Source organism: Amnibacterium kyonggiense (genome assembly GCF_004364555.1).
In the GTDB taxonomy this organism is placed as follows: domain Bacteria; phylum Actinomycetota; class Actinomycetes; order Actinomycetales; family Microbacteriaceae; genus Amnibacterium; species Amnibacterium kyonggiense.
Genome location: NZ_SOAM01000001.1, coordinates 163,088 through 218,621 on the forward strand (window position 1 = coordinate 163,088; position 55,534 = coordinate 218,621).

Sequence of the window (55,534 nt, forward strand, 5' to 3'; positions counted from 1 at the left end):
GACAGCGCGACCGACTTCGGCACGCCGCTCGAGCCGGACGTGCGGACGACGACGGCGACGGGCAGCGGCACCTGCCGGGGGACACCGGCCGCATCGCCGCCCGGAGCGATCGGGAGGATCGCCGGGCCGCTGCCGTCGAGCGCCGCCCGGACCGCGGGGATCAGCGGCGCCGGGTCGTCCGGCACGACGGCCAGGTCGCGCATCAGGCCGTCTCCGCCGGTGTCGCGGGCGATTCCGGGACCGGCATGCGTTCAAGCGTACGGGCGCACCATGGAGGGGTGCTGCCGGACGTCGACGACCTGCTCGGGACCATGCGCGTGGTCGCGCTGCCGCTCGTCACGCGGTTCCGCGGCATCACCGTCCGGGAGGCCGCCCTCTTCGAGGGGCCCGAGGGCTGGACAGAGTTCGCGCCGTTCGTCGAGTACGACGACGCCGAGGCGTCGCGCTGGCTCGCTGCCGCGATCGACTTCGGCTGGGAGGCGCCCCCGGCGCCGCTGCGGGACGCGATTGCCGTCAACGCGACCGTGCCCGCGGTGGCGCCGGGCGAGGTGGCCTCGGTGCTCGCGCGGTTCCCGGGCTGCCGGACGGCGAAGGTGAAGGTGGCGGAGCCCGGCTCCGCGCCGGACGAGGACCTCGCGCGGGTGCGCGCGGTCCGGGACGTGCTCGGGCCGGAAGGCCGCATCCGCGTCGACGCGAACGCGGCCTGGAACGTCGACGAGGCCGAGCACGCGCTCCGGCTGCTGTCGACCGCCGACCTCGAGTACGTCGAGCAGCCGTGCGCCACGGTCGACGAGCTGATCGACCTGCGGCGCCGGACGAAGGACCTCCGCATCCCGATCGCGGCCGACGAGTCGATCCGACGCTCCGCCGACCCGTTCCGCGCCGGTGCCGCCGCTGACGTCGTCATCGTCAAGGCCGCGCCGCTCGGCGGGATCCGCACCGCGCTCGGCCTCGCCCGCATGCTCAGCCGGCCCGCGGTCGTCTCGTCCGCGCTCGACACCTCGGTCGGGCTGGCGATGGGCGCGCACCTCGCTGCGGCGCTGCCGGAGCTGCCCTACGACTGCGGGTTGGGCACGGCCGCGCTCCTCGCGGCCGACGTGGTCGACGAACCGCTCCGGCCGCGGGACGGGACGATCCCCGTCGGGCGCGTCACGCCGTCGCCGGTTCTGCTCGATCGTTGGAAGGCCGACGAGGACCGCACGGCGTGGTGGGCCGATCGCGTCCGCCGCGTCCGCGCTCTGCTCGACTGAGCCCGCAGGTCGTCGCCGGGCCGTCCGCTGCGCGATGGGCCGTGCGCACGGCCCGTACTGCAGCGGGAGGCCGCCTCCGGGCCCGGAGGAGGGTCAGGAGGGCGACGTGGGCAGGCCGCTGTAGGAGTGCAGCCCGTGGAAGAACACGTTCACGACACCGAAGTTGAACAGGATGCAGGCGTAGCCGATGAGGTTCAGCCAGGCGGACCCGGTGCCGCGCCAGCCGAGCGTCGCGCGGGCGTGGAGGTAGCCGGCGTAGACGACCCAGATGATGAACGTCCACACCTCCTTGGTGTCCCAGCCCCAGTAGCGGCCCCACGCGTGGTTCGCCCAGATCGCCCCGGCGATGAGGGTGAAGGTCCAGAGGATGAACCCGACGACGCTGATGCGGTAGGCGAGGTTCTCGAGCCGGTCGGCGTCCGGGATGGTCGCGAGCAGCCGGAGGCGGTCGCCGCGACCCGCCTCCGCGCGCTTGCGGCGGCGCACCTGCAGCAGCTGCGCCACGGAGAGCGCGGCGGCGAGCGTGAAGAAGCCGGTGCCGAGCATCGCGACCAGCACGTGCAGCACCAGCCAGTAGGACTGCAGCGCGGGCGGGAGCGGCGAGACGGCGACGTGGAAGCTGACGGTCGCGATGCCGAGCAGCACCACGACGAAGCCCGCGATCACGGCGCCGAGGAAGCGCAGGTCGATCCGGGTCAGCGCGACGAGGAAGACGAGGACCATGATCAGCGTCCCGGTCATCGCGAACTCGTACATGTTCGCCCACGGCACGCGGCCTGCGGCGACGCCGCGGAGCACGGCGGCGCCGAGGTGCAGCGCGGCACCGACGAGCATGAGCGCGATGCCGGTCCGCGCCGCGGGGCGACGGTCCCGGACCGGCGCCTCCGGCGGGGCGGGCGGTGCGGCGACGAGCACCGCGGTGCCGCCGCCGGCGGACCGCTCGACCTCCGCGCTCCCGGCGCGGACGAGGTCGACCTTCGCCTGCGACTCCGCCGACCGCCGTGCGAGGTCGAGGGCGAACGCGACGAAGGCGATCAGGTAGACGGCGATCGCCGAGATCAGCAGCAGCTCGGAGATCTGATCGAGCGGATTCACCACGTCAGCAGCCTAAGCGTCGGGTCCGCAGCGGCCTGCGGACGGCGGGGATCGGTCAGGTGCGGTGCACCGGACGGGGTCGTGGTCACGGGACGGGCGCCGGTTCCCGCGCGGCCTCGGGCAGCGCCGCCCGGTGCTTCGACTCGAGCTCCGCGACCGCGCGGGCCAGGTTCGGGTCATCGCCTCGGGCGAGCCCCGCGTACTCGACGACGACCTCGTCGCCCTCCTCGCGCACCTTGATCCAGAGCCGGCGCCGCGGCACGAGGAGGGAGGTGATGAGGCCGAGCACGGCGAGCGCGACGAACAGCGCCACGATCCCCTGCGAGGGGTCGTGATGGATGTCGAACGCGGCGTAGCGGGTGATGCCGTCGAGCGTCACGGTGCCGAGGCCGTCGGGCAGCGTCTTCGTCTGGCCGATCGTCAGCTGCACCGGGTCGGTCCGGCCCGCGACCTGCTTCATCTTCGAGGTGTCGAGCTCGTAGACGTTCCTCGGGGCTCCCGAGTCGAGCCCGACGTCGCCCTCGTAGACGAAGAAGGAGACGAGGCTCTGCTTGCCGACGCTCGGGAAGATCGAGGTGAAGCTGCCGTCGGTCTGCTCCGCCGGTGTCGGGTACAGGAAGCCGACGAGGCCGATCTGCTTCTTGCGGTCCGTCGTCTCCGACACCTTCACCACGCCGAGCGACGTCATCTGCGCGTTCTGCGGCCGGAAGGCGACGGACCCGTGGAACGCGAGGCTCCCGTCGGCGTTGCGCACGGTGAACTCCGGGGCGTACCCGTTGCCGAGCAGGTAGACGGAGGTGCCGGCGACGTCGAGCGGCGAGTTCACCTTGATGATGCTCTTCTGCCACGCCCCGTCCGGCAGCTTCGTCGAGACGTGGGCGGTGTAGTCGAGCGGCTGTCCGAACGCCGCGACGTTCCGCTGCTCGTACGTCACGTCGAGCTTGTCGAGCCTCAGCGCGTACGGCGCGAGCGACCCGTCGCCGAAGAAGCGGCCGGGGCTGAGCGAGTCGTAGCCCAGCTCCGTGTTCGCGAAGGTGTCACCGGTCACGAGCACCCGCTGCCCGGTGTAGGTGAAGCCGCCGCCGACGAACACGGCGATCAGCACCCCGACGAGCGCGCTGTGGAACAGGAGGTTCCCGGTCTCGCGCAGGTAGCCGCGCTCGGCCGACACGCTCGAGCCGTAGCGGGCGGTGCGGTACCGGCTCGCGCGGAGCACCCGCTCGCCGGCGTCCACCGCCGCGTCGACGTCGACGCCGTGCAGTCGGATGGACGACGAGAACGGCAGCCGCGTGAAGCGGGAGGGCGTGCGGGGCGGCGCCTTCCGCATGGCGGTCCAGTGGTGCCGCAGCCGCGGCACGACGCAGCCGATCAGCGAGATGAAGAGCAGGAGGTAGATCGCCGAGAACCAGAACGAGGTGTAGACGTCGAAGCCCTGCAGGGCGTTCACGATCTTCGTGAGACCCGGGTTCGCCGCCTTGTACTGGGCGACGCCGTTCGGGTCGCTCGAGTTCTGCGGGATCAGCGACCCCGGCACCGCGGCGACGGCGAGCGCGAGCAGCAGCAGCAGCGCGGTCCGCATGCTCGTCAGCGTCCGCCAGCCCCACCGCAGCCACTCGAGCGGTCCGAGGCGGGGGTTCACGACGACCGCGTCGTCGGTGAAGCGGTCCTGCGCGTCAGAGGGGCGAGACATAGCTCCCCACCAGCGCCTGCAGATGGCTGACCGCGAACGTCCATGCCCCGGTGAGCATGAGCAGGCCGATCACGACGAGGAGGGCACCGCCGGCGAGGTTGATCGCGCGCACGTTGCGGCGGAGGACCGCGACGGCGCCGGTCGCCCAGCCGAAGCCGACGGCGAGGAGCACGAACGGCACGCCGAGCCCGATCGAGTAGCAGACGGCGAGCGCGGCGGCGGCGCCGAGCGACCCGCTCGACAGCGAGAGCACGTTGATGGTCTGGAGCATCGGGCCGAGGCACGGCGTCCAGCCGACGGCGAAGACGGCGCCGAGCACGGGGGCGCCGATGAGGCCGGCGCGGGGGCGCCACTCCGGCGCGAACCGCTGCTGCAGCGGGCCGAGCCCCCCGACGAACACGACGCCGAGCAGGATCACGACGATCCCGGCGAGGCGGGTGATGAGGTCCTGGTACTGGACGAGGAAGTACCCGACCGTCGCGAACACGACGGAGGTGAGCACGAAGACGAGCGAGAAGCCGAGCACGAACAGGGCGGCGCCCAGCACCACGCGGGACCGCGCCCGGGCGCCGGACCGGTCGACTCCGCCGACGTAGCCGAGGTAGCCCGGCACGAGCGGCAGCACGCACGGGGACGCGAACGAGAGCAGCCCGGCGGCGAGCGCGACGGGCGCGGCGAGCAGCACCCCGCCCTGGAGGATCACTTCGCCGTCCCGTCCAGCGCGTCCTCGATGAGCTGGTTCAGGTTCGACTTGTTCGCGAGCCCGACCATGCGGGCCGTGACGCGCCCCTTCCGGTCGAGCACGAACGTGGAGGGCACCGCCTTCGGCGGCTTCACCTGCGCGAAGGCGAGCTGCACCGAGGCGCCGCCGTCCTGATCCACGACGCTCGGGTACGGGGTCTTGTGGTTGCGCTCGAAGAGAGCGGTCGTGTCGGCGTCGTCGCTGACGTTGACGCCGACGAACTGCACATCGCCCTTGTACTCGGTGGCGAGCGAGCTGAGGGTCGGCGCCTCCGCGATGCACGGCGGGCAGCTCGCGTACCAGAAGTTCACGACGACGACCTTGCCGCGGTACTGCTTCGACGTGATCGTCGTCCCGTCCGGCGTCCTGCCCGAGAAGTCGACCACCTGGCTCGACGGGTCCTTCCACTGGTCGATGCCGGCGACGCCGTCGCCCGCGACCTTCTGCACGTCGCCCGGACCGCCCTGCGGACCCGCCTGCGTGCAGCCCGTGAGCAGGAGCAGCGCGGCGAGGAGCGGCGCCGCGAGGACCGCGGCCCGGCGCCTCACGTCGCCCCCTGGTCGACGGCGCCGACGAGCAGCGCTCCGGCCGGGTCCTCGTAGCCCGTCTCGACGACGCGGCCGTCGCGGATCGCGAAGGAGGTGACCGAGGAGAGCGAGCAGCGCCGGCGGCGCGGGTCGTGCGGCAGCGGGGCGCCCTCGACGCTTCTGTGCACCATCCAGATCGGCAGCTGGTGGCTGACGATCACGACGTCGTGCTCGGCGTCGCCGGCGAGGAGCGCGTCGAGCACCGCGGCGCGCATGCGGTCGCGGATCGCCGTGAACGCCTCCCCCCAGGAGGGCCGGAGCGGGTTCACGAACAGGGGCCAGTCGGCCGGATGGAGCAGCAGCTCGCGGCCGACCTTCCGTCCGGCCAGCCGGTTGCCCGCCTCGATCACGCGCTCGTCCGGCTCGATCGCGAGGCCGAAGGCGTCGGCGATCGGCTGCGCGGACTGCTGCGTGCGGAGAAGCGGGGAGGCGATGAGGCGCGACACGGGCTTGTCCTGCAGCCACTCGGCGGTCGCCGCGGCCATCGCCCGGCCGCGCTCGGAGAGCCGGAACTCAGGGAGTCGCTCGTAGACCACCCCGGCGGGGTTGTGCACCTCGCCGTGACGGACCAGATGCAGGGCTCGGGCGGTCACCCCCGCAGTGTAGGGACGCTTCCCAAGACGAAGTGCCACACGCTGTAGAAAACCGTCGTCCAGCCATGGTTTCGGCACGGGCGCGGGGCGCCCGGCTCAACCACCGTGTCGGCGGGCGCTCCCGGGCGCGGGGCGCCCGCGCCGAGACCACGAGCCGCACCATTCCGCGGCAAGTAGGCTGGCGCACCGTGAACCGCACCCTGATCAGCGAGCTCTCCGCACTCGAGGACGGCCCCGTCGCCGTCGCCGGCTGGGTGGAGACGGTGCGGGATCAGAAGAAGGTGCAGTTCCTCGTCCTCCGCGACGAGTCGGGCGCCGTGCAGCTCGTCCGTCCGCGGCCGGAGGGCGACGACGCGATCTCGCTCGCGATCTCCGGCGTCTCGCTCGGCAGCTTCGTGCGCGTCGAGGGCCAGCTGAAGCACGACGAGCGGGTCAAGCTCGGGGGCATCGAGGTCAAGGTCGACGCGTTCGACGTGGTGTCGGCGAGCCTGCCGGAGCAGCCGATCGCCGCGGACTCCTCCATCGACAAGCGACTCGACCACCGCTTCCTCGACCTGCGCAACCCGGCGAACGCGCTGATCTTCAAGGTCCAGACCACGTTCGAGCACGCGCTCCGCGTGTGGTGGGTCGAGCACGGATTCATCGAGATCCACACGCCGAAGCTCATGAACAGCCCGTCGGAGTCGCGCGCGGAGCTGTTCCAGGTGCCGTACTTCGAGACGACCGCCTACCTGTCGCAGAGTCCCCAGCACTTCAAGCAGATGGCGCAGGCGGCGGGCTTCGGCCGGATCTTCGAGATCGCCGACGCGTTCCGCGCCGACCCGTCCTTCACGGCGCGGCACGCGACCGAGTTCACGAGCATCGACGCCGAGATGAGCTGGATCGACAGCCACGAGGACGTCATGGCGATGCACGAGGCGATCCTCGTGGCGGGCTTCCAGGCCGTGGTCGACAAGCACGGTGAGGAGATCGAGCGCCTGTTCGGCATCACCGTCGAGGTGCCCGCCCTTCCCTTCCCGCGCATCCCGCTCGCCGAGGCGCTGAAGATCGTCGCCGAGCGCGGGTACGTCGTGCCGCGGGCGGACGGCGACCTCGACCCGGAGGGCGAGCGTCGGATCTCGGCCTACGTGAAGGAGGAGTTCGGCCACGACTTCGTGTTCGTCACGGACTACGCGACCGGGATCCGGCCCTTCTACCACATGCGCGACGCGGACGACCCGACGCTCACGAAGAGCTACGACCTCGTCTACCGAGGCACGGAGATCTCGACCGGGGCGCAGCGCGAGCACCGGATCGACGTGCTGCTCGACCAGGTCGCGGACAAGGGTCTGGACCCGGAGGAGCTCTCCTCCTACCTCGAGTTCTTCCGGTACGGCGTGCCTCCGCACGGCGGCTTCGGGATGGGGCTCGCGCGCGTGCTCATGCTCATGCTCGAGCGGTCCAGCATCCGCGAGACCACGTACCTGTTCCGCGGGCCGAACCGCCTGCTGCCCTGACCGGACGGGCGGCCGCACAGCGGGTCCGCCCGTTCTGGGCATGGGGAGCCCAGCCCGACTCGGTCAGGATGCTTGCATGACCGACGATCAGCACGCCCCTGCAGCGCCCTCGGTCGCCGCCCGCCTCTGGTCGGACGGGTTCGGGCGCTTCGCCATGCGCTGCCTGCAGGTGATCGTCGTCGTCACCCTCGCGATCGGTCTCGTCTACGCGGGTCTCGCGCTGAAGACGGTGGTCATCGCGGTCCTCGTGGCACTGATCCTGGCGTGCGCCTTCCACCCGCTGGTGCGGCTGCTCGAGCGCGCGAAGCTGCCCTCGGCCCTCGCGGCGCTCATCACGCTCGTCGTCGTCCTGGGCGTCCTCGCCGGGGTCCTGACGCTCGTCGGCTTCTCGATCGCCGGGCAGGCGTCCGACCTCACCAAGGCGGTCAGCGACGGCATCGACCAGCTCGAGAAGTTCCTCGCCGGCATCGGGATCCAGATCTCCGGGGCTCAGGTGCAGCAGGCGGTCGACGGCGTGACCAAGTTCGTGACGAGCGCCTCGTTCGGATCGGGCGCGCTCGCCGGCCTCTCGACCGTCGGCAACCTCGCGACGGGGATCGTGCTCGTCGTGTTCGTGATGTTCTTCTTCCTCCGTGACGGGAAGCGGATCTGGGAGTTCCTCATCAGCCCGTTCCGCGCCGAGGCGCACGCGCGCGCGGAGCGCATCGGCCACCGCAGCGTCGGCGTGCTCGGGGCCTACGTCCGCGGCACCGCGACGGTCGCACTCGTCGACAGCGTCTTCATCGGCGCCGGCCTCTTCATCCTGCAGGTGCCGCTGGCGCTGACGCTCTCCGTGTTCGTCTTCGTCACGGCGTTCATCCCGGTCGTCGGGGCGACGCTCGCCGGCATCCTCGCCGCGCTCGTCGCGCTCGTCTTCAAGGGCCCGATCGTCGCCCTGATCGTCGTCGGGATCGTGGTCCTGGTGAACCAGCTCGAGGGCAACCTGCTGCAGCCCGTCATCATGGGCAAGGCGCTGTCGCTCCACCCGCTCGTGATCCTGCTCGCCCTGACCGCCGGGACGATCCTCGGCGGCATCATCGGCGCGATCCTGTCGGTGCCGACCGCGAGCGTCGTCTGGACGGCGATCAAGGCCTGGTACCCGAAGGGCCGGGAGGACGATGAGCGGCCCGCGGAGGCCGTCGAGGCCTCCGGGCACGGCAGCTGACGTCAGGCGTCGGCGGCGGCCAGGAGGTCCGTGCGGAGGCGCTCCGCGTCGACGCGCCAGCGGTCGTGGAGCGCCGTGCCGATGAGGACGACCGGGATGTCGTCGTGCCAGCGCACGGCCAGGTCGGGCTCATCGAGGATCGAGCGCTCCTCGACGTGCACCGGCACGCCCTCCGCCGCGAGGCCGCCGACGACCCGCGCCACGACCTCCTTCGCCTCGTCGCAGAGGTGGCAGTCGGGCTTGCCGATCAGGGTCAGGGACGGGGTCAGCACGCGTCCGAGGCTACCCACGCCCGCCCCGCGCCACGATGCGCCGACGCCGTGCCGCCCGCGGCGCCCCAGCCTAGGATGACGGGGCGATGACCGAGGACGTGGCGGACCCTGCAGCGCCACTGCCGGTGGCCGCGTTCTTCGACGTCGACAAGACCCTCGTCAACGGTGCGAGCCTGCTGTTCCTCGCCCGGGCGGCGCGCTCGATCGGCATCGTCTCATGGCGCGACCTCGTCCGGTTCGGACTGAAGTCCGCCTCGTTCCGCCGCCACGGCGAGCAGATGTCCGTGCTCGACCAGGTGCGGGAGCGCGGCATGCGCCTCCTCGCCGGCCAGCGCGCCGACCGCCTGCACGCGCTCGCGGAGCAGGTCGTCGGCACCATGCAGCCGCGCATCTGGCCGGAGACGAAGGCGCTGCTGCAGGCCCACCTCGACGCGGGGCACGAGGTGCACCTGATCTCGGCGACGCCGGACTTCCTCGCGGAGGAGCTCGCTCGATCCCTCGGCGCGACCGGCGGCATCGGCAGCGGCCTGGAGATCGAGGGCGGCGTGTTCACCGGCCGCTTCACGTCCGGCACCATGCACGGCGCGGAGAAGGCGCGGGCCGCGGAGTCGTTGATGGCCGCGCGCGGGCTCGACCCGGCCGACTGCTACGCGTACAGCGACTCGAGCAACGACCTGCCGCTGCTCTCCGCGGTCGGCACGGCGGTCGCCGTGAACCCGGACCGGGCGCTCGCGAAGCACGCGAGCGAGGCGGGCTGGCGGGTGCTGCAGCTCGACCCCGCGAGCATCCGGGCGGAGCGGAAACGCGTGAAGGCGGCGTCCCGCTCGCGGTGACGCCGCCTCGCGCTGCGGCGGAACGCGGTCGAACCGCGCCCGACGACCTACTTCTTGTTGCGGCGCTGGTGGCGCGTCTTGCGCAGCAGCTTGCGGTGCTTCTTCTTCGCCATCCGCTTGCGACGCTTCTTGATGACCGAGCCCATGGAGTCTCCTTGACGTTGTGAGGCCGCCCGCGCGGCCTCGAGGGGCGCGGAAGAGCCACGACAGTCTAGGCCGACCGCCGCGGGGCGGCCGACCGGCCCCGATCAGGCGGAGCGGGAGACGTCAGCGACGTGCGCCGACATCGCGGCCTGCACCGCCGACTCCGGCACCCGGAACGACCGGCCGAACCGGATCGCGGGGAGGTCGCCGGAGTGCACGAGGCGATAGACGGTCATGCGCGAGACCCGCATCATGTCGGCCACCTCGGCGACCGTCAGGAAGCGCGCATCACCGAGACCGACCACGCGTCAACGATACGTGTCCCCCGGTCGGGGGTCCAGACCCCCGCCTGGCAGGTCGCCGTCAGTGCCGCAGCCGCCCGACGACGGCCGCGGCCGTCGCGCCGATGCGGACGGCGGCCCCCCGCGCCCTCGGGGCGAGCGGGTACACGGGCGCGAGGCGCACGACCTCCTGCGCGTCCTCGTGCACCGGCTGCCCGGCGGCGACCGCGGGCTTGATGAAGGCGCCGAGCCACTCGGCGAGCGGTTCGAGGCTGGCCGGCTCCAGCCGGTAGTAGCGGTGCTGCCCCTGCTCCCGGACGCTCACGATCGCGAACTCGCGGAGCGTCTTCAGGTGCTTCGACACGGTGGGCTGGCTGAGGCCCAGCTCGCTGACCAGCTGGCCGACGCTCGCCTCGCCGCCGCCCTCCGGCGACTCCGTCCGGGCCAGCAGCGCACGCAGCAGCTCGCGCCTGGTGGGGTCAGCGATGACGTCGAACAGGTCCGCCACGAGGGGAGCGTATGCCCTCCCGGCGTCCGGCACCATGCCACTCGGCGCATGCGTCGCGTCCGGGGTCCTCGGACGCGGGCGGCATAGTGTGGGCGGCCACCCGGGAGGTGCATTCCATGAGCGGATCCGAGACGCAGCGGGCGATCGCGCAGGCGGTCGGACGGGTCAAGAACGTGCGGACGGTCCCGCTCGTCCGGCTGGCCCACGAGGACGACACCGAGCGCGCGATCGTCGTCGTGCGGGTCGGCCTGCCCCCGCTCCTGCCGCTCACCGAGGTCGTCACGGTCATCGCGCACGTGCAGCTGACGGTCGCCCGCCTCGCGCCGGGCGGCGCCGCGGTCCACGTCGAGCCGGACGTCGCCGCCGACGAGGCGACGCCGACCGAGGCGATCGTCATCCGCGCGATGGAGTGACGCCCGGCCCGGAACCGGGCCGACGCTCGAGGAAGAACGCGCGCAGCAGCGCGGCCGCCTCCTCCGCGCGCACGCCGGCGACCACCTCGACACCCGTGGACGGTCGCCGGTCCCGCACCACGTCGAGCACGGACCCGACCGCGCCTGCCTTCTCATCCCAGGCGCCGTAGACGAGCCGGCCCACGCGAGCCGCGAGGAGCGCGCCCGCGCACATCACGCACGGCTCCAGCGTCACGACCAGCGTCGCTCCGTCGAGGCGCCATCCGCCGGCGGCCCGAGCCGCGTCCCGGAGGGCGACGACCTCCGCGTGGGCGAGCGGGTCGCCCTGGGCCTCGCGCAGGTTGTGCCCGCGGCCCAGCACGGTGCCGTCCGCGGCGAGCACCACGGCCCCGACGGGCACGTCGCCCGTCGCGGGGGCGAGCGCCGCCTCGGCGAGGGCCAGCCCCATCGCGTCCGCGTCCGTGGCCATCACCGCTCCCCTCGCCGCCGATAGCCTCTCAGGCATGCGCGTGCACGTCGCCGACCACCCTCTCGTCACGCACAAGCTCACCGTGCTGCGCGATCGCACGACGCCGTCACCGACGTTCCGCGCGCTGGCGGAGGAGCTCGTGACCCTGCTCGCCTACGAGGCGACCCGGACGGTGCGCACGCAGCAGGTGGAGGTCGACACCCCGGTGTCGCGGACGACCGGCCTCGCGCTGAGCACGCCGCTGCCGCTCGTCGTCCCGATCCTCCGCGCCGGCCTCGGGATGCTCGAGGGGATGGTGAAGCTCATCCCGACCGCGGAGGTGGGCTTCCTCGGCATGGTGCGGAACGAGGAGACGCTCGAGCCGACCGTCTACGCCGAGCGCCTGCCCGCCGACCTCGAGGCGCGGCAGTGCTTCGTGCTCGACCCGATGCTCGCGACCGGCGGCAGCCTCCTCGCCGCGATCGACTTCCTCTTCGAACGCGGCGCGCGCGACGTCACGGCCATCTGCCTGATCGCCGCACCGGAGGGACTCGCCGCCGTCGAGCGCGCGACGGAGGGTCGCGACGTCACGATCGTGCTCGGCGCGCTCGACGAGCGGCTGAACGAGAAGGGCTACATCGTCCCCGGCCTCGGCGACGCCGGCGACCGCCTGTACGGGACCGTCGCGGACTGAGCTCCTCCCGACGCTGACGGCACTCCCGCGGCACGTCGGTTGACACGTCGCCCGATGCGGGCGATGATGCCTGCCATGTCAACCGACCTCCGCTGCACGACCGCCGTTCCGGCCCGTCAGGCGACGAAGTCGATGATGTGCGGCATGCTCAGCCGCCGAATGTGTCGCTGACCGCTCGGCAGACGTCCGCCCGCGCGGCCCCCTCTCGGGCCCGGGCACCGCGCCGCTCTCGTGCGCGCTCCTCCAGCAGCCTCACCTCCAGGCCCTCGAGTCCATCTCGGGCCTCCTCCGTTAGGACCTCCGACTCCCATGTCGCTCGCAACCGTCTCCACCCTGCCCACCGCTCCCGCCGCGCCGGCGCCCGCCCTGCGCCTCGTGCCGGACGGCAGCGAAGTCCGCGGCTTCGCCCTCTACGTCGGGATCGACGAGGCCAAGGCCCGCGCCGCGGGCGTGGACCTGCCCGCCCTCGTCGACGCGCTCCGCGCGCTCACCGCCGAACTCGTACCCTCCGCGGAGACGTACGCCGCGGTCGCCCTCGCACCCGCCGGCCTCGGGGGCCGCGACGTGGACATCGTCCGCCGCGCCCTCGCCGACCGCACCCCGGCCGGGACGCCGAAGCCCGAGACGAAGCCGCGGCGCACCGGACTGACGCTCGACCTCGGCCGCAAGAAGCTCCGCATCGACGGCGAGACCGCGCCGCTCACGTACCGCGAGTTCGAGCTGCTCCAGTTCCTGGTCCTCCGCGAGGGGCGCACCGTCACGCGGACCGAGATCATCGGCGCGCTGTGGTCGGACGCCGAGCAGGACGTCCCGAACGAGCGCACCATCGACGTGCACGTGCGCCGGCTGCGCGCGAAGCTCGGCGACTACGGCGACGTCGTGCGGACGGTTCGCGGCGGCGGCTACCGCTTCGACCGCCACGCGGACGTCGTCATCCGCTACGGCGAGGGCCCCTCCCCCGACCGCTTCTGAGTCCATCGCCGCGCCGGTTCGCGCTCGGCGTGGTGACGACAGGGGCGCGGAGCGCCCGGCTCAGCCACGGTGAGCGCCGATCGGATCCGCAAGAGGCCTTCGGGCGGGTTCCCGTGGTCCGCAGCGGATCTGCGGACGGTTCTCAGGATTTCCCCGGCTCCGACACGCCGACAGCAGTAGCGCACCGTTACCGGACCGTTATACGTTCTTCCCGCGTCGAACGTTTGCTGTGGCGGACGGCGTGTGTGATTGCAGGACACTCTTGGTGCAAGGGATGAGGGCCGGTCGCCGCCTCTGCGACCGGCCCTTTGCACGCCACGGGGTGCCGATCGAGGGCCGGGCGGCCGATGCCCCCGGCGTCGGGGCACCGGGGGCATCGGGCTGATCGGGGCGCCCGGGGCTCGGAACCCGGGAGCACGTCTCCCCCGATCCGTTCGGCTCCTGCTCGGCCGTCGAGCCCCTGGGTGCGGGCTCGACCCGGGTGGCCGGTCGGTGTTCCGTGCGGTCGCGCCGTGGGTGCGGCGCGTGCGGGGAGCATAGGCAGAGGGTGTCGCCCCGGCCCTCGCCTTGTCCCCCGGTGGGAGCGCTCACCCGGCGGGTTTGTCCCCCGGTGCGCCCCCGAAGTCCAGGGGAAAGCCGCGCATTCGCTGTGCGGGCCGCGCAGCGCGTGTCGCTACCGTCCGGCCATGACCTCCTCGGACGCACCGGCCGTCGTCTGGTTCCGGGACGACCTGCGCGTCTCGGACAACCCCGCGCTCCGCGCCGCGGTCGACTCGGGACGCCCGGTGCTGCCGGTCTACGTGCTCGACGACTCCGGCGGCGGCTCGCGCGCCCTCGGCGGTGCGAGCCGATGGTGGCTGCACCACAGCCTCGCCGCGCTCGACGCGTCGCTCCGGAAGCGCGGCTCCCGGCTCGTCCTCCGGCACGGCGACGGCGCCGCGGAGGTCGAGGCGGTGCTGCGGCGGACGGGCGCCGGACTCCTCGCGATGAACCGCCGCTACTCGCACGGCGAGCAGGAGGAGGACCACCGCGTCCGCCGAGCCGCGGAGGGCCTCGGGGTCGAGGTGTCCGAGCACACCGGCTCGCTCCTGCACGAACCGGGCGAGGTGCTGAACGGCAGCGGCGAGCGCTTCGCCGTCTTCACCCCCTTCTTCCGCGCGCTGACCGCCGCCGGGCAGCCCAGGGAGCCGCTGCCCGCGCCCGCCTCCATCGACGGATGGGAGGGGAGCGTCCACACGGAGGACCTCGATGCGCTCGGCCTGCTGCCGACGCATCCCGACTGGGCCGGCGGCCTCGGCGAGGAGTGGACGCCGGGCGAGAAGGGTGCGCACCGCCGCGTGGACGACTTCGTCGCCCACCGCCTCGCCCGCTACGCGGACGAGCGCGACCTGCCCGCCGCCGAGGCGAGCTCGCGGCTCTCCCCGCACCTGAAGTTCGGGGAGATCAGCCCGTACCAGCTGTGGCACCGGGTGCAGAACGCGGACGCCCCCGCGGACATCCGGACGAAGTTCCTGACCGAGCTCGGCTGGCGCGAGTTCGACTACGACCTGCTCGAGTCCCACCCGCACCTCGACACGGTCAACGTGCACCGAGAGTTCGACGCGTTCCCCTGGGCGGACGTCGACGACCGCGTGCTGCACGCGTGGCAGCGCGGGCGGACCGGCATCCCGCTCGTCGATGCCGGCATGCGGCAGCTCTGGACGACGGGCTGGATGCACAACCGGGTGCGGATGGTCGTGGCCTCGTTCCTCGTGAAGAACCTCCGGTACGACTGGCGGCTCGGCGAGCAGTGGTTCTGGGACACGCTCGTCGACGCCGATCCGGCCAACAACACGGCGCAGTGGCAGTGGGTCGCCGGGTCCGGGGCCGACGCGGCGCCGTTCTTCCGGGTCTTCAACCCGGTCCTGCAGTCGCAGAAGTTCGACCCGGCCGGTGAGTACATCGCCCGGTGGGTGCCCGAGCTCGCGGACCTCGACGCGAAGGGCCGCCACGAGCCGTGGACCGTCGACGGGGTCGACTACCCGGCCCCGATCGTCGACTTGAAGCGGTCCCGGCAGGAGGCGCTCGACGCGTACCAGCGCATGCGCGACTGAGGCGCCCGCTGTCAAGCACCGATGGCACGCTCATCCGTGCAGCGGAAGGGCGCGCCGGTGCGCCTCCGCCGTGGCACGCGAACGGGTGCCTACAGTGCCCCGATCAGGTCGCGCTCCGCGTGACGCCGCCAGGACGACACTCGTGAGGGAGACGCCCCGTTGCACGACGCCACCCGAGCCGCCGCCCGGCATGCGGTCGGTCGCCCTCGGTCGATCTGGGGAGGCATCGCCCGCACCCTGCTCGTGATGGTGTCGGTGATCGCGATCAGCTCCGTGTCCGTCGCGGCGTACGGCGTCTGGCATCTGACGGCGAAGTTCAAGCACAACGCGGTCTCGCTCGGTGACGGGAAGATCCCGAGCATCGCGGCGCTGAACGGCGCGTTCAACGTCCTGCTGGTCGGCGCGGACAACGCCCCCGGGCAGAAGCACTTCGGCGCGAAGCGCGAGGGCACCCTCAACGACGTCAACATCCTGATCCACGTCTCCGCCGACCACGACAAGGCGACCGTCGTCAGCCTCCCCCGCGACCTCGTCATCGCCCACCCGCAGTGCACGGACCCGAAGACCGGCGCGGTCTACTCCGCGATGTCCGCGCAGCCGCTCAACACCGCCTTCTCCCGCGGCGGCCTCGGCTGCGTCGTCGGGACCGTCGAGAACCTCACGGGCCTGAACATCCCCTACGCCGCGCTGTTCTCGTTCGACGGCACCGTCAAGATGGCCGACGCCGTCGGCGGTGTCCCGATCTGCGTGAACAAGGCGGTCGACGACACGGACTCCGGCCTCAAGCTGAAGAAGGGCGTCACGGTGGTCAAGGGCCGCCAGGCGCTCGCCTACCTGCGCAGCCGCCACGGGGTCGGCGACGGCAGCGACCTGTCGCGCATCGCGTCACAGCAGGCCTACATGTCCTCGCTCATGCGGAAGATGACCTCCGCCGGCACCCTCGCCGACCCGACGAAGCTGTACGGGCTGGCGAGCGCCGCGGCCGACAGCATCACGCTGTCGGAGTCGCTCGCGAACCCGGACACCATGGTGCAGATGGCGCTCGCGGTGAAGTCCGTCGGCCTCGACCACATGGTCTTCGTGCAGTACCCGACGGCGGAGGACCCGAACGACACCGCCAAGGTCATCCCGTCGACCGCGCTGGCGACGGCGCTCATCGACCGCGTCCAGAAGGACCAGGCGATCGGGCTCGACAAGGACGCGCTCGGCCTGAGCACCAAGCTCGAGAAGGCGAAGGGCGACAAGGCGGCCTCGTCGACGAAGTCGCCGTCCCCGAGCGGCAGCGCGACCGCGAAGGCCGACCCCGACGTCATCGCGGGCCTCCGCGGCCAGACGGCCGCGCAGCAGACCTGCTCGATCGCCAAGACGGACTGACGCGGTCCGCGCCGGTCAGGCGGCGAGCGCGGCGAGGACGTCGCGCACTCGGATGTCCTCGGTGCACCGTGGGCGCCCCGTCGGCGTGAGCGGGCAGCGGGCGGTCCACCAGCACGCCTGCTCGGTGATCGCGGTCGGCGTGCGGACGGGGCACTCCGGGTAGCCCTGCAGGTTCACCGCGCCCGGGCCGCGGTAGCCGTAGCGGGTCGCGACGGTCGGTCCGAAGAGGCCGACGACGGGCAGCCCGGCGGCCGCCGCCACGCGGACCGGCCCGGTGTCGCCGCCGGTCGCGCGTCCCCCGACCTCGCCCGCCGCGGCGAAGAGCCCGGCGAGCTCGCGGAGGCCGAGGGCCGGCGCGACGGCGGCTCCCGCGGCGTGCAGGGCCTCCCGCTGCTCCACCACCTCCGACACGACGACCGGCTGCGCGCCGTCGGCCGCGGCCGCCCGGACCACGCCGCTCCACGAATCGAGCGGCCACCGCTTCACCGGCATGCCGGAGTCGGGCAGGAGCAGGAGGGGGCGGACCGGCGCGAGGGCGCGGAGGAGCTCCCGGCCGGCCGCGCGCTCGTCGTCGTCCAGCACGATGCGCGGCGGGACGCGCGCGAGAGCGGCGTCGATCGCGCCGTCCTCCGCCAGCAGCCGCAGCATCCGCAGGTCGACCGGCTCGTTCGCCGGCGGGCTCCGCCAGAGGTTCGTGATCGCGCGCGCCGACCAGCGCTCGAGCAGCTCGGGCAGGCCGTGCTGCCGGTTCGTGGTGACGGCGAGATCCGGCCGGATGCGCCGCAGCGCCGACTCGACCGTCGCGCTGATCGTCTCCGCGTCCCGCCCCGGCACCGGCACGACCTCGGCGATGCCGGGATCGCGGGCGAGCAGGACGTGCCACGGGGCCGTCGTGACCACGGCGAGCTCGGCGCCCGGGTGCGAGCGCTGCAGGGCCTCGACGAGCGGCAGCGCGAGCACCAGGTCGCCCAGGCCGCCCATCGTGTCGACGAGCACGATCCGCATCAGGCGACCCGCTCGTAGAGCTCGAGGTGGCGGTCGGCGATCACCGACCAGTCGTGCTCCTCGGACCAGGCGCGGCCGCGGGCCGCGATCTCGGCGGCGAGCTCGGGCCGGTCGATGACCCGGCGGATCCCCGCCGCGAGCGCGGCGCCGTCCCGGACGCGATCCACGACGACGACGCGGTCCCCGTCGACCAGGTCGGGCGCGGTGCCCTCCCCCGCGGTCACGACGGTCGGCAGCCCGTGGGCCAGGAGGGTGAGCAGGGAGCCGCTCTTCGGCGTCACCCCGTGCGTGAACGGCAGGACGCCCGCGTCCGCGGCGGCGAGCAGGCGTGACACTTCACGGGGTGCGGCGAAGCCGGTCAGGTGCAGGCGCTCGGCCGCGCCGGCGGCGGCGATCTGGCCGCGGAGCTCGGCCTCGAACGCCGTCGCCTCTGCGCCGGGCAGCGCGAGCGACTCGACACCGCCGATCGCGATCGCGTGGACCTCCCGCCCCTCGGCGGACAGCTGGGCGAGCGCCTCCGCCAGGTAGCGCAGCCCCTTCACGGGGTGGACGAAGCCGAAGAAGGCGACGACGGTCGCCGCAGCGGGGATGCCGAGCTCGGTGCGGACGCGGTCCCGGGCGTCGGCGCGATCGAGCTCGGCGTCGACCTCGACGTTCGCGCCGATCGGGATCGTCGTCCGGAGGGGACCGCCGGCGAAGCGCTCCTGCAGTACGGACCCGTGCCCCGCGTTCGTCGTGACGACGGCGCGGCTGCCGGGCACGAGCAGCGCCGTCTCGCGGTCCGCGATGCGCGCCGATTCCAGGCGCTCCCAAACGGCCGCCGGCAGCAGGCGCTCCCACCGCCACCAGCCGTACTCGTGGAGCGTCGTCACGACCGCGCGGCCGCGCGTCGCGAGCGGCAGCGCGCCGATCCACGGCCGGAACCGGTACATCGACGGCGCGAACTGCACGTGCACCACGTCCGCGCCCCGGCTCGCCCCGGCCGCGCGCAGCAGCGCGGTCGGCCCCCAGACGCGACCGACTCGTCGCGCCCCTGCGGTTCCGCTCGGAGCGCCGACGTGGAGGATCCGCACCGCCGCGCCGCGGGACCGCAGCCCAGCTGCGAGCCGCGCCACGTAGTCGCCCACCCCGTCGTGCTCGGGGTCGAGCCGCCCGCAGACGAGTAGCACCCGCGGGCCCCCGTCGGCGTCGCGTCGCGGGACGCGGGGGCGGAGGCGGGAGCGCATGCCCGCACGGTAATGCGGGCAGCCTCGACGTCGTCGGGGAGCGGCCTCAGCGCGGCTCGAGCACGAAGACCGGGATCTCCCGGTCCGTCTTCGTCTGGTAGCCCGCGTAGTCCGGCCAGGCCTCCACGGCGCGCTCCCACCAGGCCGCCCGCTCCTCGCCGGTGACGATCCGCGCGTCGTAGTCGCGCTTGACCGGCCCGTCCTGCAGCTCGACGTGCGGGTTGCGCACGAGGTTCCAGTACCAGGTGGGGTGCGACGGCGCCCCGCCCTTCGACGCGACGACCGCATAGCGGCCCTCGTGCTCGACCCGCATGAGCGCCGTCTTGCGCAGCTTCCCGCTCTTCGCACCCACGGACGTGAGCACGATGATCGGCCGGCCGCGGAGCGTGTTCGCCTCCGCACCGCCCGACGCCTCGAAGCGCTCCGCCTGATCCCTGGCCCACTGCTCGGTGCTCGGCTCGTACTCACCCGTCAACGGCATGGGACGATCCTCCGCGCCGCTCAGGCGCCGCGCAAACCGGGCCGGAAGACTGCGGGCATGGCGACCCTCACCTTCCCCGAATGGCTCTCCGAGCAGCAGGACCGCGGCGACGAGGTCGCGGCGTTCGCGAAGGAGGTCGCGCACCTGACCGACTTCCCCGAGTCTGGCGGCAAGGCGATCTACGACGGCTACTTCGAGACCGCGCTCCCCGCGCTGCGGACCGTCTTCGAGCGGGCGTGGGAGGAGTTCGCCGCGCATCCGGAGCCCTCCGCCTCCTGACAATGCATAGGCGCGTTATATAGACGCGCTATGATCGTCATGTGACCGACGAGCCCACCGCCGACCTGGCCACCCTCGGGCGCGCCTTCGAGGAGATCGTGACCTGGCTGCGCCGGTCGCGATCGACCTCCGACGTCTCGGCGACCGCGCTCAGCCTGCTCGACCGCCTGGAGACGGGCGGCGCGCACCGCGTGACCGATCTCGCCCTCCTCGAGGGGATCACGCAGCCCGCCGCGACGGGTCTCGTGAACCGGCTCGAGGAACGGGGCTGGGCGGAGCGGAGCGCCGACCCCTCCGACGGACGGGCCAGCCTGGTCGCCATCACCGACGCCGGACGGGCGCGCCTGCACCAGCACCGCGAGGAGCGCTCCCTGCGCATCGCGGAGCGGCTCGCGCTGCTCGACCCCGCGGACCAGGCGGCGCTCCACGCCGCCCTGCCCGCGCTCCGGCACCTGACCGCCGTGCCGGCCGCACGGCTCGACTCCTGAGGACCGCCGTGCACGAAGCACCCACCACATCCCCGTTCAAGCAGCCCCGCGCCGTCTGGGCGGTCGCGTTCGCCTGCGTCGTGTCCTTCATGGGCATCGGCCTCGTCGACCCCATCCTGAAGAGCCTCGCCGGGCAGCTGCATGCGACCCCCACGCAGGTCGAGCTGCTCTTCACGAGCTACCTCGTCATCACCGCGGTCGCGATGCTCGTCACCGGCTGGGTGTCCAGCCGGCTCGGCGCGAAGAAGACGCTCATCGCCGGCCTGGTGATCATCGTCGTCTTCGCCGCGCTCGCCGGCCTGTCGGGCTCCATCGGCGGCATCGTCGGGTTCCGCGCCGGCTGGGGGCTCGGCAACGCGCTCTTCATCGCGACGAGCCTCGCGACCATCGTCGCCTCCGCATCGGGCGGCTTCGCCGGGGCGATCATCCTCTACGAGGCGGCGCTCGGCGTCGGCATCGCCCTCGGCCCGGTCGTGGGCGGCCTGCTCGGCAGCATCAGCTGGCGCGGCCCGTTCTTCGGCGTGAGCGCACTCATGGCGATCGCGCTCGTCGCGACCGTCTTCCTGCTGCCGAAGACACCGGTGCCGGCCCGCAAGCAGCGCCTGTCCGAGCCGCTCGCGGCACTGAAGCACCGCTCGCTCGCCACGACGAGCGTCGTGGGGCTCCTGTACAACTGGAGCTTCTTCACGCTGCTCGGCTACTCGCCGTTCCTGATGGGCATCGAGAACCCGATCCTGCTCGGCGCGGTGTTCTGCGGCTGGGGCGTGCTCGTCGCGGTCTTCTCGGTGCTCGTGGCGCCGCGCGTGCAGCGCCGCATCGGCACCGCGAAGACGCTCTACGTGACGTTCGCGCTGTTCGCCGTCGACCTCGCCGTCATCGGGATCTTCTCGACCGTCCCGGCGGTCGTGATCGTCGGCGTCATCATCGCCGGAGCCTTCATCGGCACGAACAACACCCTCGTGACGACCGCCGTGATGAGCATCGCGCCGGTCGAGCGCCCGGTCGCCTCCGCCACCTACGGCTTCGTGCGGTTCATCGGCGGCGGGCTCGCGCCGTTCGTCGCGGGCCTGATCGTGGAGGCGTGGGACCCGCAGGCGCACCTCCCGTTCTTCATCGCCGCGGTGACCGTCGCGGTGGCAGCGGTCGTGCTCAGCACCGTGCGCCACTCGCTGGCCGCCGCGGACCGCGGCGAGGTCGCGCATCCTGAGCCGACGACGCTCGACCGCGTCGAGGGCCGGGACCCGGTCGTGGGCGGCCTCGCGGTCGGCGACGCGGACTGAGCCCGCGACCCGGCAACCGGCGGGCCCGTGCAGGGCCTGCCGGTACGGCACAGCCTTCGATCCGCCCCCTTGGCATCGCCTCGCGCGCCGTCAGCCGGCGGGCCCGTGCAGGGCCTGCCGGTACGGCACAGCCTTCGATCCGCCCGCGGATCGAAGGCCATGAACACCGAGGCGGGAGACCGCCAGCGCTGCATACCCATTTGCAGTCCGGCGGCCCCCCTCGTCTCACCAGCGACGGCCCGAACGGTCGGATGATGAGACTCCGGAGCCGGACGGAGGGGTGCTCCGCCCGGAGTCGAGTGAGCATGCGGGGTGGACATGCGCGCCGATCTCATTCGGGCATGATCGGCGAGCTCAATGTACCGGCGCTCGCCGAGGCCGTGCAATGCGACGTCCCCCGATCGGAGGCCCGCTCGTACCCCGGTCGCGCCTCGGACCTCGAGACCGGTTCAGCGGCTATGCTGCTGGCGCCGGGAGACGTCGCATAGTCCGGTCGAGTGCACCACCCTGCTAAGGTGGAGAGCCCTATTAGGGCTCCGTGGGTTCAAATCCCACCGTCTCCGCTCCAGTCGTAGCCCCACGATCCTCGTGATCCAGGGGCTACCGCTCTGTTCGGGCTTCGGTCGGCGCGGAGCGCAGCACCGCTCCGGTCACCCCGCCCGGCCCGCCTTGCTGAAACGGCGTCGGGCGCCTAACCTCCCCGCGGTACCGGATCACCACGGACCCGCGAAGACGACCCGCCATGCCGGCGGCGCGAGCGGGTGCCACCGGTATACGAATCGAGGCGTTCGAGCCTCAGGCAGCAGGTCGCCATGACCGCCCTTACCTTCACCCCCGACGAATCGTCCTACAGCATCCGCGCCTGCCGCTGCGGTCGACCCATGACCCTCGGCCGCGACGCCGCCGCGACCGTCAATTCCTGGCGGTGCCGCTCCTGCGACCGCTCGGCGCGCGTCTGACCGATCGGGACGCGGCGGGCGCGCCCTGAGGGCCGATCGGCTCTCGGGCGTCTCCGCCTCCTGCCGGGATCGAGCTCGGCCGCGGCCGGGCGGGGCAGGATCGACGCATGTCCCCGCACGACGCACTCGCCGAGATCGCGTTCATCCTCGAGCGGCAGCGCGCCGAACCGTTCCGCATCCAGGCCTTCCGCCGCGCCGCGGCGGCCATCGACGGCGTCGACGACGACGAGCTCCGCCGCCGGGCCGCCGACGGTCGGCTCGCGCGCACGAAGGGGATCGGCGGCCGCAGCGTCGAGGTGATCACGCAGGCGCTGATCGGGGACGTGCCGGACTACCTCGTGCGCCTGCGCGAGGAGTCGGCGGGGCTCACGACGGAGGCCGGCCGCGCGCTGCTGGCGCGCCTGCGGGGCGACCTCCACACGCACAGCGAGTGGTCGGACGGCACCACGCCGATCGAGGCCATGGCCGGAGCCGCCGCCGCCCTGGGCCGCGAGTACATCGCGGTGACCGATCATTCGCCGAACCTGAAGGTCGCGAACGGGCTCACCGCCGAGCGTCTCGCCGAGCAGCTCGACCTGCTCGCCGCGCTCGACGCTCCGGTCCGGCTGCTGCCGGGCATCGAGATCGACGTCCTGGAGGACGGCTCGCTGGACCAGGACCCGGCGATGCTCGACCGACTGGACGTCGTCGTGGCGAGCCTCCACTCGAAGCTCCGGGCCGACCGGCGCGAGATCACCGCGCGGCTGCTCGGCGCGATCGCGGACCCGCACACGAACGTCGTCGGCCACATCACCGGTCGGCTCGTCGAGGGGCGCCGCGGCACGCGCCCGCAGTCGGAGTTCGACTCGGCCCGGGTCTTCGCGGCCGCTGCCGAGGCGGGCGTGGCGATCGAGATCAACTCGCGGCCCGAGCGGCAGGACCCGCCGGACGAACTCATCGCCGAGGCCCTGGCGGCCGGCTGCCTCTTCAGCATCGACACCGACGCGCACGCCCCGGGGCACCTCGACCTGCTCGGCCTCGGCGCGGAACGCGCCGCCGCGGCCGCCATCCCGCCCGAGCGGATCGTCACGACGTGGCCGGTCGAGGAGCTGCTCGCGTGGACGCACGCCCGTCGCTGAGCGACGCGGAGATCCGGACCTCCGACTGCTGGTAACATCGTGCGGTCGCTTCGACGGCATGCGCCCGTAGCTCAACGGATAGAGCATCTGACTACGGATCAGAAGGTTGGGGGTTCGAGTCCCTCCGGGCGCGCAGAACGGAAGCCCCGGTCAGAAGAGGAACTCTTCGGCCGGGGCTTCGTGCTTCCCGGGTCGGACCTTCGCGGTGATCCGGTGCAGCGCGTGCTCGGCCTCGATGGCGCTGACGACGCCCGGGTGCGAGACCGGAGCGTCGTCGCCGCTCGATTCGACGGCGACGTCCCCGTGCACCTCGTCGCGGACACGAGCGCCGATCCCGGTCCGCCGGCGCGATTCTCGACCTCCCGGTCGAACGCGAGCTCTGGGCCATCACCCGCGGACGGTGAGCGCTCCCGAGCCCTGATCAGGACGTCGTGCGGCGCTCAGGACGGAGCGGACGCTGCCGTCCTGCACCCGTGACGCCGTCCTGATCGAGCGACCGGGGGGCCGGCCCACGGCGTGCCGCCCGCCTCCACCGAAGCGCCTGCACCTGCACCAGCACCAGCACCAGCACCAGCACCAGGAGGGCAGCACCGCCTCGGAGTGGGGGTCGACACATCGAGGCGCGCCGCCTTGGATCCCTGGTCCAGGTCTCCTCGCACTCCTCAAGAAGGCAGCACAGTGTCGGCGCACGCATCCCTCTCCGCTTCGCTCAGCCGCGCGACGCGCGTCGTGTCCACGGTGCCGAGCGAGGTGCGGATCGTGTCGGGCGCGGTCGCCGTCCTCGCGGTCGCCGCGGGCGTGATGTCCGCCGATTGGCGGCTCGGGATCCCGATCGTCGTGGCGATCAGCATCGCCGTGCTGCTCCGGGCGAATGCGGCCCTCAGCGCCGGAGCGCACGACCACGGCGAGCTCGCTTCGATCGAGCGCGTCCTCCGCGAGGACGAGGCGACGTATCCGGTCGAGGCCCTCGGCTTCGAGGTCGGCCGGGAGCGCCTGATCCGATCCGTGCGGGCCCTGCGTGCGCGTTCGGTGCGGCGGCTCCGTGCGTCGACCGAGCCGATCGGATGAGCGGCTCCCGGTGAGCGGGGACCGCACCGAGGCGGTCCCGCAGCGCTGACCGCGGTCCGCACCACTCGACGGACATGCGTCCCGCGCCTCCGTGTCCCGCCATCTGGGGACGCCACGGACCTGACAGTCGCCCCGCCCTCCGCCGTTCGTGGGCGCGCCGCCGGCGGTCGGTGTTGAGGTGATGCCGAGGCACTCCGCCGCCCCTCGAGAGGACACCCGTGTACGAGAACGAACTCACCCAGGCCTTCTGCGTCCCCTGCTTCGTCCCCATGGTGCAGTGGGGCGACGCGCACCAGCGCTCGTGGGAGTGCCCCGAGTGCGGACCGCACGCCGACCTGCAGCGCGCTGCCGCCGCGTGATCGCTCCCCCGATCGCCGGTCTCGCCCGCATCCTCGGCGTGCGCCTCGCCGTCCGGATCGGGCGGCGCGAGCGCCGCGATCAGGACGTCGTGGTGCGTGCAGGACGGAGCGGGCGATGCGGTCCTGCACCCGTGACAGCGTCCTGATCGAGCGACGGAGGGGCGGGCCGCCCCGGGCTCAGCGCGGCTGCAGGCCCGCGGCCCGGTAGACGCCGTCGACCGCCTGCATCGTGCCGACGCCGCGCGCCGCGTCGAGGACGCTCGGCGAGCCGTCGCGCAGGACCATCGCGATGTGGGCGAGCTGCCGCTCGTAGCTGTTGTCGCCCTCCCGCGCCCGCTCCTCCAGCAGCACGCCGTCGTCGCTCTCGACGTGCAGCACCGCGCCCCACTGCGGGACGATGACGCTCGTCGCCGCGAGGCGCGCGTCGGTGCCGGTCACGCGCAGCGTCATGCTCCCGGTGTCGTCGCCGAGGAACGAGGCGCGTACCCGGGCGGGGACGTCGCCCGGCAGCCGCAGGTCCGCGTCCATCTGCAGATCGATCCGCGGATCGGCGCCGTACGGCTGCGCGACGGCGCGGAGGACCTCGGGCTCGCCCCAGCCGGCGCGGAGCAGGTCGATCGCGTAGCAGCCGACGTCCATGAACGCGCCACCGCCCAGGTTCCCGTCGAGCCGGATGTTCCCGGGCTGCACGACGAAGTGGGGGATGCTGAAGTCGACGTCGATCCGCTCGGTCCGGCCGAGCACGCCGGAGTCGAGGACGTCGAGCAGCCGTTCGATGAACGGGTGCAACCGGTAGTGGAAGCCGACGAACGCCCGGCGGCCCGCCGCCTCCGCGGCGTCGGCGATCCGCGCGGCCGTGGTGCCGTTCGCCGACAGCGGCTTCTCGCACAGCACGTGCTTGCCCGCCGCGAGCGCGCGCGCCGCCCACTCGGCGTGGAACACGGGCGGGAGCGCGATGTAGACGAGGTCGATGTCCGGATCCGCGAGGACGCCGTCGTAGTCGGAGGCCCGCGGCACCCCGAGCCGGTCCGCGAGCGCCCGAGCGCGCTCGGGATCGCGGGAAGCGATCGCCTCGACCCGGACGCCCTCGAGCGCGCGCGAAGGGTCGATCATCGCGCGCTCCGTGATCCCGGCCGCCCCGAGGACGCCGATGCGAAGCGAACCGGTCTCGACGCCGTCCGCGGGCGCTGCTTCAACGGTCACTGCGCTCTCCTTCGAGCCGATCGGTGCGGCGGGGCGCGAGTCTAGGCACGCGCGACGGTCCGCCGTAAGCGTCGCCGCATGATCCGACCATCGCGATCGGTGATGCCCCTCATCAGGCATTCTTGATCCGGGTGGCTCGTGGGAGCGCTCCGCCCGCCCCGCTCCGCCCAGCCGTTCCGCTTCTTCCGGCGCTGATCGTCTGGTAAGCAGTCCAGCGGTCGCGGGCTCGACGACGTGCCTCGGGAAGAACCCGCTTCCCCACGGGTTGCACCACAGAGCCTGCGTGGACCATGAAGGAGCAGCGTGATGAAGCGAGTCGTCCTCTTCGGCCCTCCCGGCGTCGGCAAGGGCACGCAGGGCGGCCGCCTGGCGGCGACGCTCGGCGTACCCGTGATCTCCACGGGCGACCTGTTCCGTGCGCACGTCCGGAACGGCACCGACCTGGGCAAGCGCCTCAGCGCGCTCATCGCCGCCGGGGACTACGTGCCCGACTCCGTCACGAACACGATGCTCGCCGAGCGCCTCGCCGAGCCTGACGCGCAGGGCGGCTTCCTCCTCGACGGCTACCCCCGCACGGCCGACCAGGTCGCTGAGCTCGACCGGCTGCTCGCGCTGTCCGACACCTCGCTCGACGCCGTCCTGCTGCTGTCGGCATCCGACGACGTCCTCGAGGAGCGCCTCCTGAAGCGCGCGGCGGAGCAGGGGCGCTCCGACGACACCCCCGAGGTCATCCGCCACCGCCTCGCGCTCTACCACGCGGAGACCGAGCCGCTCGTGGCGCTCTACGACGCGGCGGACCTCGTACTGCGGGTCGACGGCGTCGGCACGACCGACGAGGTGCACGAGCGGCTCATCGCCGCGATCGGGCAGGTGGAGCCGAGCGCGCTGCCCTGAGCCCGCCTCGCCGAGCCCGCTGCCTCGAGCGGGCGCCGCGCCGGAGCGGCGCACCTGGACACAGGTTGCAGAGGGTGTAATCTTGCACTCACTGCAAGCATCGACGTCGGGCTGTGGCGTTCGACGTCGCACTCCTCGTCGCGTCTCCACGTCTTCTGAAGGACCTCCGTGACCTCTACCGCCACCGCGCCCGCGCCCGCCTCGGGCAGCGCCGTCATGTCGCACCGGCAGATCCTGCTGGTGATCTACGGCCTGATGGCCGGCATGTTCCTGTCGGCCCTCGACCAGACCGTCGTCGGCACCGCGATCCGCACCATCGGCGACGACCTCCACGGTCTCGACCAGCAGGCGTGGGTGACCACCGCCTACCTGATCACGTCGACGATCGCGACCCCGATCTACGGCAAGCTCAGTGACCTCTTCGGCCGCCGCCCTCTGTACATCTTCGCGATCAGCATCTTCGTCGTCGGCTCGCTGGCCGCCTCGTTCTCGACCTCCATGCTGATGCTGGCGGGCTTCCGGGCCATCCAGGGCATCGGCGCGGGTGGCCTCATGTCCCTCCCGCTCGCGATCATGGGCGACATGCTCGCCCCCCGCGAGCGCGCGAAGTACCAGGGCTACTTCCTCGCCGTGTTCGGCGTCTCGTCCCTCGTCGGACCGCTCGTCGGCGGTCTGTTCTCCGGGGCGCCCGAGATCCTCTTCATCACCGGCTGGCGCTGGGTCTTCCTCATCAACGTGCCGATCGGTGCGGTCGCGCTGTTCATGGTGCTGACCTTCCTGCACCTGCCCCGCTTCGGGGAGCACAAGGCCCCCCGCATCGACTGGTGGGGCGCCACGGCGGTCGTCGCGACCCTCGTCCCACTCCTCCTCGTCGCCGAGCAGGGCCGCACGTGGGGCTGGGCGTCCTGGGGCTCGATCACCTGCTACGTCGTCGGTGCGCTCGGCCTGATCGGCTTCCTCATCGCGGAGACGCTGATGGGCGACGACGCGATCATCCCGCTCAAGCTGTTCCGCTCCCGCGTCTTCTCGATGTCGACGATCCTCGGCGTGCTGGTCGGTTTCGGCATGTTCGGCGCCCTGCTGACCCTTCCCCTCTACCTGCAGGTCGTCACCGGCCTGACGGCGACCGAGTCGGGCTTCGCGACCCTGCCGATGGTGCTCGGCCTGATGATCGCGTCGATCGGCTCCGGCCAGATCATCTCCCGCACCGGCAAGTACCGGATCTTCCCCGTCACGGGCACGGCGTTCACCTCGGCCGGCTTCCTGTGGATGACGACGATCACGATCGACAAGCCGCTCTGGTACCTGATGATCGGGATGTTCCTGATCGGGCTGGGCCTCGGCCAGCTGATGCAGACGCTGACCATGGCGAGCCAGAACTCGGTGCAGCCGCGGGACATGGGCGTCGCGACGAGCGCGTCGACCTTCTTCCGCCAGATCGGCGGCACCCTGGGCACCGCGGTGCTCCTGTCGGTGCTCTTCTCCTCGCTGCCGGGCAACATCCTGACCGCGACGCAGGACAAGGCGACGCTGACCTCGGCGCTGAACGCGGCCCTCACGCCGTCGGTGGCGCAGGCCGCGGACAACCGGGCGATCATGAAGCAGCTCTGGAACCCGATCGTGGATCCGATCAAGTCGAATCTGCAGTCGAGCCTCGACGACGCGACGACCACCGTGAAGCAGGCCGCGGACTCGGCCGCGACCTCGGCCGTCACGAAGCAGGTCACCGCCGCGGTGAACCAGCAGGTCGCCGCCGGCGCCGTGCCCGCCGCCGCCGCGCAGACGGTCATCGACCAGCAGGTGGCCGCCGCCCTGCCCGCCGCGAAGCGCACCGCGGAGGCCACGGCGCTCCGCGAGGCCGCGTCGAAGGCGGACGCGAGCGTGGTCGACGGCCGCCTGACCGTCGACTTCTCGAACGCGACCCAGCGGCGCGCGGTCGTCGACAAGGTCGTGCCGACGATCATCAAGGACATCAAGAAGGGCTCGTCCTCGACCACGTCCGGGACGGACAGCTCCACGAGCGACACGTCCTTCCTCAAGGGCGCGGACCCTCGGCTGTCGAAGCCGTTCCTGACGGGCTTCAACGTCTCGGCCGTGCAGATCTACTGGGTCGGTCTGATCGTCCTGCTGATCGCGTTCGTGCTCAGCTGGTTCTTCAAGGTGCCGCCGCTGCGCCAGCGCTCCGCGCTGCAGGAGCAGGCGGACAAGGCCGCAGCGGACCGGCTCGAGGTCGACGCGGCGAACGCCGCGGCGGCGACCGGGACCACGGCGCCGGCCGACGCGGGCGCCGTCCCGGCCGGGCGCCCGTAGCCCGAGCGCGTCATCGATCCGGAGCGGCCGGCGTCCCCAGGGGCGCCGGCCGCTCCGGCGTTCCCGGCCCGCACCGCGAGCCGACGATGTCGGAGGCGGCCCGTAGCGTGACCGCGTGACGCTCGAGCTGCCGGAGGCCGCGCCGCTCGTCTGGGCCCCGTTCGGCCCCGACCGCGTCGTCGAAGGCGACAACCTGCCCCTGCTGCGCGCCCTCCCCGACGGCGCGTTCCGCCTCGTCTACCTCGATCCGCCGTTCAACACCGGACGGGAGCAGCTGCGGCGCACGACCATCACCCGGCACGACCCCATCGGCGGCACGCGCATGGGCTTCCACGGCCGCCCGTACGACGTCGTGCGGAGCAGCGTGACCCGGTACGACGACGCGTTCACCGACTACTGGGCGTTCCTCGAGCCGCGGCTCGAGGAGGCGTGGCGCGTGCTCGCCGAGGACGGGACGCTCTACCTCCACCTGGACCAGCGGGAGGTGCACTACGCGAAGGTGCTGCTCGACGCCCTGTTCGGGCGGGAGTGCTTCCTGAACGAGATCGTCTGGGCCTACGACTACGGCGCCCGCACGACCCGGCGGTGGCCCGCCAAGCACGACACGATCCTGGTCTACGTGAAGGACCCGGAGCGGTACCTGTTCGACGCGACGGAGGTCGACCGGGAGCCCTACATGGCTCCCGGTCTCGTGCCGCCCGAGAAGGCGGCGCTCGGCAAGCTGCCGACGGACGTGTGGTGGCACACGATCGTGTCGCCGACCGGGCGCGAGAAGACCGGCTACCCGACGCAGAAGCCGCTCGGCGTCCTGCGCCGCATCGTCGCGGCGAGCAGCGCGCCCGGTGACTGGGTGCTCGACCCCTTCGCGGGCAGCGGGACGACCGGCGAGGCGGCGCGCGCGCTCGGGCGGCGGTTCCTCCTCGTCGACGAGAGCCCGACGGCGATCGACGTCATGCGCGCCAGGCTCGGCAACGGGGTCCTGATCGGACGGGGCCCGCGCGACAGAGCGACACCCCACAGCGCGCAGTGGCCACCGTTGTAGGTCGCCCACAGTCGAGCGCGGATCGGAGCGGGCGGCCGCGCGCGGGTTCCCACGGTCGATTCCGGCTTCGGCGGGATCCCGGATTACCGTCCTGACCGAACGGACAGGAGGCGACCATGACGTTGGATGCGATGTCGGGACCGACGACGACCGCGACGGTGCGGGCGACGAGGACGAGCGCGCAGGAGCCGGACTTCGACCGGATCCACGACGGCCTGCTCGGCAGCTGGAAGGACGTCCGGCTCGCCGCGCGCGCCCGGACGCTCGACCCGGCCCTGCACCGCCTCGACGACATCGGCGTCGCCGACCACCGCGCTCGCGTGACCGCGCAGCTGCAGGTGCTCCTCGACAGCGGCGCGGTCCGCCTGCCCTTCCCGGAGCAGTTCGGCGGCTCCGGCGACGCCGGGGGCAACCTCGTCGCCTTCGAGGAGCTCGTCACCGCCGACCCCTCGCTGCAGATCAAGGCCGGCGTGCAGTGGGGCCTCTTCGCGGCAGCGATCCTCCACCTCGGCACGCGGTACCACCACGAGCACTTCCTCGCCGACGCGATCGAGCTCCAGACCTTCGGCGGATTCGCCATGACGGAGACCGGGCACGGCTCCGACGTGGCGTCGATCGCGACCACGGCGACGTACGACCCCGCGACGCAGGAGTTCGTCATCGACACCCCCTTCCGCGCCGCGTGGAAGGACTACATCGGCAACGCCGCGGTCGACGCGCGCGCCGCGGTCGTGTTCGCGCAGCTCGAGACGCTCGGCGAGCGGCACGGCGTCCACGCGTTCTTCGTGCCGATCCGCGACGCCTCCGGCACCTTCCTCCCGGGCGTCGGCGGGGAGGACGACGGGCCGAAGAGCGGCCTGAACGGCGTCGACAACGGCCGCCTGCACTTCTCCGGCGTCCGGGTGCCGCGGGAGAACCTCCTCAACCGGTACGGGGACGTGGCGCCGGACGGCACCTACTCCTCGCCGATCCCGAGCCAGGGGCGCCGCTTCTTCACGATGCTCGGCACGCTCGTGCAGGGCCGCGTCTCGCTCGCCGGCGCCGCGAACACCGGGGCGAAGATCGCGCTCGAGATCGCGATCACCTACGCGGCGCAGCGGCGGCAGTTCGCGGGCGCCGCCGGCGACGAGGAGGTGCTGCTCGACTACCCGCAGCACCAGCGCCGCCTGCTCACGCGGCTCGCGGGCGTCTACGCCGCGACCTACACGCAGGACGAGCTGCTGCTCGACTTCCACCGCGTGTTCACGGGCGAGCACGACACCGACGAGTCGCGCCAGGAGCTCGAGAACTTCGCCGCCGCGGCGAAGGCGGAGGCGACCTGGCACGCGCTCGACACGATCCAGGAGTGCCGCGAGGCGTGCGGCGGCGCCGGCTTCCTCGCCGAGAACCGCTTCGGGCAGCTCCACGCGGACCTCGACGTCTACGCGACGTTCGAGGGCGACAACACGGTGCTCCTGCAGCTCGTCGGCAAGCGGCTGCTCACGCAGTACGGCCGCCGGCTGAAGGCGGCCGGTTCCGCCGGAGCGGCGCGCATCGTCGCCGGGCAGGCCGTGTCCGCGACGGCCGCCTCCGCGGGCCTCGCCGCGCTCGCGCAGCGCGTCGCCGACGGCGGCACCGCCGCGGGCGCCGCCCGATCCCTGCGCGAGCCGGCCGTGCAGGAGCGCATCCTGCTCGACCGCGTCGAGCTCGCCGTCGCGGAGATCGCGCCCGCGCTCCGACCCGCTCCCGGCGTCTCCGCCGAGGAGCTCGCCGCTCGGTTCGGCGACCACCAGCACGCGCTCATCGACGCAGCGCGGGCGGAGGCACGGCTGCGGCAGTGGCGCGCGTTCACCCGGGCCGTGGAGCGGGAGACGGATGCGCCGACGAAGGCGCTGCTCGCGCTCGTCCGCGACGTGTTCGCGCTGACGACGATCGAGCGCGACCTCGGCTGGTACCTCGTCCGCCGTCGTCTCAGCGTCTCGCGCGCGAAGGCCGTGACCCGGCTGCTCGACGCGCTCGTGCGGCGGATGCGTCCGCACGCGGTCGACCTGGTGCAAGCGTTCGGCTACGAGCAGGGGCATCTGCGCGCGGCGATCGCCTCCGGAGCGGAGGCCGCCCGTCAGAAGGAGGCCCGCGCCGCCCGCTGAGCGGCGGGCGGCGGGAACCGGGACGCCAAGGCGACGCCCGCCGAGCGGAGGGCCGCCGCAGGGTCCGCGAACGCCGCCTCCCGGCCGACCAGCGCAGTGAGCGAGAGCGCCGCGACGTAGCCGACGGGCTCGACCTCGATCGAGCCCGCGACCAGCGCGGTCGGGACGGCGCCGGCGAGGGCGCGAACGGTCTCCGGGACCTTGCCCCGAGCGGTCTGCGCGTCGAAGCGCCCCTCCCCCGTGATCACGAGGTCCGCGCCGTCGACGGCCCGCGGCAGCCCGGCCGCGGCAGCGACCGCAGCCGCTCCGGGCACGAGCTCGGCGCCCCAGGCGAGCAGCCCGAACCCCGTGCCGCCGGCGGCCCCGGCGCCGGGCGCGGTCGGGTCGCCCGGCAGCCGGGCCGCCAGCCGCGCGAGGCCGCGCTCCAGCTCGGGCACGTCCGCCTCCTTCGCCCCCTTCTGCGGCCCGAACACGGCCGCGGCGCCCTCCGGCCCGAGGAGCGGGCTGGTGACGTCGGTGACGACCCGGGCGCCGCCGCGCGGGATCGGTCGCAGCGCGGCCAGGTCGACGGCCTCCAGCAGGAGGAGTCCGGCAGCGCCGTCCGGCACGTCCCCGCCGCCCACGTCGAGGAATCGCGCGCCGAGCTCGCGCAGCGCGCCCGCGCCGCCGTCCGTCGAGGCGCTGCCGCCGATCGTGAGGAGGAGCGCGGTCGCGCCCGCGTCGAGCACCGCGCGGATCGCCGCGCCGAACCCGCGGGTGTGCGCCCGCCACGGCCGGAGCGGGTCGAGGAGGGTGATGCCGCTCGTCGACGCGAGCTCGACGACGCCGGTGCCGTCGGGGAGCAGGAGGACGACGGCGTCCACGGCCCGGTCGTCGGGGCCGGGGACCCGGACCGGGATGCGCTGCGCGCCCGGGACGGCGAGCGCCTCGAGCGTGCCCTCGCCGCCATCGGCCATGGGCATCGGGAGGACCTCGTCGGCGGGGCGCACGGAGCGCCAGCCCTCGGCGAGCGCCGCGGCCGCCGCCGCGGCCCCGAGCGTGCCCTTGAACGAGTCCGGGGCGATCACGACGCGCATGCGCTCAGCCTCCCGCGTCCGTCGTCGCTCGGCGCCGTCAGTCGGCGTTCCGCGCCCTCCGGCGGTGGAGGCGCCGGACGACCAGCACGACGAGCGCGATCGCCAGCGCGGCGTAGACGACGACGTCGAGCACGTCGAGGTACGGGTCGATGACGTGCCGCTGCGTGCCGAGCGCCGCGCCGAGCCCGATGAGCGCGGCGTTCCAGGCGCCGCTGCCGATCGCGGTGCAGAGGACGAAGAGCCCGAGGTGCATCCGGTCGGCGCCCGCCGGGATCGAGATCAGGCTCCGCACGCCGGGGACCAGGCGTCCGACGAGCACCGCGACGGCGCCGTGCCGGTGGAACCACGCCGCGCCGCGGTCCAGGTCGTCCTCGTCGACGAGCCGCGTCCTCGCGAGGAGTCGCGTCGAGCGGCGGAGGCCGAGGGCCGCACCGAGCCAGTAGAGCAGGAGCGCGCCGACCGTCGACCCCGCGGTGCTCCACGCGATCAGGCCGGCGATCGTGAGCCGGCCCTGCCGGGCGAGGTAGCCCGCGTAGGGCAGGATCACCTCGCTCGGCACGGGCGGCACGACCGTCTCGAGCAGGACGAGCGCTCCGACCCCTGCGTCGCCGAGCGCGAGGAGCAGATCGCCCGCGAACGCGACGAGGCCGCCCTCCTGGGGCTCGGCGGCGAGCGCCGTCACCGCGGTCCTCGGCGGATCGGCATCAGCGCCGACCCAGGTCGTTGCCGACCGAGCAGGTCTGCTGGTCGACGGACTGGCCGACGACCGTGTCCGGCAGGTCGACGGTGTCGCTCGAGCCGGACGGGCTCGGGGAGGACGTCGGGCTCGACGTCGGCGACGACGAGGTGGACGGGCTCGCCTCCACGGACCCGGATCCGTCCGTCGCGCCCTTCTGCTTCTTCGCCAGCTTCAGCGTCTTGTCGGCCTTGACGGCGTTCAGCAGCACGGTCGCGCTCGTGTCGTTCGGGACCAGGCCGTCGCCGTAGAGCGTGGTCGGGTACTGGACGAGCACGAACTGCCCGAGCGGGATGCCCGCGACGGCCCGGCCGATCGAGACCATCGTGTCGACGTTCGCGAGTCCCGACGAGAGGGTCATGCTCTGCGTCGCCGCGGTCGCCAGCCCGTACAGCTTGGTGACGTCCGTGAGCGTCGCGTTGCTCTTGATCTTCCGGACGAGGGACGAGAGGAACACCTGCTGCGAGCTGATGCGCGTCAGGTCGCTGCCGTCGCCGACGCCGTGGCGCGTGCGGAGGAACTTCAGCGCGGTGACGCCCTGGATCGTGTGCTCGCCCTTGGCGAGGTGCAGGCCCGTGTAGTCGTCGTTGATCGCCGACGCCACGCAGACGGGCACGCCGCCGACCGCGTTCGACATCTCGACCACGCCGTCGAAGGTGATGAGCGCCGCGAAGGGGATGGACATGCCCGTGAGGGCGGCGACCGTGTCCCGGACGCAGCCGAGGCCGCCGTACTCGAGCGTGCTGTTGATCTTCACGCCGGTCGCGGCGGGGAGCTTCCGCGCGGTGTCGGTGGGATCGGTGCACTCCGGCCGCGAGACGTACAGGTCGCGCGGGAAGCTGATCACCGTCGCCTTCGTGTGGTCGGCGCTGATGTGCACGAGGATGTTGACGTCGTTCAGCGTGCTGCCGGGGTTCTCCCCGTAGTGGCCCTTCTGGCCGTTCCTCGTGTCGCTGCCGACGAGCAGCAGGTTGACGGTGCCGGAGTACGCACCGATCGCCGGGATGTCGGTGGGATCGTCGCCGGGCAACGTGACCGTGTGGTTCCCGAGGTTCTTCACGAGCCGCTCGTACGCGATCGCGCCGACGCTGACGCCCGCGACGAGGACGACGCAGAGGCCGATCGCGAGGAACCGGAGGACCGAGCCGACCAGGCCCGGCGAGCGGAGGCGCCCGTGGCGGGCGAGCGTCGCTCGAGCTCGTGCGGCCACCGGTCCTCCTCCTGTGCACGTCCTGCCGGTCGGTCTGCACGCGGAGTGCGCCTCGCAGTGGGGGACGAGGTTCCGCCTCCCCGTGACTACCGTCGACCGGGCACGACGAGACGGATCCTACCGACCGCGTTTCCCCTGAACAGGGAGTGGTCCTGAAGGATTCCCTCGCAATCGACGAGCCGAGGGGCAGACCACCGCCGATGAACGCCCGGACGACCACCATCACCACGACGCTCGCCGCCGGCCTCGTCGCCGCGCTCGCGTTCGCGGCGACCGGCCCGGCAGGCGCCGTCACCCCGGCACCGACGCCCTCCAGCAGCGCTTCGGCGACCCCGACGACCGGCCCATCGGCGTCCCCGACGCCCACCTCGCGTGCGACGACGCCACCCGCCGGCACGGTGACGCCGACCGCCTCGCCCGTCCTGACGCCGTCCGCCAGCCCCACGCCGACGCCGACGCCGACGCCGACGCCTGTCGTGCCGCTGCCGTCCGCGACCGCCGTCACCAGGAAGTCCGGGCACACCGCGTACTCGCGGACCGCGACGATGACCGGCATCCGGTTCACGAACCTCGCGGGCGTGCAGGTGGCGGGCACGCCGGTCGGGAACCTCCAGATCCTCTCGGACACGAAGGCGCAGTTCGTGATCCCGAACGCCGCCGACTACCAGCCGAAGATCGCGGCGATCACCCTGACGGCGAAGTCCGATCCGACCCCGCGCGCGACCGGATTCACGTTCCAGTACAAGGTCGCGAACGCGCTGGACCGCCAGATGGCCTACGCCTTCGCGAACTGGAACGCCTACTCGAACTCGACCTTCGGCTACCTGTCCGGCAACGACTGCGCCAACTTCGCCAGCCAGACCCTGCTCGCCCGCGGCTGGAAGCGCTCGCCGCAGTGGTTCAACTACGGCGCCGGCGACTGGAGCGGCACCTGGGTGTCCTCGACGGCGCTCAGCTCCTGGCTGAGCAAGCGGCCCGACCTCGCGACCCGGCTCGTCTACTCCCAGCGGGACGCGGTGGTGGTCGGCGACATCGTGCAGTTCCGGTGGCCCGGTCACCCGAAGTCGTACTCCTCGTGGGACCACACCGCGATCGTCTCCAAGGTGGTCGTCCTGCCGAACGGGCGCCACGACATCTACTACGTGGCGCACACCCTGAACCGGCAGTACGGCGGCGGGACGACGGGACTGGCGTCCTGGTACGCCGGGCAGAAGATCAAGGGTCAGACGCTGCGCATCCAGTTCTTCCACCTGCTGCGGTAGCACCCGGCCGAGCGGGGCAGACTGGCCGGTCGTGACCCCGTTCCTCTCCGCAGCGTTCGCGATCGCGGTCGCCGTCGCGACCCTCCTCGCGCTGGCCGCCCTCGCGGCGCTCGCCGTGCTCCTCGTCCTCCTGGTGCTGCTCGCGCTCGACGTGCTGCTCGACCGCAACGGCGTCGACCGGCGCGCGATGCTCCGCCGCGCCGCCGCGCAGCTGCGCGGTCCGAAGCCCTCTGCGGACCGGCAGGCGGCCTCCGCGGCCGAGCCCGCGCCGCAGGCGTCGCCGTCGCGGCGCATCCCCTTCTCGGCGCGACGGCCCGCACCCCGGGAGCCCGAGCCGCAGCCCGCCGGGGAGACTCCGGTCGCCCCGGCCGAGTCGGCTGCACCCGCCGCCCCCGCGGAGCCGCAGCAGCCGGTCGAGCCCGCGCGGGCATCCGTGGAGTCGACGCCGAAGCGCGCCGTCGCGGCGCGCGCCGTGCGGTCGCGGGACGCCGCTCCGACGCCGCCGGAGGTCGCAGCCGAGCCGGCACCGGCCGTCACCGACGCGACGGTGACCGAGGTCCTGCCGGTCGAGGCGGTCCGTCCCGCCCCGAGGACGCGGACGCCGCGCACGCCGCGCGTCACCCCGCGCCGGTCGCCGAGCCCCCGGCCGGCACCGGCGCCGCAGGCTCCGCCCGAGCCGCAGACCGAGCCCGTCGACCGCGACTCGGCGATCGACCGCCTGTTCGCGCCGCTGCTCGAGTCGGACCGGACGGAGCCGCTCCCCCGTCCGCGCACCGCCCGCGAGCGCGACGAGGACTGAGACGACGAAGGGAGGGCCCCGATCGACGACCGGGGCCCTCCCTCCTCGTGCTCGCGGGGTTCAGCTCGCGGGCGTGTTGCCGAAGCTCGTCGAGTTGACGGCGCCGTTGACCCCGTTCGGGTAGAACCCGCCCTTGGTCGCATTCTTCGACGGCGTCAGGTAGACGATGTTGAGGACGTGGCCGGGCGTGCGGCTGTAAGCGATGCCGTTGCGGTCCGCCGGGACGAGGTTCGACGGGTTCTTCGGCTTCCACCCGGCGTCGGCGCCGTACTTGATGCCCTGGTCGTCGTCGCCCTTCCCGTCGAGGGAGTCGCGCGCGTCCGACAGCTTCTGCACGATCTCGAAGATCTTGTGGTTCTTCTCGGCCTCGCCGTACAGGACGGTGCGCACGGCACCCGCGTGGTACGCCTCGACGGCGAGGATGCCGGCGGCGGCGTCCAGGTACGTCTTGTTCGACAGGAGGCCCGCGCCGCCCTTGTAGGCCGTGACGCCCACGTCCTCGAAGAGGAAGGAGGCGAGCAGGAAGTTCGTGTCGTTCGCGAACGCGTCGAACTTCTGGCCCTTCTTGATCACGCCGGCCGCGACCGCCGCCGCGGTGAACGCCGCGTCGAGGGAGATCTTGGGACGGGCGACGGCGGACTTGCCGAGCGCGCCGCGGAGGAAGCGGACGTGCTCCCGCTCGTCGCGGGCGATCTCGCGGGCGTACTTCGCGATGGTCTTCGACTTGAACGGCACCTTGTGACCGCCCGAGACGGTGCCGTACTTGCCGGTGCCGTGGACGTCCTTGCCGTCCAGGCCCTCGCCCGTGACGGCGCGGAGGTAGAACTCGGCCTCGAGGTACTCGAGGTTCAGGGCGAAGTTCAGCACGGCGGCGTCGGTGGCCGCATCGCTCGCGGCGTCGGCCGGAGCGGCGTTCGCCGCCGCGCCGCCCAGCACGGTCGCGCCGGCCGCCGCGGCACCCGCGATGCCGAGCATCCCGAACAGGCGGCGACGGTCGACCTCGGAGGTCGCGCTGCGCTGCACGGCCTCGCTGATGAACTGCTTCTCGTACAAATCGGACTCCTGCCGACTCGGGGGAAGGGCCGGTCGGCCGGATCGGCCGCCGCCCGCGCCGCGGATCGCGGCGTCGGTGGAAGCTACGGGCGGGCAGTCGTCGCGCATCGACGCGCCACGGTCGCGCCGCACCGGTCGGGCGGGAACGGGCCTGGCGCACCGCATCCGGGCCCGGCGGCGCGCGCACTCGGGCCCGAAACGCGTGCACGGGCCCCCGAGGGGCCGAGCGGCGCCGTGGTCTCGGGTCCCGTGGCCGGAACACCGCTCACGGGGCCGACCGCCCCGCTCGCGACCAGCGGAGGGGAGCGGGCGATTCAGGCGCTCAGTGGACCGTGCCGTACGAGTCCGCGACGATCGCCCAGATCTGGGTCAGCAGCACCACGCCGCCGATGAGGATCAGGAGCACGCCGCCGAACAGCATCCCCTTGCGCGTGGCGAGGGCCTGCTGCGTCGCCCCGGTCTGCCAGACGAGCATCCCGACGCCGAAACCGGCCGTGATGACGGCGAGCAGCGCGTAGAGGGCTGCGGTGGGGAACGTGGTCAGGTCCACGGATCGGCGCTCCTTCCGCCCGCGGGCCCCGATCAGCGGAGCCGTGTCGAACGGGCCTTCCGAAGAAGGTTCTCATCCTCCGGCGGCAGTTCGTCACGATTCGCCTGGAACTCCTCGTGCAGCTCGTCGACCTCCGCCATCGCCTCGCGGCGCTCCCGCAGGGAGACGCCGGGGTCGAGGACGGTCGCGGCGTGCTCGCGCAGCCGCAGCAGCCGCCCGTTCCGCCGCCCCGCCGGCGTGGCCAGCGAGCCGATCACCGTCACGAGCAGGATGCCGACGATCACGCCGAGGGAGACGGGGGTGCTGATCTCCGGGACGGCGAAGGGCTCGCCGCCGTTCAGGAACGGCAGGTCGTTCTCGTGCAGGGCGTGCAGCAGCAGCTTCACGCCGATGAAGCCGAGGATGGCGGCGAGGCCGTAACTGAGGTAGATCAGGCGGTCGAGCAGGCCGTCGATGAGGAAGAACAGCTGGCGCAGGCCGAGCAGTGAGAACGCCGTGGCGGTGAAGACGATGTAGACGTTCTCCGTGAGGCCGTAGATCGCGGGGACGCTGTCGAAGGCGAACAGGATGTCGGTGCCGGCGATCGACACCATCACGAGCATCATCGGCGTGAACATCCGCCGGCCGTCGACCCGTGTCGTGATGCGGTCGCCGTCGTAGTCGTCGGTCGTGTTCAGGAAGCGGCGCGCGAGCCGCACCATCACGTTGTCGCCGACGGAGTCGTGGTCCTTCGAGCGCAGCAGGTTCACGGCGGTGACGATGAGGATCGCGCCGAACAGGTAGAAGATCCACGCGAAGGCGTCGATGAGGGTCGCGCCGAGGAAGATCAGGCCCGTCCGCGCGATGAGCGAGAACACGATCCCGAACAGCAGGACCTTCTGCTGGTACTCCCGTGGCACGCTGAACCCGGCCATGATCACGACGAACACGAAGAGGTTGTCGACCGACAGAGCCTTCTCCGTGAGGTACCCGGCGAAGTACTCGCCGCCGAGCTGCGGCCCTGCGACGACGAGCACCCCGACGCCGAACAGGAGCGCGAGCCCCACATAGATCCCGGACCACACCGCGGCCTCGCGCAGGCTCGGCGAGTGGGCCTTTCGGACGTGCGCGAAGAAGTCGAACAGCAGCAGTCCGAGGATGGCGAGGACGGTCAGCACCCAGACGAGGGCCGGCGCGTTCATGGGGTCCTTTCGTCGGGCTCCGAGCGTGCGGTCCGTTCAGCGAAGCGGGTCGGCGACTGCCAGGTCGAGCAACCTGGGGGCCTCCTTCTGCTTCTCCGAGCGACCGCACAGGACGGCCATAGGCCACGCCGAGGAGGTCAGCGGTGCGCGCGCAGGGTGTCGCTGGGCCGCTCGCCGAAGCGCTCCTGGTAGAGCCGCGCGAACCGCCCGCTGTTGCCGAACCCCCAACGCTCCGCGACGGACCGCACCGTCGTGCCGCCCTCCTCCGCGCCCGCGAGCAGCTCCTTGCGGGCCGCCTCCAGGCGGATCGCGTGGAGGTGCTCGACGGGGCTGACGCCGAGGTGGCGGCGGAAGAGGGACTGCAGGGAGCGCACCGAGATCCTCGCCGCCGCCGCGACGTCCGGTACGGCGACCGCCTCCAGTGCGTGCTCCTCGAGATAGGCGACCGCGCGGCGGACGGCGCGCGGCGCACCGGCGGCGCCCGTCGATGCGCCGGCGTCGGCGGGGTCGGCGAAGCAGGCGACGAGCATGCGGACGGCGAGGTCGAAGAGCTCACCGGCGATGATCGGGTTGTCGAGCACGTGCGGATCGCGGATCGAGCGCTGGACGTGCGCGGCGGCCCACGCCCACGCCGCGGCCGCGGCGGCCGAGCTCGGCGCGCTGCGGGAGAACCGTCGGGGCGCCCCGCCCGGCTCGTAGCGCTCGGCCGCGGCCCGGACGGCGTCGGCGTCCAGCAGCGTCATCCGCAGGTGCAGGTCCTCGAACGCCATGCGCGCGGCGCCGCTCGGATGGAGGAAGGGGCGCGCCGGGTCGACGCGCGTCCGCGGGTACTCGGCCAGCAGGCGTCCGGCGAGCACCTCGCTGACCGCGAAACCGTCGTGCTCGAACACGCCGTGCGCCCGTGCGGGGCCGGTGAGCATCAGCTCGGCGCTGCGGAGCCGCTCGTCCCCGACCGAGCTGTGGCGGAAGACGAAGGGGCCGTCTCCCATCGCGACCTCGAGGACCACGTGCGGGTACGCGCGACGCAGGAGCCGGATCGCCTCGCCCCGGTCGTGCGTGGACACGGCGACGCGTCCTCCCGACTCCCCGGAGCCGGAGATGAAGCTCCGGACCGGTGCGGTCGTCTCCTCGCGCTGCATGCGTCCTCCGAGCAGCGTTCGGAGCAGCGGGCCGTTCGGTGTGGTGCCGGCGCGCACCTCCCCGCGTGCGCGGCGGTCGTCAGCGGGGGACGGCGGCGCGGTGGATCGGCCCGGAGCCGGACCGCAGCGGCGCGGCGTTCCGGCCCGCGCGGACCGCGAGCACCTCGGCGAGGACGGCGATCGCGATCTCGGCCGGGGTCCGAGCGCCGATGTCGAGGCCGATCGGCATCCGGAGGCCGGCCTGCGCTTCCGGCGCGACGCCGAGGGCCGTCAGCCGCTCGCGGCGGCGGAGCGTCGTCGCGCGCGAGCCGAGCGCCCCGACGAAGCCGGCCCCGCCCTCGAGCGCCTCCGCGAGCGCGAGCGGGTCGAGGTCCTCGTCGTGCCCGAGCACGCAGACCGCGTCGCCCGCCGTCAGCGTCACCGAGCGGAGGACGTCGTGCGGCCGGCCGACGACGAGCTCGGTGCCGGGTGCGAACCGGGACGGCGCGAGGAAGACGGCCCGCGGGTCGCAGACGGTGACCTGGAACCCGACGGCGCCCGCGGCGGCGGCGAGTGCGACCGCGACCTCCGTCGCGCCGCAGATCACCATGCGGCGCCGCGGCGCCGCGACGTCCGCGAAGATCCGGACGAGCACGCCGTCGCACGCGATCTCGACGCCGCCCGCGACGCCGCCGCCGCGGCGCCCCTCGAGCGCGGCCCGCACGAGTCCGGCCGGCACCCCTGGCAGCGCGTCCGCCGACGCGTGGGTCACCGACCGCCCGAGGAGGGCCGGCGGTCCCGCGGTGACGAGGCCGATCACGGCCGGACTCCCGGACGCCGCGGCCCGCAGCTCGTCGGCGACGGCGGGATCGAGCTCGTGGACCAGCACGTCGAGCTCGCCGCCGCACGCGAGCCCGGCCCGCGCGGCAGCCGCGTCCCCGAACCCGAACCGGTGCACGGCGCCCGGCTCGCCGCCGAGCAGCGCGCGGCACGCGGCGAGCGCCGCGTCCTCGACGCACCCGCCCGACACCGAGCCGAGCACGGACCCGTCGCCGGCCACCGCGAGGGAGCTGCCCGCCGGGCGGGGCGAGCTGCCGATCACGTCGATCGAGGTCGCGAGCGCGATCGGGACGCCGGCCGCGACGAGCGGCACGAGGCGGTCCGCGAGCTCGAGCACGCGCTCATCCTCCCCCGACGTCGTTTCCGCCGTGTGACGACGACGACCGAAGAATGCGGAATGGATTCGAAAACAATTCCACCCCTCGATCTGGGGCCGGTCGAATGCGAGGACAGACAGATCTGTCTGTCCTCGTGCGTGCTACGGTTCCCATACGCGATACCCGTCGCAGAAAACGAATACCCAAGCTCGACTCGCTCGCCGAGTGCCGGCTCCACGCGGACCCAGCCGCAGGAGCAGGCTCCCGACTCGGAGCGCGAGATCGCCGCAGGCACGCGGATCGACCGGCTCCCCACCGGTCGACCCGCCCTGCGGCAGGCAGACGGAAAACGCCGCAGGCGACCGATCCCCCAATCGGCCGCCGCGGCGTCTCCGTAGCGAATCAGGCCTCAATTCCAGCCCCCCAGCTGGAAGCGGCCCGATATGCAGAACGATAATACGAGCGCCTCCGATTCGCACCCGGAATGCGCACCCCACTGCGGGGCACACCTTTTCGGAGGCCTTCGACCGCGCGAAGAGTCGGAGGACCGGCCTCCTCCGTGCTCAATGCATCGCGTGGACGACCGCATGCCCGCGGCCCCGGGCGATCAGCCAGCGGTTGACCGGCGTCGCGACCACGAACGCGAGGGCGAGCGACAGCGCGAGCGATCCCCAGAACAGCAGGGTCGACAGCCCGGCGTCCATCGCCCCCGGGATCGACGCCACGACCGTGTTGTCGACGACCTCCATCACGGCGATCGACACCGTGTCGGCGGCGAGTGCGATCCGGAACGCCGACTGCAGGCTCACGCCGGCGCGCAGGACGCCGCGCATGGTCAGGGCGTAGCCGAAGACGAACGCGAGCACGATCGACAGCACGACGACCGCCGCGTTCGGCCAGTCGAACGCGGTGCCGACGACCATGCCGAGGACCTCCCCGATGGCGCAGCCGGTCAGGCAGTGGAGGGTCGCCTGCGCGGCCCCCGCCCACGACGCACCACCGCGCCCGTGGTCGACGCCGTGCTCGCGCATCGTCCCGTGCTCGCTCATCCGGACCTCCTTCGATACCCCCTAGGGGTATCACCGCAGAGCTCCGGATGCAAGTACCCCCCGGGGGTACTCGTCACGTCGAGCGGATGAAGTGGTCCGGCGGCACGAGCGGCCGGTCGGGCACCGCCTCCTCGGTCTCCGCCCAGCCGCCCGGCCCGAACGCCCGGTTCGCGACCCGGCGCCAGAACCCGCCCGCCGCGACGTTGTCGTGCTGGAACCCGACCTCCCACGGTCCCGGATGACGGGAGAGCACCGCGACCGCCAGCGCGACCCCGAGTCCCGACCGCCGGAGGGGCGGCGCCACCCAGAACCCCGCGATCGTCCGCCGCTCCCCCGTGAGCCCGTCGACCAGCGCGAACGCGACCGGCGCCTCCTCGCCGGTGTTCGGATGCGGCCCCGTGGCGAACCACCCCACCCCGTCCGCGGAGGGGAAGCGGTCGAGGAGCGCGGCCCGGTACCGGCCGTCGGCGTAGGGCAGCCCGTCCACGACGGGCGACAGGTCCTCGCGGAACGCCTGCCACAGCCAGGCGACGACCGGCCACTCGTCGTCCCGAACCGCGCGCAGGACCGCGCCTCCCGGCAGCTCCGTCACGACGCCTCCTGCACCTTCCGGGCTACGGTACGGCCGTGGTCGACGACGAGCGCAACTGGGCGCGGAACCTCACGTACAGCGCCCCGGTGCAGCACCCGGGCTCGATCGAGGAACTGCAGGACGCGGTCGCCGCGGCGACCCGCGTGCACGCGCTCGGGACGCGGCACTCCTTCAGCCGCTGCGCGGACACGGACGGGCTGCTCGTCGCGCTCGACCTCATCGAGCCGGACCTGCGGGTCGACGCGGCAGCGGGCACGGCGACGGTCGGCGCCGCCATCCGCCTCGGGGATCTCGGGCGGCTGCTCGACGACCACGGCCTCGCGATCGCGAACCTCCCCTCCTTGCCCCACATCTCCCTCGGCGGAGCCGTCGCCACCGCGACGCACGGGTCCGGCGACGGCAACGGAATGCTCGCGACGCTCGTCCGCGGGCTGGAGGTCGTCGGCCCGGACGGCGCCATCCGTTCCTTCGCCGGACCCGAGCTCGCCGGAGCGGTGATGGCGTACGGCGCGCTCGGCGTCGTCACGCGCATCACCGTCGCGGTCGAGCCGGCCTTCTCCGTGCGGCAGGACCCGTTCTCGACCATGCCCTGGACGAGCGTGGAGCAGCATCTCGACGCGATCTTCGCGGCGGCGTACTCCGTGAGCCTCTTCACGACCTACACGGGCGACGTGCGCGGCGGCCTCGTGAAGTCCCGCGACGCGGCCGGGTGGTCCGGCCCGTTCTTCGGCGCGGAGCCGACGCCGCGCGATCCCGCGGAGATCGAGGCGGCGACCTCGAAGACCCCGGTCGGCGACTTCGGCCCCTCCTGGGACCGCCTGCCCCACTTCCGGCTCGCCGCCGTGCCGAGCGTCGGGGAGGAGCTGCAGAGCGAGTACTTCGTGCCCCGTGCCCGGGCGCAGGAGGCGCTCGCCGCGCTCCGCGGCCTCGGCGAGGACATCGACCCGGCTCTCCACGTCACCGAGCTGCGCACGGTGGCTGCGGACGACCTGTGGCTCTCCCCCGCCTCGGGCGCCGACGTGCTCGCGATCGGGTTCACGTGGCGGGACCTGCCGGAGCTCGTGCTGCCGCTGCTCCCCCGCATCGAGGAACGGATCCTGCCCCTCGGGGCCCGGCCGCACTGGGCGAAGCTGTTCGCGGCTCGTGCCGACGTCCTCCGCGAGCGGTACACCGGCTGGGACGACTTCGCCCGGCTGCGCGACGAGGTGGACCCGGACCGGGTCTTCGGCAACCCGTTCCTCGCGGAGGTCCTGGGCTCCTAGCCGAACGCGGTGTGATCAGGCCGCGAGCGCGACGGCGCCGCGGCTCGGGGCGTGCGCGGTGCGCTGCTCGCCGACCGCGTGCAGCTCCGCCGCGACGGCGATCGTCAGGTCGAGCAGGGTGACCCCCAGCGCACCGGCGACAGCCGCGATCATCTCGCTGGACGGGTCCTTCGCGCCGCGCTCCATCTCCGACAGGTACTGGGGCGAGATCCCGGCGCGCCCCGCGGTCTCACCGAGCGTCTCGCCGCGGTCGCGCCGGAGACGGCGCAGCCGGTTCCCCAGCATGTGCCGCCAGAGCGGCTCGACGGGGCGGGGAGCGGATGGCGGCGGCGTCGGGGAACCGGTCATGCGCGATGCTAGGCCGCTCCCGGTCGCCGCCGCCGGGCGGATCCGCTCAGAGCAGAACCGCGCCCGGTGCACGGATCCACCGCTCGCGGTGCACCCGTCTCGCACGACGCCCCGAAGAGGTCGCATCGGGGCGGTGCCCCGATCCGTAGCCTGACCGCACCGCGAGCGCGGTCGGAGGGGGAACGGGTCGATGAGGGCTCCGCGGCTGATCGGCGTCGCCGTCTGCGCGCTGCTGGCCGCCTCCGCGCTCTGGTCGGGCGCGGACACGGCGCCGCAGGAGTCGCGGGAGACCGTGCGCTCCTTCCTCCGCGTCGCGCCCGCTGCGGCGACCGCCGGCGCCGCGGGCCTCACGCCGGCTGACATCGCGTCCGCCTACGGGCTGACCAGCGGCACGGCCGGGACCGTCGCGGTGGTGACGGCGTACTCGGTCCCGACGCTCGAGTCGGACCTCGCGGTCTACCGCAGCACGTTCGGGCTGCCCGCCTGCGGCACGGTGGACGGCTGCCTCCGGATCGTCGGGCAGCGCGGTACCGCGACGCTGCCCCGGGCGGACGCCGACTGGGGCCAGGAGACCTCCCTCGACGTCGACGCCGTCTCGGCCGCGTGCCCCGACTGCCGGATCCTCGTGGTCCAGGCGGACGGCGCCTCGATCGGCCAGCTCGGCGCCGCGGTGGACACCGCGGTGCGGCTGGGCGCCGACGCCGTCTCGGCGTCCTGGGGCGACACGGAGTGGCGGTCGTGGAGCGGCACCGCCGCGCACTTCTCCCACCCCGGCGTCCCCGTCGTCGCCGCGACGGGCGATGACGGCCAGGCCGCCGCGGTCTTCCCCGCCGCCCTGCCCGACGTCATCGCCGTCGGCGGCACGACGCTCACCAGCACGGCGGGCGGGGCGAGCCCGCTCACCGTGCAGCAGGTCGACGGCGGTTCCGTGACGACCGCCACCACCTCCTCCGCGGTGGCGAAGGACCGAATCGCGCTGGCGAGGGCCAAGGCATCGCTGAAAGCGGCGAAGCACCGGGTGGCCGTCGCCAAGGCGCGCCTGCACCGGGCGGAGGTGCGCCGCGCCCGCGCCGCCACCGCCCACGATCGGGCGCACTGGCGCCACCGGGTCCGCGACCTGTCGCGGTCGCTGTCGACGGCGCGCGCGAGCGTCTCTGCTTCGTCGAAGCGGGTGTCCTCGGCCGAGGCGACCCTGCTGCGGGACGTGCTGCGCGATGCGAGCGCGAAGGCCGCCGCCCGAGCCCGCGCGGGGCAGGGCGACCGGACCGGCTGGATCGAGACCGCGTGGCGGGGCGCCGGATCCGGCTGCTCGTCCGTCGTCCCCCGCCCGTCGTGGCAGCCGGCGACCACCTGCGCGCACCGGGCGACCGCGGACGTCGCGGCGGACGCGGATCCGGAGACGGGGATCGCGACGTACGACACCTTCGGCACGGTGGCGGACAGCGCCGACGGCTGGATGGTGGCGGGCGGGACGTCGCTCGCGGCACCGCTCGTCGCGGCGATGCTCGTGCGCTCCGGCCACGCCGCCGGGTACTCGAGCGCCGAGCCGCTGTACGAACGGGCCGGGGCGTTCTGGGACGTCACGGGAGGGTCGAACGGGTCGTGCGGCACGGCGCTGTGCGATGCGGGCGTCGGCTACGACGGGCCCACCGGGGTCGGGTCGCCGAGGTCGCTCGCCTCGTTCTGACCCGGGAGGTCAGAGGGGCTGGCCGACCATCGCGTGCCGGATCTCGATCGGCACCCGCACGCCGTTGGCGAGCACCCCCTCGAGGTACTCGGAGTTCGGGTCGGGCAGCGGACGCGGCTGCCAGCCGGCGCGGATGATCAGGTCGACGATCTGCGCCGCGGTCGCCTGCTCGCGGACGGCCGATTCGATCTCGGCCTGCAGCTGACGCCGGGCGGTCATCGGGGTGGTGCTCATCCGCTCATGATGTGCGTCGCCCGACGCGGGGGCAAGCCCCCGTCGGGAGGAGTGAACGGATCCGGACATCTCCGGTTCAGCCGTCGAAGAGCGCCCGCCGCGTCGCGAGCCGCAGGTCGAGCTCGCGCACCGCGATCGCGGCGAGGGCGCCGAGATCGCGCAGCTCCTCCTCGCTGAAGGCCCGCACCCGCCGGTCGAACACGCAGAGCGTGCCGATGACGTGCCCGTCGCTCGTCGTGATCGGCACGGCGGCGAACCCGTGCAGCTCGGGATGCCCCGAGACGATCGGATTGGCGGCGAACGCGTCCCCGTCCTGCACGTCGGGGACGCACAGCGGCCGGCCCGTCGCCACCGTGTTGGCGCAGAGCGCCACGTCCCGGTCGATCTGGCGCTCGTCGATGCCGCGGCTCGACTTGAACCACTCGCGGTCCGCGTCGACGATCGAGATGAGGGCGATCGGCACGTCGAGCAGGCGGCGGGCGAGCTCCGCGATCCGGTCGAACGCGTCGTCAGGCGGGGTGTCGAGGATGTTGTAGCGGCGGACCGCGGCGAGGCGCCGCTCCTCGTCGGTCGCGAGCCGGCTCGGGTCTACGCGGCCCGCGCCCACGAGGTCGCGGACGTAGGCGGTCTGGAACGCGAGCGCGACCGCCTCCAGGTCGGGTCGGTCCTCCGGCACGAGCGCGGTCATCCCGCGCAGCACGTCGGCGAGCGGCGCGGGGACCGTCTCCGGGATCCGCGGATCGCGGTCGAGCCGCTCCGCGGCCGACTCCTCGGGCGAGCCCGGGAAGGCGACCTCGCCGGTGAGCGCCTCGAGCAGCACGAGGCCGAGCGCGTACACGTCGGACGCGGGCGTGGGCTCCTGCTCGTCGACCTGCTCGGGGCTCAGGTACGCGACCGTCCCCGACGTCTCCTCCCCGTTCCGCTGCGAGCCGATCAGCGACGCGATGCCGAAGTCGGAGAGCTTGCCCCGGATCCGCGAGTCGATGCGGCGGTCCGCGAGCAGCACGTTGGCGGGTTTGATGTCACGGTGGAGGAAGCCGTGCTCGTGCACGTACTGCAGCGCCTCCGCGAGGTCGAAGCCGAGGTACGCGACCTGGGCGGGCGTCAGCGGACCGTGCTCCCGGATCCGTCGACGGAGGTCGACGCCGGGGATCCGCTCCATCACCAGGTAGACGCGCGAGCGGTCGGGGTCGCTGGTGTCGACCCCGGCGTCGAACAGGGTCGTCAGCCCGGGGTGGTTCATGCCTGCGACGAGGCGCGCCTCCGCCTCCTGCACGCGGACCGACCGGGCGTCGACCGCGTCCGCGTGGAAGAGCTTCACCGCGACGTCGCGGTCGAGCAGCGGGTCCCGGGCCTCGTACACGACGGCTCGACCGCCGCGCCCGATCGGCTCCCCGAGCACGTAGCGGCCGGCGATGAGCCGGGGGGACGAGGGATCGGACAAGCGCGCTCCTCCGATCGCTTCGCGGACCGGCGGCCCCTCAGGTGCTGAGCGACCGCGTTCGAATGATGGCACGACGGACGCGCCGCCGCGATCGGTCGGATCCGCTGCGGACTCCTCTCCGGGGCTCGTGTGCGGACGAGCGGCGCGGGGATGGGACGCTGGGGCCATGCCCGCCCAGCCCCTCGTCGTCGAGCGCCGCCGTGTCCGCTGAACCCGTCTGGGACGGCGACTTCGCCGACCCCTTCCTCATCAGGACCGACGACGGCTACGTCGGCTACGCCACCAGCCCCGTCGCGGTCGAGTCCGGCGCGGCGCTGCGCGGCCTCGTCTCCCCGGACCTGCGCACCTGGAGCGACGCGGGGCCGGTGCTCGACGTCGACGGATCCTTCGGCACGACGCTCTGGGCCCCGGAGGTCGTCGAGGCGGACGGGGCGTGGTGGATGTACTACTCCGCCGGGTTCGACATCGCCGGGCACCACCTCCGCGTCGCGCGGGCGGACGCCCCGACCGGGCCGTTCGTCGATCAGGGCGTGAACCTCACGCCCGACGAGCCGTTCGCGATCGACGCGACCGTGCTGACCGACGTGGACGGCGCGCGCTACCTCTACTACGCGCACGACGTCCTCGACGCCGAGCGGCCCGGCACCCACCTCGCGATGCGGCGCCTCCTGAGCCCGACGCGACTCGACGACGAGGTCGTGCCCGTGCTCGCGCCGAACGCGGACTGGCAGATCTACGAGCGGGACCGCGCCATGTACGGGCGCACCTTCGATTGGCACACCCTCGAGGGACCGACGGTCGTCCGGCGCGGCGACGCCTATGCGCTGATCTACTCGGGCGGCTCGTGGGAGGGCCCGGACTACGGGGTCTCCTACGCCACCGCGCCGTCGCCGGCCGGCCCGTGGACGCACGCGGGCGGGGAGGCGCCCCTGCTGCTCAGCCGTGCGCTGACCGGGCTGGACGGCCCCGGGCACAACTCGCTGCTCCAGCTCGCGGACGGCTCGTGGATCACCGCGTACCACGCGTGGGACGCCGCCGGCACGCGACGGCAGCTGCACCTCGCGCCGGTGACCTGGGACGGGCCGCACCCGCGGGTCGAGCTCGACCGCTGACTCCGAGGGACGACCTCCCCGAACGGGTCCGCCCCGTTCTGGGGAGTAGGACAGACAGATCGGTCTGTCCTACCGTCGTCAGCACCGCGGACCCAGCCGCGGACGCCGGATACCCGTCCGGCTGCCGGCCCGAACCGGCACCGAGCAATCCCGCTCCGGCGGCCGGACCCCCCGCCGACCGCCGGAGGCGGGCCTCTCCGAGAGGCGCGGACCCGTGCGCGACACCCGACTCCACCCCGAATCCGCCCGCATCGCCCTCCGCGACGTGCGGACGCCCGACGGCACCGCCGTCCGCGACGGCCTCGCGGCCGCCCGCGAGCTCTCGGCCGCCGTGGCGCGACTGATCCCCGCGGCCGCCCAGGCCTGACCGGTCGACGGCGCCGCAGGGAGATCCTCAGCGATCAGATGTTGGCACTCTCCCCTTCCGAGTGCTAAATTTCCTCGCGTTGAGCGTGATCCGCTCAACTTCGGAACTCTCATCTCGCACCTCGGAAAGGACGATTTCGATGGCCATGAACTTCGACCCGTTCCGCGAGCTGGACCGCGTCGCGTCCGCGCTCCTCGACACCCGTCAGGGCCCGCAGCTGATGCCGATGGACCTGTACCGCGACGGCGATCACTACGTGCTCAGCGCCGACCTGCCCGGCATCGACCCGGGCTCGGTCGACGTGGACGTCGACGGCCAGCTGCTGACCATCCGCGCGGAGCGGACCATGCGGAACGTCGACGGCGTGAAGTGGCTCGCCCACGAGCGGCGCGGCGGCAGCTTCCTCCGTCAGCTGAGCCTCGGCCAGGGGATCGACACCGAGCACATCGCCGCGACGTACGAGAACGGCGTGCTCACGGTGACCATCCCGGTGAGCGAGCGCGCGAAGCCTCGCAAGATCGAGGTCAACGCCGGCGCGACGCAGCAGCAGGCCGTGGAGGCCTGACCCGACCGATCGGCACGCGAGGCCCCGGTGCTCCGGCACCGGGGCCTCGCTGCGCGTGGCAGGCTCGACGCTTCGACCACCGCGCCGCCGCGGGGGTGCGGCCGCCCCGCACATCCACGGTCCGGCCGGGACGAAGGAGGCGATGAGCGTGGACGAGGACCGCCGATGAGGGCCGCCGTCCTCCGCGTGCCCGGCGAGCCGCTCGGCGTCGAGGACGTCGAGCTCGATGAGCCCGGTCCCGGCGAGGTGCGCGTGCGGATCGAGGCGGCAGGCGTCTGCCACAGCGACCTCCACTACATGACCGGCGACCTGCCGGCGCGGCTGCCCATCGTCGTCGGGCACGAGGGCGCGGGCATCGTCGAGGCGCTCGGGCCCGGCGCCGGCGCCCGTGTCGCGGTCGGTGACCGGGTCGCGCTGCTCTGGCGCCCGCGCTGCGGCGAGTGCGACGCGTGCGTCCGCGGCAACCCCGTCCTCTGCCGGTACGGGCGGGTGTTCGCGCAGACGAACGGGCTCGTCGACGGCACGACGCGGTTGCACCGGCCCGACGGGCGGGGCGGTGACGAGCGGATCCACCACCTGATGGGCGTCTCCTGCTTCGCGGAGCGGGTCGTCGTGTCCGAGACGAGTGCGACCCGCGTGCCCGACGGGGTGCCGCCCGAGGTCGCCGCGATCGCCGCCTGCGCGGTGATTACCGGCGTCGGCGCGGTGCTGAACGCGGTCGACTCCCCCGGCGGCCGCCCGCTCGCGGTCATCGGCGCCGGCGGCGTGGGTCTGGCCGCGGTGATGGGCGCGCACCTCGTCGGCGCCTCCCCGGTGATCGTCGTCGACCTCGATCCCGCCAAGCTCGAGCTCGCCCGGCGCTTCGGCGCGACCGAGGTGATCGACGCGGGCCGGGAGGACGTCGTCGCCCGCGTGCTCGAGCTGACGGGCGAGGGCGCGCCCTGGGTGATCGACGCGGTCGGCGCCCCCACGACCATGCAGCAGGGCGTGGCCTCGCTCGCGCCGGAGGGGACGCTCGTCGCGATCGGGCTGTCGCGCGCCGACGCGACCTTCCCGGTGCCGATCAACGAGCTGGTGCAGCGGCAGAAGCGGATCGTCGGGTCGCTCTACGGCTCGAGCAGCCCGCGGATCGACCTGCCGCGGATCTTCGCCCTGTACCTGTCGGGTCGGCTGCCGCTCGACGAGCTGATCGGGACGCGGCGGCCGCTCGATCAGGTGAACGAGGCGTACACGGAGCTGCGGCAGGGCGCCGCGGGCCGCGGCATCCTGGTGCCGTAGGAGGGGATCGCATGGTTGCGGAGAACATCGGCGGGCGCTCGGAGCAGCGGCTGCGGAGCGACGACTGGTACGGGTACGGCGACGGGGACGGCCGGGACGGGTACATCCATCGCGCCTGGATGCGGCGGGGCTACCCGGAGGACGCGTTCGACGGGAAGCGGCCGCAGATCGCGATCGCGAACACCGCGAGCGACCTCACGCCCTGCAACATGCACCTCGACGAGGTCATGCAGTCGGTGAAGCTCGGGGTCGCTTCGGCGGGCGGCATCGGCCTCGACCTCCCCGTCGTCTCCCTCGGGGAGACGCTGGTCAAGCCGACGGCGATGCTCTGGCGCAACATGGCCGCGATGGCGATGGAGGAGATGTTCCGCGCCAACCCCATCGACGGCCTGGTCCTGCTCGGCGGGTGCGACAAGACCATCCCCGCCCTGCTCATGGCGGCCGCGTCGGTCGGGATCCCCGCCGTCGTGGTGCCGGGCGGCCCGATGATGAACGGGATGTACCGCGGGCAGCGGATGGGCTGCGGCACCGGCACCTGGCAGCTCAGCGAGGAGGTGCGGGCCGGCACCCTGTCGAAGGAGGCGTTCCTCGCCTCCGACCGCTCCATGATCCGCAGCAAGGGGCACTGCAACACCATGGGCACCGCGTCGACGATGGCGGTCATGGCCGAGGCGCTCGGGATGACCATCCCGGGCGTCGCGGGCACCCCCGCGCCGGACGCCCGACTGCTCGAGGCGTCGCAGGCGACCGGCCGGCTGATCGTCGACATGGTGCGCGAGGGCCGCACGATCGGCGACGTCATCACCCGCGGTTCGCTCCTCAATGCGATCACGGCGATCGCCGCCTGCGGCGGGTCGACGAACTCGGTCATCCACCTGATGGCGATCGCCGGCCGGCTCGGCATCGAGCTGACCCTGGACGACTTCGACGAGGTCGGTGCCCGGGTGCCGCTGCTCGTGAACCTGCAGCCGTCCGGCGCCTTCCTGATGGAGGACCTCTACAACGCCGGGGGCCTGCTCGCCGTGCTCGCGCAGGTGCGGGACCTCCTCGACCCGACGCCGATCACCGTCACCGGACGGCCGCTCGTCGAGTACCTCGACGAGCGGCCGATCTGGGACGGCGAGGTGATCGCCTCGCGCGAGGCGCCGCTGATCCCCGCCGCGACCGAGGACACCGCGGGCGCCGGCATCGCGGTGCTCCGCGGCAACCTCGCGCCGAACGGCGCGATCATCAAGCCGTCCGCCGCGTCCCCGCACCTGCTGCAGCACCGCGGCAAGGCGATCGTGTTCGACTCGATCGAGGACTTCCACGCCCGCGTGGACGACCCGGACCTCGACGTCACGCCCGACTCGGTGCTGATCCTGCGCGGCTGCGGCCCGGTGGGCTACCCGGGCATGCCGGAGGTGGCGAACCTCCCCCTGCCGCAGAAGATCCTGGCCGCCGGGGTGCGGGACATGGTCCGGATCAGCGACGGCCGCATGTCGGGGACGGCGTACGGCACGGTCGTCCTCCACGTCGCCCCGGAGGCGGCGGCGGGCGGCACGCTCGCGCTCGTGCAGGACGGGGACGAGATCGTGCTCGACGTGCCGAACCGGTCGATCGTGCTCGATGTGCCGGACGAGGAGCTCGCCCGCCGGCAGCCCTCCGCCGCGCTCGTGCAGGGCTACGCGACCGCGACCCGCGGCTGGGAGCGCCTGTACATCGACCACGTCCAGGGTGCGGACACGGGGGCCGACCTCGACTTCCTCCTGGGCGCGAGCGGCGGCGAGGTCTCCCGCGAGTCCCACTGAACGGGTTCACCGATACGGAGATCCGGCAGGCCGAATCTCCGTATCGGTGAATCCCGGCGGGCGGGTTCAGCGGCGCGGGACGCCGTTCGCGGTGCGCAGCACCGTCTGGAGCGACGTGTACTCCGGCTTCGCGACGAGGTGCTCGTCGTAGATGTCGGCCGCGCCCTCACCCGGGAAGACGCCCGGGATCCACGAGAACGCGTCCCCGAATCCCCACACCGTGTACGAGATGCAGGCCTTCACGAGGAGGCACGCCTGCAGCGTCTCGCTGTAGCCGGCCTTCTGCGCGGACAGCTCGACCGACGTGACGGGCAGGGTGGTGCGGACGTCGACCTCGGTCTCCGCCGTCTTCAGCCCGAGCTTCGCGAAGCGCTGCATGGTCGTCCGCAGGTCCGGGATGTCGTACTGCGTGTCGAGGTGCGTCTGGAAGCCGACGCCGTCGATCGGCACGCCCTTCTTCACGAGCCCCTTGACGAGGGCGTACGCACCGTCCTGCTTCGGGCCGCCGTACTCGATGTTGTAGTCGTTGTAGAACAGGAGCGCCTTCGGGTCGGCCTGGTGCGCCCAGCGGAACGCCTTCTCGATGTAGCTCGGCCCGATCTTCTGCAGCCAGAGGTTGTCGCGGAGCGTGCCGTCCTCGTTGAACGCCTCGTTCACGACGTCCCACTGCCAGATCCTCCCCTTGAAGTGCGTCATCTCGTCGAAGATGTGCTGCTTCAGGATCGCGGTCGCCTGCTTCGTCGTGAGGCTCGGCCCGATGTCCGTCAGCCACTGCGGCAGCTGGTTGTACCAGACGAGCGTGTGGCCGCGGACGAGCTGGTGGTGCTGCTTCGCGAAGCGGATCAGCTCGTCCGCCGCGGCGTAGTCGAACTTCCCCCGCTGGGGCTCGATCGCGTCCCACTTCATGACGTTCTCGGGCGTCACGGAGCTGAACTGGGAGGCGGCGATCTCGTCGTAGCGGGCGTTCGAGCCGAGCTGGTCGGTGTTGATCGCGGTGCCGATTCGGAGACCGGATCGCTGGGCGAGGGCGCGCAGCGATTGACCGCCGGTGCCCTCGGTCGCGGCGGAGGCGCTGAGCGCTCCCCCGGCGATGAGGGCGAGGGCGAGCGTCGTAGAGGCGGCGAGCGTGGCGGCCCG

At 73.1% G+C, this 55,534-nt stretch carries 59 protein-coding genes and 2 tRNA genes (2 of these 61 cut by a window edge); 31 read left to right on the forward strand and 30 right to left on the reverse strand.

The window, feature by feature from the left end; genetic code table 11:
• Positions 1-203, reverse strand: partial view of an AMP-binding protein gene (locus tag CLV52_RS00925; protein WP_211342580.1) — the beginning only. 925 nt of this gene lie to the left of the window's left edge; the window shows 203 of its 1,128 coding nt (coding positions 1-203); its start codon is at positions 201-203; its stop codon lies off the left edge, out of view.
• A gap of 75 nt (positions 204-278) precedes the next feature.
• On the opposite strand from CLV52_RS00925, the gene CLV52_RS00930 reads away from it, so the two are divergent.
• The gene (locus CLV52_RS00930) at positions 279-1,250 is read left to right on the forward strand and encodes an o-succinylbenzoate synthase (protein WP_246017862.1); all 972 of its coding nucleotides are present in this window, start codon (positions 279-281) and stop codon (positions 1,248-1,250) included.
• A 93-nt stretch (positions 1,251-1,343) separates the two neighbouring features.
• Here the strand turns inward: CLV52_RS00930 and ccsB are convergent, their stop codons facing one another.
• The 5 genes from ccsB to CLV52_RS00955 all read right to left on the reverse strand — a co-directional run bounded on the left by ccsB (position 1,344) and on the right by CLV52_RS00955 (position 5,957).
• Positions 1,344-2,348: a c-type cytochrome biogenesis protein CcsB gene (gene ccsB / locus CLV52_RS00935; protein ID WP_133764011.1), complete on the reverse strand. Its 1,005-nt coding sequence runs from the start codon at positions 2,346-2,348 to the stop codon at positions 1,344-1,346.
• 82 nt (positions 2,349-2,430) lie between these two features.
• Positions 2,431-4,035, reverse strand: coding sequence for a cytochrome c biogenesis protein ResB (gene resB / locus CLV52_RS00940; protein WP_133764013.1), 1,605 nt, complete (start codon positions 4,033-4,035; stop codon positions 2,431-2,433).
• A complete protein-coding gene (locus CLV52_RS00945; RefSeq protein WP_133764015.1) occupies positions 4,019-4,738 on the reverse strand; it encodes a cytochrome c biogenesis CcdA family protein in 720 nt (239 codons plus the stop codon). The genes resB and CLV52_RS00945 overlap by 17 nt, the downstream gene beginning before the upstream one ends.
• Complete coding sequence (locus CLV52_RS00950; protein ID WP_162850660.1) at positions 4,735-5,325, reverse strand: TlpA family protein disulfide reductase; 591 nt, start codon at positions 5,323-5,325, stop codon at positions 4,735-4,737. Before CLV52_RS00950 ends, CLV52_RS00945 begins: the two co-directional genes overlap by 4 nt.
• Positions 5,322-5,957: a histidine phosphatase family protein gene (locus CLV52_RS00955; protein ID WP_133764017.1), complete on the reverse strand. Its 636-nt coding sequence runs from the start codon at positions 5,955-5,957 to the stop codon at positions 5,322-5,324. Before CLV52_RS00955 ends, CLV52_RS00950 begins: the two co-directional genes overlap by 4 nt.
• 200 nt (positions 5,958-6,157) lie before the next feature.
• Between CLV52_RS00955 and aspS the strand changes: the two genes are divergently transcribed.
• Both aspS and CLV52_RS00965 read left to right on the forward strand, forming a co-directional pair.
• Positions 6,158-7,453: an aspartate--tRNA(Asn) ligase gene (gene aspS / locus CLV52_RS00960; protein ID WP_246018018.1), complete on the forward strand. Its 1,296-nt coding sequence runs from the start codon at positions 6,158-6,160 to the stop codon at positions 7,451-7,453.
• Positions 7,454-7,529: 76 nt separating this feature from the next.
• Positions 7,530-8,657: an AI-2E family transporter gene (locus CLV52_RS00965; protein ID WP_246017864.1), complete on the forward strand. Its 1,128-nt coding sequence runs from the start codon at positions 7,530-7,532 to the stop codon at positions 8,655-8,657.
• Between the two features lie 2 nt (positions 8,658-8,659).
• Here CLV52_RS00965 and CLV52_RS00970 read toward each other — a convergent pair whose 3' ends face one another.
• Positions 8,660-8,929, reverse strand: coding sequence for a glutaredoxin family protein (locus tag CLV52_RS00970; RefSeq protein ID WP_133765771.1), 270 nt, complete (start codon positions 8,927-8,929; stop codon positions 8,660-8,662).
• Positions 8,930-9,015: 86 nt separating this feature from the next.
• On the opposite strand from CLV52_RS00970, the gene CLV52_RS00975 reads away from it, so the two are divergent.
• Complete coding sequence (locus CLV52_RS00975; protein WP_133764021.1) at positions 9,016-9,762, forward strand: HAD family hydrolase; 747 nt, start codon at positions 9,016-9,018, stop codon at positions 9,760-9,762.
• Positions 9,763-9,809: 47 nt separating this feature from the next.
• On the opposite strand, the gene CLV52_RS00980 is transcribed toward CLV52_RS00975, so the two are convergent.
• From CLV52_RS00980 to CLV52_RS00990, 3 genes are all read right to left on the reverse strand, one after another.
• Entirely contained in the window at positions 9,810-9,908 is a 99-nt protein-coding gene (locus CLV52_RS00980) for a 30S ribosomal protein bS22 (RefSeq protein WP_003792170.1), read from the reverse strand.
• A gap of 102 nt (positions 9,909-10,010) precedes the next feature.
• Complete coding sequence (locus CLV52_RS00985; RefSeq protein WP_133764022.1) at positions 10,011-10,211, reverse strand: helix-turn-helix domain-containing protein; 201 nt, start codon at positions 10,209-10,211, stop codon at positions 10,011-10,013.
• Between the two features lie 58 nt (positions 10,212-10,269).
• The gene (locus CLV52_RS00990; protein ID WP_133764024.1) at positions 10,270-10,695 is read right to left on the reverse strand and encodes an ArsR/SmtB family transcription factor; all 426 of its coding nucleotides are present in this window, start codon (positions 10,693-10,695) and stop codon (positions 10,270-10,272) included.
• 116 nt (positions 10,696-10,811) lie between these two features.
• On the opposite strand from CLV52_RS00990, the gene CLV52_RS00995 reads away from it, so the two are divergent.
• A complete protein-coding gene (locus CLV52_RS00995) occupies positions 10,812-11,108 on the forward strand; it encodes a hypothetical protein (protein WP_133764026.1) in 297 nt (98 codons plus the stop codon).
• Here the strand turns inward: CLV52_RS00995 and CLV52_RS01000 are convergent.
• Complete coding sequence (locus CLV52_RS01000; protein ID WP_281276039.1) at positions 11,089-11,577, reverse strand: nucleoside deaminase; 489 nt, start codon at positions 11,575-11,577, stop codon at positions 11,089-11,091. The two genes, CLV52_RS00995 and CLV52_RS01000, sit on opposite strands and share 20 nt — an antisense overlap.
• 34 nt (positions 11,578-11,611) lie before the next feature.
• On the opposite strand from CLV52_RS01000, the gene upp reads away from it, so the two are divergent.
• From upp to CLV52_RS01020, 4 genes are all read left to right on the forward strand, one after another.
• On the forward strand, positions 11,612-12,250 hold the full coding sequence (upp, locus tag CLV52_RS01005; RefSeq protein WP_133764028.1) for a uracil phosphoribosyltransferase: 639 nt from the start codon (positions 11,612-11,614) through the stop codon (positions 12,248-12,250).
• 309 nt (positions 12,251-12,559) lie between these two features.
• A complete protein-coding gene (locus CLV52_RS01010) occupies positions 12,560-13,222 on the forward strand; it encodes a winged helix-turn-helix domain-containing protein (protein WP_133764030.1) in 663 nt (220 codons plus the stop codon).
• 686 nt (positions 13,223-13,908) lie between these two features.
• Positions 13,909-15,315, forward strand: a complete 1,407-nt coding sequence (locus CLV52_RS01015; protein ID WP_133764031.1) for a cryptochrome/photolyase family protein — start codon at positions 13,909-13,911, stop codon at positions 15,313-15,315.
• A gap of 246 nt (positions 15,316-15,561) precedes the next feature.
• Complete coding sequence (locus CLV52_RS01020; protein WP_133764033.1) at positions 15,562-16,689, forward strand: LCP family protein; 1,128 nt, start codon at positions 15,562-15,564, stop codon at positions 16,687-16,689.
• Between the two features lie 15 nt (positions 16,690-16,704).
• On the opposite strand, the gene CLV52_RS01025 is transcribed toward CLV52_RS01020, so the two are convergent.
• The 3 genes from CLV52_RS01025 to CLV52_RS01035 are packed head-to-tail and all read right to left on the reverse strand — an operon-like array spanning position 16,705 to position 19,401.
• Positions 16,705-17,694 (reverse strand): glycosyltransferase family 9 protein, encoded by a 990-nt coding sequence (locus CLV52_RS01025; RefSeq protein WP_133764035.1) that lies wholly within the window; start codon positions 17,692-17,694, stop codon positions 16,705-16,707.
• A complete protein-coding gene (locus CLV52_RS01030; RefSeq protein WP_133764037.1) occupies positions 17,694-18,920 on the reverse strand; it encodes a glycosyltransferase family 4 protein in 1,227 nt (408 codons plus the stop codon). The genes CLV52_RS01025 and CLV52_RS01030 overlap by 1 nt, the downstream gene beginning before the upstream one ends.
• A 46-nt stretch (positions 18,921-18,966) precedes the next feature.
• On the reverse strand, positions 18,967-19,401 hold the full coding sequence (locus CLV52_RS01035) for a nitroreductase family deazaflavin-dependent oxidoreductase (RefSeq protein WP_133764039.1): 435 nt from the start codon (positions 19,399-19,401) through the stop codon (positions 18,967-18,969).
• Between the two features lie 57 nt (positions 19,402-19,458).
• Between CLV52_RS01035 and CLV52_RS01040 the strand changes: the two genes are divergently transcribed.
• The 7 genes from CLV52_RS01040 (at position 19,459) to CLV52_RS01065 (ending at position 23,658) form a co-directional block, all read left to right on the forward strand.
• Positions 19,459-19,680 carry a YozE family protein gene (locus CLV52_RS01040; protein WP_133764041.1) on the forward strand — a complete coding sequence of 74 codons (222 nt, stop codon included), beginning with the start codon at positions 19,459-19,461 and terminating at the stop codon, positions 19,678-19,680.
• 41 nt (positions 19,681-19,721) lie between these two features.
• On the forward strand, positions 19,722-20,168 hold the full coding sequence (locus tag CLV52_RS01045) for a MarR family winged helix-turn-helix transcriptional regulator (protein WP_133764043.1): 447 nt from the start codon (positions 19,722-19,724) through the stop codon (positions 20,166-20,168).
• 8 nt (positions 20,169-20,176) lie between these two features.
• Positions 20,177-21,448, forward strand: coding sequence for an MFS transporter (locus tag CLV52_RS01050; RefSeq protein ID WP_133764045.1), 1,272 nt, complete (start codon positions 20,177-20,179; stop codon positions 21,446-21,448).
• A 473-nt stretch (positions 21,449-21,921) separates the two neighbouring features.
• Positions 21,922-22,011 (forward strand) — tRNA-Ser (locus CLV52_RS01055).
• 249 nt (positions 22,012-22,260) lie between these two features.
• Positions 22,261-22,407, forward strand: coding sequence for a hypothetical protein (locus CLV52_RS18205; protein WP_162850661.1), 147 nt, complete (start codon positions 22,261-22,263; stop codon positions 22,405-22,407).
• 107 nt (positions 22,408-22,514) lie between these two features.
• Entirely contained in the window at positions 22,515-23,525 is a 1,011-nt protein-coding gene (locus tag CLV52_RS01060) for a PHP domain-containing protein (protein WP_133764047.1), read from the forward strand.
• 60 nt (positions 23,526-23,585) lie between these two features.
• Positions 23,586-23,658, forward strand: a tRNA-Arg gene (locus CLV52_RS01065).
• Positions 23,659-23,675: 17 nt separating this feature from the next.
• Here CLV52_RS01065 and CLV52_RS18210 read toward each other — a convergent pair.
• Positions 23,676-23,834: a hypothetical protein gene (locus tag CLV52_RS18210; RefSeq protein WP_162850662.1), complete on the reverse strand. Its 159-nt coding sequence runs from the start codon at positions 23,832-23,834 to the stop codon at positions 23,676-23,678.
• A gap of 420 nt (positions 23,835-24,254) precedes the next feature.
• On the opposite strand from CLV52_RS18210, the gene CLV52_RS01075 reads away from it, so the two are divergent.
• Positions 24,255-24,593, forward strand: a complete 339-nt coding sequence (locus tag CLV52_RS01075) for a hypothetical protein (RefSeq protein ID WP_133764051.1) — start codon at positions 24,255-24,257, stop codon at positions 24,591-24,593.
• 218 nt (positions 24,594-24,811) lie between these two features.
• Complete coding sequence (locus CLV52_RS18215; RefSeq protein ID WP_162850663.1) at positions 24,812-24,952, forward strand: hypothetical protein; 141 nt, start codon at positions 24,812-24,814, stop codon at positions 24,950-24,952.
• Between the two features lie 177 nt (positions 24,953-25,129).
• On the opposite strand, the gene CLV52_RS01080 is transcribed toward CLV52_RS18215, so the two are convergent.
• Positions 25,130-26,155: a Gfo/Idh/MocA family protein gene (locus tag CLV52_RS01080; RefSeq protein WP_246017865.1), complete on the reverse strand. Its 1,026-nt coding sequence runs from the start codon at positions 26,153-26,155 to the stop codon at positions 25,130-25,132.
• Between the two features lie 306 nt (positions 26,156-26,461).
• Here CLV52_RS01080 and CLV52_RS01085 point away from each other — a divergent pair, with 306 nt between their 5' ends.
• The 4 genes from CLV52_RS01085 to CLV52_RS01100 all read left to right on the forward strand — a co-directional run bounded on the left by CLV52_RS01085 (position 26,462) and on the right by CLV52_RS01100 (position 32,527).
• Positions 26,462-27,049: an adenylate kinase gene (locus CLV52_RS01085; protein WP_133764055.1), complete on the forward strand. Its 588-nt coding sequence runs from the start codon at positions 26,462-26,464 to the stop codon at positions 27,047-27,049.
• 216 nt (positions 27,050-27,265) lie between these two features.
• Entirely contained in the window at positions 27,266-29,359 is a 2,094-nt protein-coding gene (locus tag CLV52_RS01090) for an MDR family MFS transporter (RefSeq protein ID WP_133765773.1), read from the forward strand.
• A gap of 115 nt (positions 29,360-29,474) precedes the next feature.
• On the forward strand, positions 29,475-30,401 hold the full coding sequence (locus CLV52_RS01095) for a DNA-methyltransferase (protein WP_246017867.1): 927 nt from the start codon (positions 29,475-29,477) through the stop codon (positions 30,399-30,401).
• Positions 30,402-30,517: 116 nt separating this feature from the next.
• A complete protein-coding gene (locus tag CLV52_RS01100) occupies positions 30,518-32,527 on the forward strand; it encodes an acyl-CoA dehydrogenase family protein (RefSeq protein WP_133764058.1) in 2,010 nt (669 codons plus the stop codon).
• On the opposite strand, the gene CLV52_RS01105 is transcribed toward CLV52_RS01100, so the two are convergent.
• The 3 genes from CLV52_RS01105 to CLV52_RS01115 are packed head-to-tail and all read right to left on the reverse strand — an operon-like array spanning position 32,500 to position 35,549.
• Complete coding sequence (locus CLV52_RS01105) at positions 32,500-33,603, reverse strand: glycerate kinase (RefSeq protein ID WP_133764060.1); 1,104 nt, start codon at positions 33,601-33,603, stop codon at positions 32,500-32,502. The two genes, CLV52_RS01100 and CLV52_RS01105, sit on opposite strands and share 28 nt — an antisense overlap.
• 37 nt (positions 33,604-33,640) lie before the next feature.
• Entirely contained in the window at positions 33,641-34,285 is a 645-nt protein-coding gene (locus CLV52_RS01110) for a DedA family protein (protein WP_133764062.1), read from the reverse strand.
• Between the two features lie 22 nt (positions 34,286-34,307).
• A complete protein-coding gene (locus CLV52_RS01115) occupies positions 34,308-35,549 on the reverse strand; it encodes an LCP family protein (RefSeq protein WP_133764064.1) in 1,242 nt (413 codons plus the stop codon).
• Positions 35,550-35,749: 200 nt separating this feature from the next.
• Here CLV52_RS01115 and CLV52_RS01120 point away from each other — a divergent pair, with 200 nt between their 5' ends.
• Positions 35,750-36,811, forward strand: coding sequence for an amidase domain-containing protein (locus CLV52_RS01120; protein WP_133764066.1), 1,062 nt, complete (start codon positions 35,750-35,752; stop codon positions 36,809-36,811).
• A gap of 31 nt (positions 36,812-36,842) precedes the next feature.
• Positions 36,843-37,610 (forward strand): hypothetical protein, encoded by a 768-nt coding sequence (locus CLV52_RS01125; protein WP_133764068.1) that lies wholly within the window; start codon positions 36,843-36,845, stop codon positions 37,608-37,610.
• Positions 37,611-37,670: 60 nt separating this feature from the next.
• Here the strand turns inward: CLV52_RS01125 and CLV52_RS01130 are convergent, their stop codons facing one another.
• The 7 genes from CLV52_RS01130 to CLV52_RS01160 form a co-directional block, all read right to left on the reverse strand.
• On the reverse strand, positions 37,671-38,663 hold the full coding sequence (locus CLV52_RS01130) for a ferritin-like domain-containing protein (RefSeq protein WP_133764070.1): 993 nt from the start codon (positions 38,661-38,663) through the stop codon (positions 37,671-37,673).
• 322 nt (positions 38,664-38,985) lie between these two features.
• Positions 38,986-39,213, reverse strand: coding sequence for a hypothetical protein (locus CLV52_RS01135; RefSeq protein WP_133764072.1), 228 nt, complete (start codon positions 39,211-39,213; stop codon positions 38,986-38,988).
• Between the two features lie 32 nt (positions 39,214-39,245).
• The gene (locus tag CLV52_RS01140) at positions 39,246-40,394 is read right to left on the reverse strand and encodes a TerC family protein (protein WP_133764074.1); all 1,149 of its coding nucleotides are present in this window, start codon (positions 40,392-40,394) and stop codon (positions 39,246-39,248) included.
• A 137-nt stretch (positions 40,395-40,531) separates the two neighbouring features.
• A complete protein-coding gene (locus tag CLV52_RS01145) occupies positions 40,532-41,533 on the reverse strand; it encodes an AraC family transcriptional regulator (RefSeq protein ID WP_133764076.1) in 1,002 nt (333 codons plus the stop codon).
• A 79-nt stretch (positions 41,534-41,612) separates the two neighbouring features.
• Positions 41,613-42,689: an XdhC family protein gene (locus tag CLV52_RS01150; RefSeq protein ID WP_133764078.1), complete on the reverse strand. Its 1,077-nt coding sequence runs from the start codon at positions 42,687-42,689 to the stop codon at positions 41,613-41,615.
• Between the two features lie 543 nt (positions 42,690-43,232).
• Complete coding sequence (locus CLV52_RS01155) at positions 43,233-43,718, reverse strand: DUF4396 domain-containing protein (RefSeq protein ID WP_133764080.1); 486 nt, start codon at positions 43,716-43,718, stop codon at positions 43,233-43,235.
• A gap of 73 nt (positions 43,719-43,791) precedes the next feature.
• Positions 43,792-44,310 (reverse strand): GNAT family N-acetyltransferase, encoded by a 519-nt coding sequence (locus tag CLV52_RS01160; RefSeq protein WP_133764082.1) that lies wholly within the window; start codon positions 44,308-44,310, stop codon positions 43,792-43,794.
• 35 nt (positions 44,311-44,345) lie between these two features.
• On the opposite strand from CLV52_RS01160, the gene CLV52_RS01165 reads away from it, so the two are divergent.
• Complete coding sequence (locus CLV52_RS01165) at positions 44,346-45,572, forward strand: D-arabinono-1,4-lactone oxidase (RefSeq protein ID WP_133764084.1); 1,227 nt, start codon at positions 44,346-44,348, stop codon at positions 45,570-45,572.
• A gap of 15 nt (positions 45,573-45,587) precedes the next feature.
• Here CLV52_RS01165 and CLV52_RS01170 read toward each other — a convergent pair whose 3' ends face one another.
• Positions 45,588-45,920, reverse strand: coding sequence for a helix-turn-helix domain-containing protein (locus CLV52_RS01170; protein ID WP_133764086.1), 333 nt, complete (start codon positions 45,918-45,920; stop codon positions 45,588-45,590).
• A 190-nt stretch (positions 45,921-46,110) separates the two neighbouring features.
• Between CLV52_RS01170 and CLV52_RS01175 the strand changes: the two genes are divergently transcribed.
• Positions 46,111-47,607, forward strand: coding sequence for a S53 family peptidase (locus CLV52_RS01175; protein WP_133764088.1), 1,497 nt, complete (start codon positions 46,111-46,113; stop codon positions 47,605-47,607).
• 9 nt (positions 47,608-47,616) lie between these two features.
• On the opposite strand, the gene CLV52_RS01180 is transcribed toward CLV52_RS01175, so the two are convergent.
• Both CLV52_RS01180 and CLV52_RS01185 read right to left on the reverse strand, forming a co-directional pair.
• The gene (locus CLV52_RS01180) at positions 47,617-47,841 is read right to left on the reverse strand and encodes a hypothetical protein (RefSeq protein WP_133764090.1); all 225 of its coding nucleotides are present in this window, start codon (positions 47,839-47,841) and stop codon (positions 47,617-47,619) included.
• Between the two features lie 76 nt (positions 47,842-47,917).
• On the reverse strand, positions 47,918-49,285 hold the full coding sequence (locus tag CLV52_RS01185; protein WP_246017869.1) for a protein kinase domain-containing protein: 1,368 nt from the start codon (positions 49,283-49,285) through the stop codon (positions 47,918-47,920).
• A gap of 200 nt (positions 49,286-49,485) precedes the next feature.
• Here CLV52_RS01185 and CLV52_RS01190 point away from each other — a divergent pair, with 200 nt between their 5' ends.
• The 5 genes from CLV52_RS01190 to CLV52_RS01205 all read left to right on the forward strand — a co-directional run bounded on the left by CLV52_RS01190 (position 49,486) and on the right by CLV52_RS01205 (position 54,397).
• Positions 49,486-50,397, forward strand: coding sequence for a glycoside hydrolase family 43 protein (locus CLV52_RS01190; protein ID WP_162850664.1), 912 nt, complete (start codon positions 49,486-49,488; stop codon positions 50,395-50,397).
• A gap of 214 nt (positions 50,398-50,611) precedes the next feature.
• Positions 50,612-50,764 (forward strand): hypothetical protein, encoded by a 153-nt coding sequence (locus CLV52_RS18220; protein ID WP_162850665.1) that lies wholly within the window; start codon positions 50,612-50,614, stop codon positions 50,762-50,764.
• Between the two features lie 139 nt (positions 50,765-50,903).
• On the forward strand, positions 50,904-51,329 hold the full coding sequence (locus tag CLV52_RS01195; RefSeq protein WP_133764096.1) for an Hsp20/alpha crystallin family protein: 426 nt from the start codon (positions 50,904-50,906) through the stop codon (positions 51,327-51,329).
• Between the two features lie 165 nt (positions 51,330-51,494).
• A complete protein-coding gene (locus CLV52_RS01200) occupies positions 51,495-52,607 on the forward strand; it encodes a zinc-binding dehydrogenase (RefSeq protein WP_133764098.1) in 1,113 nt (370 codons plus the stop codon).
• Positions 52,608-52,618: 11 nt separating this feature from the next.
• Entirely contained in the window at positions 52,619-54,397 is a 1,779-nt protein-coding gene (locus CLV52_RS01205) for a dihydroxy-acid dehydratase (RefSeq protein WP_133764100.1), read from the forward strand.
• Between the two features lie 66 nt (positions 54,398-54,463).
• Here the strand turns inward: CLV52_RS01205 and CLV52_RS01210 are convergent, their stop codons facing one another.
• Positions 54,464-55,534: the 3' portion of an endo-1,4-beta-xylanase gene (locus CLV52_RS01210; RefSeq protein ID WP_133764102.1), read on the reverse strand. Its footprint extends 30 nt past the window's final position; the window shows 1,071 of its 1,101 coding nt (coding positions 31-1,101); the start codon falls outside the window, past its right edge; its stop codon occupies positions 54,464-54,466.

Coding starts and splice junctions, on each gene's coding strand:
- CLV52_RS01085 (WP_133764055.1), top strand. CDS start 26,462: ATGAAGCGAGTCGTCCTCTTCGGCCCTCCCGGCGTCGGCAAGGGCACG.
- CLV52_RS01100 (WP_133764058.1), top strand. CDS start 30,518: ATGACGTTGGATGCGATGTCGGGACCGACGACGACCGCGACGGTGCGG.
- CLV52_RS01020 (WP_133764033.1), top strand. CDS start 15,562: ATGGTGTCGGTGATCGCGATCAGCTCCGTGTCCGTCGCGGCGTACGGC.
- CLV52_RS01060 (WP_133764047.1), top strand. CDS start 22,515: ATGTCCCCGCACGACGCACTCGCCGAGATCGCGTTCATCCTCGAGCGG.
- CLV52_RS01000 (WP_281276039.1), bottom strand. CDS start 11,577: ATGGCCACGGACGCGGACGCGATGGGGCTGGCCCTCGCCGAGGCGGCG.
- CLV52_RS01035 (WP_133764039.1), bottom strand. CDS start 19,401: ATGCCGTTGACGGGTGAGTACGAGCCGAGCACCGAGCAGTGGGCCAGG.
- CLV52_RS01105 (WP_133764060.1), bottom strand. CDS start 33,603: ATGCGCGTCGTGATCGCCCCGGACTCGTTCAAGGGCACGCTCGGGGCC.
- resB (WP_133764013.1), bottom strand. CDS start 4,035: ATGTCTCGCCCCTCTGACGCGCAGGACCGCTTCACCGACGACGCGGTC.
- CLV52_RS01195 (WP_133764096.1), top strand. CDS start 50,904: ATGGCCATGAACTTCGACCCGTTCCGCGAGCTGGACCGCGTCGCGTCC.
- CLV52_RS01015 (WP_133764031.1), top strand. CDS start 13,909: ATGACCTCCTCGGACGCACCGGCCGTCGTCTGGTTCCGGGACGACCTG.
- CLV52_RS01010 (WP_133764030.1), top strand. CDS start 12,560: ATGTCGCTCGCAACCGTCTCCACCCTGCCCACCGCTCCCGCCGCGCCG.
- CLV52_RS01170 (WP_133764086.1), bottom strand. CDS start 45,920: ATGACCGGTTCCCCGACGCCGCCGCCATCCGCTCCCCGCCCCGTCGAG.
- CLV52_RS01205 (WP_133764100.1), top strand. CDS start 52,619: ATGGTTGCGGAGAACATCGGCGGGCGCTCGGAGCAGCGGCTGCGGAGC.
- CLV52_RS00980 (WP_003792170.1), bottom strand. CDS start 9,908: ATGGGCTCGGTCATCAAGAAGCGTCGCAAGCGGATGGCGAAGAAGAAG.
- CLV52_RS00975 (WP_133764021.1), top strand. CDS start 9,016: ATGACCGAGGACGTGGCGGACCCTGCAGCGCCACTGCCGGTGGCCGCG.
- CLV52_RS01140 (WP_133764074.1), bottom strand. CDS start 40,394: ATGAACGCGCCGGCCCTCGTCTGGGTGCTGACCGTCCTCGCCATCCTC.
- CLV52_RS01025 (WP_133764035.1), bottom strand. CDS start 17,694: ATGCGGATCGTGCTCGTCGACACGATGGGCGGCCTGGGCGACCTGGTG.
- CLV52_RS18205 (WP_162850661.1), top strand. CDS start 22,261: ATGACCGCCCTTACCTTCACCCCCGACGAATCGTCCTACAGCATCCGC.
- CLV52_RS01175 (WP_133764088.1), top strand. CDS start 46,111: ATGAGGGCTCCGCGGCTGATCGGCGTCGCCGTCTGCGCGCTGCTGGCC.
- CLV52_RS01200 (WP_133764098.1), top strand. CDS start 51,495: ATGAGGGCCGCCGTCCTCCGCGTGCCCGGCGAGCCGCTCGGCGTCGAG.
- CLV52_RS01180 (WP_133764090.1), bottom strand. CDS start 47,841: ATGAGCACCACCCCGATGACCGCCCGGCGTCAGCTGCAGGCCGAGATC.
- CLV52_RS00995 (WP_133764026.1), top strand. CDS start 10,812: ATGAGCGGATCCGAGACGCAGCGGGCGATCGCGCAGGCGGTCGGACGG.
- CLV52_RS01120 (WP_133764066.1), top strand. CDS start 35,750: ATGAACGCCCGGACGACCACCATCACCACGACGCTCGCCGCCGGCCTC.
- upp (WP_133764028.1), top strand. CDS start 11,612: ATGCGCGTGCACGTCGCCGACCACCCTCTCGTCACGCACAAGCTCACC.
- CLV52_RS01145 (WP_133764076.1), bottom strand. CDS start 41,533: ATGCAGCGCGAGGAGACGACCGCACCGGTCCGGAGCTTCATCTCCGGC.
- CLV52_RS01040 (WP_133764041.1), top strand. CDS start 19,459: ATGGCGACCCTCACCTTCCCCGAATGGCTCTCCGAGCAGCAGGACCGC.
- CLV52_RS01155 (WP_133764080.1), bottom strand. CDS start 43,718: ATGAGCGAGCACGGGACGATGCGCGAGCACGGCGTCGACCACGGGCGC.
- CLV52_RS01030 (WP_133764037.1), bottom strand. CDS start 18,920: ATGCGCTCCCGCCTCCGCCCCCGCGTCCCGCGACGCGACGCCGACGGG.
- CLV52_RS00965 (WP_246017864.1), top strand. CDS start 7,530: ATGACCGACGATCAGCACGCCCCTGCAGCGCCCTCGGTCGCCGCCCGC.
- CLV52_RS01090 (WP_133765773.1), top strand. CDS start 27,266: ATGTCGCACCGGCAGATCCTGCTGGTGATCTACGGCCTGATGGCCGGC.